Annotated in this window: 47 protein-coding genes; 28 read left to right on the forward strand and 19 right to left on the reverse strand. The window is 65.3% G+C overall.

Translation table 11 applies throughout. From position 1 onward, the window contains the following. The first annotated feature begins 92 nt into the window (after positions 1–92). The gene (locus tag ACLQ7E_RS07980) at positions 93–488 is read left to right on the forward strand and encodes a VOC family protein (RefSeq protein ID WP_411732043.1); all 396 of its coding nucleotides are present in this window, start codon (positions 93–95) and stop codon (positions 486–488) included. Between the two features lie 40 nt (positions 489–528). Here ACLQ7E_RS07980 and ACLQ7E_RS07985 read toward each other — a convergent pair whose 3' ends face one another. Further along, positions 529–1,749: a glycosyltransferase gene (locus ACLQ7E_RS07985; RefSeq protein ID WP_411732044.1), complete on the reverse strand. Its 1,221-nt coding sequence runs from the start codon at positions 1,747–1,749 to the stop codon at positions 529–531. 104 nt (positions 1,750–1,853) lie between these two features. Between ACLQ7E_RS07985 and ACLQ7E_RS07990 the strand changes: the two genes are divergently transcribed. Beyond that, complete coding sequence (locus ACLQ7E_RS07990) at positions 1,854–2,564, forward strand: TetR/AcrR family transcriptional regulator (protein ID WP_411732045.1); 711 nt, start codon at positions 1,854–1,856, stop codon at positions 2,562–2,564. A gap of 123 nt (positions 2,565–2,687) precedes the next feature. On the opposite strand, the gene ACLQ7E_RS07995 is transcribed toward ACLQ7E_RS07990, so the two are convergent. Both ACLQ7E_RS07995 and ACLQ7E_RS08000 read right to left on the reverse strand, forming a co-directional pair. Then, the gene (locus ACLQ7E_RS07995; protein WP_411732046.1) at positions 2,688–3,176 is read right to left on the reverse strand and encodes a DUF1772 domain-containing protein; all 489 of its coding nucleotides are present in this window, start codon (positions 3,174–3,176) and stop codon (positions 2,688–2,690) included. Further along, entirely contained in the window at positions 3,173–4,015 is an 843-nt protein-coding gene (locus ACLQ7E_RS08000) for an NmrA family transcriptional regulator (RefSeq protein ID WP_411732047.1), read from the reverse strand. The genes ACLQ7E_RS07995 and ACLQ7E_RS08000 overlap by 4 nt, the downstream gene beginning before the upstream one ends. An 80-nt stretch (positions 4,016–4,095) precedes the next feature. Here ACLQ7E_RS08000 and ACLQ7E_RS08005 point away from each other — a divergent pair, with 80 nt between their 5' ends. After that, positions 4,096–5,106, forward strand: a complete 1,011-nt coding sequence (locus tag ACLQ7E_RS08005) for an AraC family transcriptional regulator (RefSeq protein WP_411732048.1) — start codon at positions 4,096–4,098, stop codon at positions 5,104–5,106. A gap of 28 nt (positions 5,107–5,134) precedes the next feature. On the opposite strand, the gene ACLQ7E_RS08010 is transcribed toward ACLQ7E_RS08005, so the two are convergent. Further along, complete coding sequence (locus ACLQ7E_RS08010; RefSeq protein WP_411732049.1) at positions 5,135–5,779, reverse strand: response regulator; 645 nt, start codon at positions 5,777–5,779, stop codon at positions 5,135–5,137. Further along, complete coding sequence (locus tag ACLQ7E_RS08015; RefSeq protein ID WP_411732050.1) at positions 5,776–6,984, reverse strand: sensor histidine kinase; 1,209 nt, start codon at positions 6,982–6,984, stop codon at positions 5,776–5,778. Before ACLQ7E_RS08015 ends, ACLQ7E_RS08010 begins: the two co-directional genes overlap by 4 nt. A gap of 109 nt (positions 6,985–7,093) precedes the next feature. Here ACLQ7E_RS08015 and ACLQ7E_RS08020 point away from each other — a divergent pair, with 109 nt between their 5' ends. Beyond that, positions 7,094–8,056 (forward strand): hypothetical protein, encoded by a 963-nt coding sequence (locus tag ACLQ7E_RS08020; protein WP_411732051.1) that lies wholly within the window; start codon positions 7,094–7,096, stop codon positions 8,054–8,056. A 364-nt stretch (positions 8,057–8,420) separates the two neighbouring features. Here the strand turns inward: ACLQ7E_RS08020 and ACLQ7E_RS08025 are convergent, their stop codons facing one another. Together ACLQ7E_RS08025 and ACLQ7E_RS08030 are read right to left on the reverse strand one after the other, a co-directional pair. After that, positions 8,421–8,822, reverse strand: coding sequence for a VOC family protein (locus ACLQ7E_RS08025; RefSeq protein ID WP_411732052.1), 402 nt, complete (start codon positions 8,820–8,822; stop codon positions 8,421–8,423). A 188-nt stretch (positions 8,823–9,010) separates the two neighbouring features. Then, positions 9,011–9,424, reverse strand: coding sequence for a helix-turn-helix domain-containing protein (locus tag ACLQ7E_RS08030; RefSeq protein ID WP_411732053.1), 414 nt, complete (start codon positions 9,422–9,424; stop codon positions 9,011–9,013). Between the two features lie 159 nt (positions 9,425–9,583). Here ACLQ7E_RS08030 and ACLQ7E_RS08035 point away from each other — a divergent pair, with 159 nt between their 5' ends. After that, entirely contained in the window at positions 9,584–10,153 is a 570-nt protein-coding gene (locus ACLQ7E_RS08035; protein WP_411732054.1) for a winged helix-turn-helix domain-containing protein, read from the forward strand. Beyond that, the gene (locus tag ACLQ7E_RS08040) at positions 10,150–11,418 is read left to right on the forward strand and encodes an MFS transporter (protein WP_411732055.1); all 1,269 of its coding nucleotides are present in this window, start codon (positions 10,150–10,152) and stop codon (positions 11,416–11,418) included. Before ACLQ7E_RS08035 ends, ACLQ7E_RS08040 begins: the two co-directional genes overlap by 4 nt. Positions 11,419–11,504: 86 nt before the next feature. Here the strand turns inward: ACLQ7E_RS08040 and ACLQ7E_RS08045 are convergent, their stop codons facing one another. The 3 genes from ACLQ7E_RS08045 to ACLQ7E_RS08055 form a co-directional block, all read right to left on the reverse strand. Then, complete coding sequence (locus ACLQ7E_RS08045) at positions 11,505–12,074, reverse strand: DapH/DapD/GlmU-related protein (RefSeq protein WP_411732056.1); 570 nt, start codon at positions 12,072–12,074, stop codon at positions 11,505–11,507. 210 nt (positions 12,075–12,284) lie between these two features. Continuing rightward, positions 12,285–12,707, reverse strand: a complete 423-nt coding sequence (locus tag ACLQ7E_RS08050; RefSeq protein WP_411732057.1) for a cupin domain-containing protein — start codon at positions 12,705–12,707, stop codon at positions 12,285–12,287. 3 nt (positions 12,708–12,710) lie between these two features. Further along, a complete protein-coding gene (locus ACLQ7E_RS08055; RefSeq protein WP_411732058.1) occupies positions 12,711–13,607 on the reverse strand; it encodes a helix-turn-helix transcriptional regulator in 897 nt (298 codons plus the stop codon). A 156-nt stretch (positions 13,608–13,763) separates the two neighbouring features. On the opposite strand from ACLQ7E_RS08055, the gene ACLQ7E_RS08060 reads away from it, so the two are divergent. Next, on the forward strand, positions 13,764–14,615 hold the full coding sequence (locus ACLQ7E_RS08060) for a response regulator transcription factor (RefSeq protein ID WP_411732059.1): 852 nt from the start codon (positions 13,764–13,766) through the stop codon (positions 14,613–14,615). Here the strand turns inward: ACLQ7E_RS08060 and ACLQ7E_RS08065 are convergent. Together ACLQ7E_RS08065 and ACLQ7E_RS08070 are read right to left on the reverse strand one after the other, a co-directional pair. After that, the gene (locus ACLQ7E_RS08065; RefSeq protein ID WP_411732060.1) at positions 14,552–15,040 is read right to left on the reverse strand and encodes a hypothetical protein; all 489 of its coding nucleotides are present in this window, start codon (positions 15,038–15,040) and stop codon (positions 14,552–14,554) included. The genes ACLQ7E_RS08060 and ACLQ7E_RS08065 overlap by 64 nt on opposite strands. 211 nt (positions 15,041–15,251) lie before the next feature. Continuing rightward, a complete protein-coding gene (locus ACLQ7E_RS08070; RefSeq protein ID WP_411732061.1) occupies positions 15,252–15,548 on the reverse strand; it encodes a hypothetical protein in 297 nt (98 codons plus the stop codon). 143 nt (positions 15,549–15,691) lie between these two features. On the opposite strand from ACLQ7E_RS08070, the gene ACLQ7E_RS08075 reads away from it, so the two are divergent. Further along, positions 15,692–16,762: a helix-turn-helix transcriptional regulator gene (locus ACLQ7E_RS08075; RefSeq protein ID WP_411732062.1), complete on the forward strand. Its 1,071-nt coding sequence runs from the start codon at positions 15,692–15,694 to the stop codon at positions 16,760–16,762. Positions 16,763–17,009: 247 nt separating this feature from the next. Here the strand turns inward: ACLQ7E_RS08075 and ACLQ7E_RS08080 are convergent, their stop codons facing one another. Further along, positions 17,010–17,765, reverse strand: a complete 756-nt coding sequence (locus ACLQ7E_RS08080; protein ID WP_411732063.1) for an SOS response-associated peptidase — start codon at positions 17,763–17,765, stop codon at positions 17,010–17,012. A 35-nt stretch (positions 17,766–17,800) separates the two neighbouring features. Here ACLQ7E_RS08080 and ACLQ7E_RS08085 point away from each other — a divergent pair, with 35 nt between their 5' ends. From ACLQ7E_RS08085 to ACLQ7E_RS08095, 3 genes are all read left to right on the forward strand, one after another. Continuing rightward, positions 17,801–18,073, forward strand: coding sequence for a glutaredoxin domain-containing protein (locus ACLQ7E_RS08085; RefSeq protein ID WP_411732064.1), 273 nt, complete (start codon positions 17,801–17,803; stop codon positions 18,071–18,073). Positions 18,074–18,186: 113 nt separating this feature from the next. Next, entirely contained in the window at positions 18,187–19,272 is a 1,086-nt protein-coding gene (locus ACLQ7E_RS08090; RefSeq protein WP_411732065.1) for an S-(hydroxymethyl)mycothiol dehydrogenase, read from the forward strand. Beyond that, positions 19,272–19,901 (forward strand): MBL fold metallo-hydrolase, encoded by a 630-nt coding sequence (locus tag ACLQ7E_RS08095; RefSeq protein ID WP_411732066.1) that lies wholly within the window; start codon positions 19,272–19,274, stop codon positions 19,899–19,901. The genes ACLQ7E_RS08090 and ACLQ7E_RS08095 overlap by 1 nt, the downstream gene beginning before the upstream one ends. Before the next feature lie 99 nt (positions 19,902–20,000). Here the strand turns inward: ACLQ7E_RS08095 and ACLQ7E_RS08100 are convergent, their stop codons facing one another. Next, entirely contained in the window at positions 20,001–21,122 is a 1,122-nt protein-coding gene (locus ACLQ7E_RS08100) for a zinc-binding dehydrogenase (protein ID WP_411732067.1), read from the reverse strand. Positions 21,123–21,365: 243 nt separating this feature from the next. Further along, positions 21,366–24,281 carry an FAD-binding and (Fe-S)-binding domain-containing protein gene (locus ACLQ7E_RS08105; protein ID WP_411732068.1) on the reverse strand — a complete coding sequence of 972 codons (2,916 nt, stop codon included), beginning with the start codon at positions 24,279–24,281 and terminating at the stop codon, positions 21,366–21,368. A gap of 159 nt (positions 24,282–24,440) precedes the next feature. On the opposite strand from ACLQ7E_RS08105, the gene ACLQ7E_RS08110 reads away from it, so the two are divergent. Further along, complete coding sequence (locus ACLQ7E_RS08110; RefSeq protein WP_411732069.1) at positions 24,441–25,124, forward strand: GntR family transcriptional regulator; 684 nt, start codon at positions 24,441–24,443, stop codon at positions 25,122–25,124. Here ACLQ7E_RS08110 and ACLQ7E_RS08115 read toward each other — a convergent pair. Together ACLQ7E_RS08115 and ACLQ7E_RS08120 are read right to left on the reverse strand one after the other, a co-directional pair. Continuing rightward, positions 25,121–25,345 (reverse strand): hypothetical protein, encoded by a 225-nt coding sequence (locus ACLQ7E_RS08115; protein WP_411732070.1) that lies wholly within the window; start codon positions 25,343–25,345, stop codon positions 25,121–25,123. The two genes, ACLQ7E_RS08110 and ACLQ7E_RS08115, sit on opposite strands and share 4 nt — an antisense overlap. A gap of 15 nt (positions 25,346–25,360) precedes the next feature. Next, a complete protein-coding gene (locus ACLQ7E_RS08120; protein WP_411732071.1) occupies positions 25,361–26,704 on the reverse strand; it encodes a TRAP transporter large permease subunit in 1,344 nt (447 codons plus the stop codon). Positions 26,705–26,888: 184 nt separating this feature from the next. Between ACLQ7E_RS08120 and ACLQ7E_RS08125 the strand changes: the two genes are divergently transcribed. Further along, positions 26,889–27,170, forward strand: a complete 282-nt coding sequence (locus ACLQ7E_RS08125; RefSeq protein ID WP_411732072.1) for a hypothetical protein — start codon at positions 26,889–26,891, stop codon at positions 27,168–27,170. Between the two features lie 9 nt (positions 27,171–27,179). Here the strand turns inward: ACLQ7E_RS08125 and ACLQ7E_RS08130 are convergent, their stop codons facing one another. Continuing rightward, positions 27,180–27,917: a biotin/lipoate A/B protein ligase family protein gene (locus ACLQ7E_RS08130; RefSeq protein ID WP_411732073.1), complete on the reverse strand. Its 738-nt coding sequence runs from the start codon at positions 27,915–27,917 to the stop codon at positions 27,180–27,182. A gap of 37 nt (positions 27,918–27,954) precedes the next feature. Here ACLQ7E_RS08130 and ACLQ7E_RS08135 point away from each other — a divergent pair, with 37 nt between their 5' ends. The 5 genes from ACLQ7E_RS08135 (at position 27,955) to ACLQ7E_RS08155 (ending at position 33,018) form a co-directional block, all read left to right on the forward strand. After that, positions 27,955–28,566: a uridine kinase gene (locus tag ACLQ7E_RS08135; RefSeq protein WP_411732074.1), complete on the forward strand. Its 612-nt coding sequence runs from the start codon at positions 27,955–27,957 to the stop codon at positions 28,564–28,566. A gap of 106 nt (positions 28,567–28,672) precedes the next feature. Continuing rightward, complete coding sequence (locus tag ACLQ7E_RS08140) at positions 28,673–29,248, forward strand: hypothetical protein (protein ID WP_411732075.1); 576 nt, start codon at positions 28,673–28,675, stop codon at positions 29,246–29,248. A gap of 167 nt (positions 29,249–29,415) precedes the next feature. Next, positions 29,416–30,198, forward strand: a complete 783-nt coding sequence (locus tag ACLQ7E_RS08145; RefSeq protein WP_411732076.1) for an IclR family transcriptional regulator — start codon at positions 29,416–29,418, stop codon at positions 30,196–30,198. Positions 30,199–30,382: 184 nt separating this feature from the next. After that, positions 30,383–31,654, forward strand: a complete 1,272-nt coding sequence (locus ACLQ7E_RS08150; protein WP_411732077.1) for a hydroxyacid-oxoacid transhydrogenase — start codon at positions 30,383–30,385, stop codon at positions 31,652–31,654. A 71-nt stretch (positions 31,655–31,725) separates the two neighbouring features. Further along, positions 31,726–33,018, forward strand: coding sequence for an MFS transporter (locus ACLQ7E_RS08155; RefSeq protein WP_411732078.1), 1,293 nt, complete (start codon positions 31,726–31,728; stop codon positions 33,016–33,018). A gap of 550 nt (positions 33,019–33,568) precedes the next feature. Here the strand turns inward: ACLQ7E_RS08155 and ACLQ7E_RS08160 are convergent. Continuing rightward, positions 33,569–34,399, reverse strand: a complete 831-nt coding sequence (locus ACLQ7E_RS08160; RefSeq protein WP_411732079.1) for a thioesterase family protein — start codon at positions 34,397–34,399, stop codon at positions 33,569–33,571. Between the two features lie 191 nt (positions 34,400–34,590). Between ACLQ7E_RS08160 and poxB the strand changes: the two genes are divergently transcribed. The 10 genes from poxB to ACLQ7E_RS08210 all read left to right on the forward strand — a co-directional run bounded on the left by poxB (position 34,591) and on the right by ACLQ7E_RS08210 (position 46,223). Further along, positions 34,591–36,315: a ubiquinone-dependent pyruvate dehydrogenase gene (poxB, locus tag ACLQ7E_RS08165; protein WP_411732080.1), complete on the forward strand. Its 1,725-nt coding sequence runs from the start codon at positions 34,591–34,593 to the stop codon at positions 36,313–36,315. Between the two features lie 338 nt (positions 36,316–36,653). Further along, a complete protein-coding gene (locus ACLQ7E_RS08170) occupies positions 36,654–37,532 on the forward strand; it encodes a TetR family transcriptional regulator (RefSeq protein WP_411732081.1) in 879 nt (292 codons plus the stop codon). Further along, positions 37,529–38,416, forward strand: coding sequence for a 3-keto-5-aminohexanoate cleavage protein (locus ACLQ7E_RS08175; RefSeq protein ID WP_411732082.1), 888 nt, complete (start codon positions 37,529–37,531; stop codon positions 38,414–38,416). Before ACLQ7E_RS08170 ends, ACLQ7E_RS08175 begins: the two co-directional genes overlap by 4 nt. 2 nt (positions 38,417–38,418) lie before the next feature. Then, on the forward strand, positions 38,419–39,390 hold the full coding sequence (locus ACLQ7E_RS08180) for a 3-hydroxyacyl-CoA dehydrogenase NAD-binding domain-containing protein (RefSeq protein WP_411732083.1): 972 nt from the start codon (positions 38,419–38,421) through the stop codon (positions 39,388–39,390). Then, on the forward strand, positions 39,387–39,827 hold the full coding sequence (locus tag ACLQ7E_RS08185; RefSeq protein ID WP_411732084.1) for a thioesterase family protein: 441 nt from the start codon (positions 39,387–39,389) through the stop codon (positions 39,825–39,827). The genes ACLQ7E_RS08180 and ACLQ7E_RS08185 overlap by 4 nt, the downstream gene beginning before the upstream one ends. Positions 39,828–39,942: 115 nt before the next feature. Continuing rightward, positions 39,943–41,463, forward strand: coding sequence for an ABC transporter substrate-binding protein (locus ACLQ7E_RS08190; RefSeq protein ID WP_411732085.1), 1,521 nt, complete (start codon positions 39,943–39,945; stop codon positions 41,461–41,463). An 8-nt stretch (positions 41,464–41,471) separates the two neighbouring features. Then, positions 41,472–42,419, forward strand: coding sequence for an ABC transporter permease (locus ACLQ7E_RS08195; protein WP_411732086.1), 948 nt, complete (start codon positions 41,472–41,474; stop codon positions 42,417–42,419). Next, positions 42,416–43,297: an ABC transporter permease gene (locus tag ACLQ7E_RS08200; protein WP_411732087.1), complete on the forward strand. Its 882-nt coding sequence runs from the start codon at positions 42,416–42,418 to the stop codon at positions 43,295–43,297. The genes ACLQ7E_RS08195 and ACLQ7E_RS08200 overlap by 4 nt, the downstream gene beginning before the upstream one ends. Continuing rightward, positions 43,294–45,036 (forward strand): dipeptide ABC transporter ATP-binding protein, encoded by a 1,743-nt coding sequence (locus tag ACLQ7E_RS08205; RefSeq protein WP_411732088.1) that lies wholly within the window; start codon positions 43,294–43,296, stop codon positions 45,034–45,036. The genes ACLQ7E_RS08200 and ACLQ7E_RS08205 overlap by 4 nt, the downstream gene beginning before the upstream one ends. Positions 45,037–45,044: 8 nt before the next feature. Continuing rightward, the gene (locus ACLQ7E_RS08210) at positions 45,045–46,223 is read left to right on the forward strand and encodes a serine hydrolase domain-containing protein (protein WP_411732089.1); all 1,179 of its coding nucleotides are present in this window, start codon (positions 45,045–45,047) and stop codon (positions 46,221–46,223) included. Positions 46,224–46,302 lie beyond the last annotated feature (79 nt).

A 46,302-nucleotide genomic window follows, 5' to 3' on the forward strand; every position in this document is an offset into this window, starting at 1 on the left:
AGGCAAAGCAAGCCAGGCGGGCACGAACCAACCTGTGTTTTTGCCGTGTGCGGGGATATCGTTGAAATGCCCGCACACGAAAGGCGAAACCCATGAATCCCGAGGTTCCTGAACTTAGCGGAGTCCACCACGTGAAGCTTCCGGTGACGGACCTGGAACGCAGCCGCGCCTGGTACGAGAGCCGTCTGGGCTACGAACAGGTCATGGAATTGCGTGACGGCGAGAAAATCACCGGGCTGTTGCTGCGTCATCCACGGGGAGGTCCGGAGCTGGGCCTGTGGCTTGACCCTGCCCGGGCGACCGCGGCCGCGGGTTTCGATTATTTCGTCTTCGGCGCGCCGAACCGCAAGGCCCTGGAGGAACTTGCCACCAGGCTGACAACACTGGGGGAACGCCATCCCGGCGTCCACCCCGGAGCCATTGGGTGGGTGCTCCCGCACGTGAAGGATCCCGATGGGCACGAACTTCGTTTCCAGTGCGCGACGTGAGAACACCTGGCCCCTGACGGTTTGGGGCAGGCCGGGAGCACTACCCCGGCCCGCCGGCGGCCCGCAGTGCTGCCGCGACGGGCGCGGTGCCATCTTCCGTTGCGAGGACCGCCGCCAGCTTCCGCGCACTGACACCATAAGCCGGCGTCGTGGTGGCCTGCGCGATGGCGGCGGCCAGCCGTTCGGTGGTGAGCTGTTTGTACGGGACCGGCTGCGGGCCCGCGCCGAGAGACTTGATCCTGGCGGCCCAGAACGGTTGGTCCGTGTATATCGGCACACTGACCGTCGGCACACCGGCGCGCAGCCCCGCCGCGGCGGTCCCCGCTCCGGCGTGGTGCACCACCGCAGCCATCCGCGGGAACAGCCATTGATGGGGAACCGCACCGATGCCGATGACATCGGGCCCGGAGGCACCTTCGACGCCTTGCAACACCGCACGGACGCCTGCACGGCGTGCGGCCTCGAGCATGAAATCGGCGCCCAGGGCTGCGCTGCTGCCGAAACCGAGGAAGACCGGGGGCGGCCCGTCCGCGAGGAAATCGACCAGCCCGGCGGGTGGTTGCCAGCCCGGCTCGGCTTCCGGCCACCAGTAGCCGGTCAGGGAGAGTCCGGATCGCCAGTCAGCCGGGCGCGGAAATATGGTCGGGCTGATGCCGTGGAGAACGGGTCGGTTGGCTTTTCTGCGCTGCCGTTCGGCGACGGCCCTGGACTTCTTGCCCAACCCAAGGGCGCGGCGAATGCGGGAGCCCGGGGCGTCGTAGGGCGCCTTCCCGGCGGACACCAGTGATCCGAGCACCTTGTTGCCGGCCGGCCCCAGGCTACGGGCTGTCCCCAGGACCACGGGCGGGTAGGCAGTGCTGGGTTCTGTCGGCTGGAGATGGGCACCAATGGCGGGGATGCCCAGGGCCTCGGCCACGTCATAGGCATAGGGTGCAATCGCATTGGCCAGGATCACGTCGGCGCCGCCCTCGGCCGCGACCAGCGTTCCGGTCGCGGCCAGGTCCATGTAGTCACCGAGTTCGTGCAAGTACCTGCGCAGATCCGCGCCCGTGGCCCTCTTCCCGGGAGCGGCCGGGCTGACCAGATGGCTCATGTCCCCGGGCAGTTCGCGGTGCTCGCATCCGGCTGAGGTTATCAACGGGGCATAGGCGGCATTGGCCGCGATGGCCACGTCAAACCCCAAGGCCTGAAGTCTGCTGCCGAGCCCGGCCATCGGGGCGACATCGCCCCGGGTTCCGGGCGTGATCATGAGTACTCGCATGTGGATTCTCCTTCCGTTTGATTGCGATCACTGTTCGCAATTAAGGATATAGTGCAATGGTTACAGGACCTAACGCAAGCGACCGAAGGAAAGCCGGAGCAGCCATGACCTCGAATGACCCCATTGATGTCTGGCGTCGGCCGGAGCGTTCCGGCGTCGGGCCAAAACCGAAGCACTCGCGCGCAGAGATTGTCGCGGCGGCGATCGACATCGCCGACCGGGATGGCATGGCTGCGGTGTCGATTCGGCGAGTGGCCTCCGACATCGGGGCCGGCGCGGCGTCCCTGTACCGCTACCTGAGATCGCACGACGAGCTCGTTGAACTCATGGTCGACACTGTTGGCGGCGAATATGACCTCCGCCCTGCCGAAGAACCTCCACGGATCCAGCTGCTGGACCTGGCGCGGCAGGGCCGGGCCATCATGCACCGTCACCCGTGGCTGGCCCCGCTGCTGCTGACACGGCACTCGGTGGGACCCAACTCGCTCGGATACCTGGAGCGCGCCCTGTCCGCGCTGGAGTCGGCGGACATGCCCGGCTCCTCCAAGCTGCAGACAGTGGCCATGATGACTGCCATCACCTCCGCCTTCGTCCAAAACGAGCTGGCCCGGCCCGCCGACTCCCGCGAGGGCGACTCCGGAGCGACGGAACGCCTGCAGTATCTCTCCGGCGCGGTCCAGTCAGGGAAGTACCCGCTGCTGGCCGGCGCACTCGCCGGGCGGCACGAGCCCGAGAGCCCCGACGACACCTTCACCGCCATCATCGTCAACTACCTGGTCGGCGCGGGGCTTCCGGCGATCGCCGGTTTCGACTGAGGACACGCGACCTCGAACTCTGCCCGCGGCCACACACGGACGGCGGGCCAACAGCCACACTTCATCGCAATTGCCACGGGGAACGGCCCAACCCCCATCATCGGAAAGTGACACGGGGGATTGTCACCCCGACCTTGCGAGGGAATCCAGGAAAACGACGGTTGCCGCTATTGAGGCCGCTGCCCGCACATGGTTGGCAGGGCTCCATCCCCGGTCGAATACTGTCCATCGTGCTGCGACGTCAGCTCCGCCGGGCGCGATTCGGGCAAGTTCGTTGTTGAGGGGGACGTTGCGCACGATGGTGATGCCGAAGGCGGCAAGTGCCAGCCCGGCACCGGCAAAGCGATTTGCTGCTCCCGGGGCCGCCGCGTCCGAGGTGAGTTCCGCGATGACCAAGGCGACCGAGGCCGCGGCACCCCCAAGGAAGACGGCCATGAATGGCAGTCGGACCGCACTGGTGTTGATGCGTTGCATTGCGGGGACCCCTTGGCCGGCAGGAAGGGCGCGAAGGGCGGGCATGACGATTGCGGAGAAGGCAAAGTAGACCCCTCCCGCCACCCCGGCGCAAACGGCCGACGTGGCAGTAACGGCGGTGATGAATGTGCTGCTCATGCGCGGGACTCGATGCGTGGGTTCCAGATGCCGCTCGCGGCGGTGCGGCGGGCATAGTCGGCGAAGTCTGTGGCGGGCCGGCCAAGAGCCGATTCCACATCGGCGGTGACGGAGGCATTGCGTCCGTCGAGGATCGATTCGAAGAGCTCGGCCAGCGGCCGGGCATCATCGTGCGGGACGCCGTCACGGGCGACGTCTGCCACGAACTCCCCGGCCGTGCTGGGCACGTATTCGATGTGCCGTTCCGCGGCCGCGGAGATCTCGGCCGCCACCTCGTGCATCGACAACAGGCGCGGCCCCGTCACCTCATGGACGGTGCCGGCATGCCCGTCCTCGATGAGCGCGGCGCTTGCGATCTCGGCCAGGTCATCGATGTCGATGAAGGGTTCGCGGACATCGCCCGCGGGAAGGACCAGCCGCCCGCGAAGGGTGGGACCCAGCAGGAAGTGTTCACTGAAGTTCTGGGCGAACCACGAAGAACGGATGATCGTCCACTCTGCCGCCGTTTCCTGGACGGCCTTCTCGCTGGCGCGGGCGCCCTCTTCCCCGCGGCCCGAGAGCAACACCAGGCGATTCACCTCCAGGCTTCGTGCCCGTTCGGCGAACTCCCCGATCAGCTCGGCCACGCCGGGAAAGGCCAGGTCCGGTGAATAGCAGACGTAGGCGGCCGAGGCTCCCCGCAGCGCGGCATCCCAGGTTGAGCGGTCATCCCACAGGAACGGTTTCTTCCCCCGCCTCGAAGCGACACGGGTCTGGATGCCGCGATCGTGAAGGCGGCGAACGATGCGGCCACCGGTGCGACCGGTACCACCAAGGACAAGCACATTTGTATTGGTCATGACACCAGTCAACGGCACCAGGTTCACACTTTGAATAGTTCCACGGTGAACATTCATACGCGATCGTCTAGAGTTGGCGTATGGATCCACTCACGCACCTCCTCGACGGCCCCCGGGCGCGGCGCGCCTTTGCCCTCCGCGTGGTCATGTCACCGAATTGGTCCATCAAGGTGCAGGACCGGGCACCCCTGACGGTCATGGCCATGATGTCGGGCAATGCGTGGCTGGAAGCCGACAACGAACGATTCGAATTGCGGCAAGGAGACGTGGCAATCGTCCGCGGCCCGGAGCCCTACACCGTGTCGGACGATCCGTCCCGTGCCCCGGATGTGGTCATTCATCCCGGCCAGCGGTGCACCTCCCCGTCCGGAAATGATCTCCAAACGAGCATGACCCACGGAATACGCACCTGGGGCAACGCCTCCACCGGGCAGACCACGATGCTGATCGGCACCTACGAAACCGACGCCGAGATCGGCGCGGCCGTCACGACCGCGCTGCCCCGCATCGCCGTCGTCCCGGCCGGTGAAGTCAACCCGTCGCTCCTGGGATTTCTCGAAGGCGAAATCATCAGCGACGCACCGGGGCAAGGCAGTAGCATCGATCGGTTGCTCGATGTGCTTCTCGTCCACTCGATCCGCGCCTGGGCGGCACTCCATCCCGAGACGGCCCGTGGCTGGCTCGCCGGTGGCACGGATCCGCTCATCGCCCGGACGCTGACGTTTTTCCACGAGTCCCCCGCCGAGGCCTGGAGCCTTGATTCCCTGGCGCAGCGCCTGAACGTGTCGCGGGCGACCCTTGCCGGCCGGTTTCGCGCCGGCGTCGGCGAACCACCCATGACGTACCTGACGAACTGGCGGATGCTGCTCGCCAGCGAACTACTCGCCGACCCACGACTGACCACCACGCAGATCGCAGCCAAGGTCGGGTACGGCAGCCCCTTCGCCTTGAGCACGGCTTTCAAGAGAAGATTCGGGGTGAGCCCCACCGGGTACCGGGACCGTACCTACCTCAGGGCCGAGACAGCAATCCAAACTCGGCTAAAGGGAAACCCGGCCCGGCCACTGGAGGTCGGCGAGGCCGTCGGCTAGGCGTTCCCCCGGGGAGACGTGCCGGCGCTCACTGCGGGGACGAGGCGACAAATCCGGACTCGTAGGCGCGGATCACGGCCTGGGTGCGGTCGCGGGCCCCGAGCTTGCCCAGGACGGAGCCGACGTGGGTCTTGACGGTCTCCACGGCAACGAAGAGCTCGCCGGCGATCTCGGCGTTTGACATCCCCCGGGCCATCAGCCGCAGCACATCCCGCTCGCGCCCGCTCAGCCGCTTGATGGATGCAGCCTCCGCGCCGTCGCCGAATGAGCGCGCCAGCGACCGGATCGCGGCCGGAAACAGCAACGAATCCCCCGCGGCGACGGTGCGCACCGCTTGCACGATTTCCTCCGGCCGGGCGCGCTTGAGCAGGAAGCCGCTGGCACCGGCGCGCAGCGCCGCGTAGACGTACTCGTCGTTTTCAAACGTCGTCACCACCAGCACCCTGGGCGGTTCCGCTGCCGCCATCAGTTGCCGGGTCGCCGAGATCCCGTCGATCCCGGGCATCCGCACGTCCATCAGCACCATGGACGGGTGCAATCGCGCCACCAACCCCGGCACCTCGGCCCCGTCGGCGACCTCGCCCACCACCTCGATGTCCCCGGCGCCGGCGAGCACCGCACGCAGTCCGCTGCGCACCAGGGGTTCGTCGTCGACCAGCAGGACCGTGATCATCGCGGGGTCCCAGCCGGCACGACGGCCAGCAACAACCAGCCGTGCTCGGTCGCCCCGGCCTCGACCCGCCCGCCCAGCAGCTCCACGCGCTCGCGGATCCCGTCCAGGCCATGGCCGCCACGCCGTCCCCGGGGTGCGCCCGGCCCGCGGCCGGCTACGTTGCGCACCTGGGCGACCAGCTCATCGCCGTCAAGGGCCAGCCTGACCTCGGTCGACACCGCTCCATTGTGCCGCTGCACATTGGTCAGCCCCTCCTGGATGATCCGGTAGACCTCGCGCCCGATCACCGGCGGAACGGCGGTGAGGTCCCCCTCGATGCCCAGCGTGACGGGAAGACCCGCCTTGCGGTGCGAGGCAACGAGCGCCTGGACATCCCCCAGGCCCGGCTGCGCGGCACGCGCGGCGTCGTCCTCGCGCAGGAGTCCCAGGAAGCCATCGAGGTCGGCGGCCGCCGCCCTGCCCGTTTCCTCGATCGCCAGCAGTGCCTGCTCGACGAAGCCGGGGTCGGTGTGCAGCACCGTGCGGGCGGCGCCAGCCTGGAGGGTGGTCACCGTCAGCGCGTGCCCGATGGAATCGTGCAGCTCGCGGGCCAGCCGGTTGCGTTCGGTGAGCTCGGCGCTCCGCCGTTCCAGCTCCGCGATTCGTGCCACCGGGCCCGGCCCGAGCAGCCGCGGTGACAGCCATGCCGCCGCCGCGCCGGCACCCCGGATGGCGGCCAGCAGCAACACCACCATGCCGAGCGCCAGGAACGGCGCCCAGGAATCGGGAATCGAGACCTCGCGATCACCCGCCGGGACCACGGCGTCCCCGCGGATCCACGACGACAGCAGCAGAATGGCCGTCGTCGGGACAAGAACGGAGGCCAGCGAAATGACCACGCCGAAAATCGTGTGCAGCAGGTACCAGGCCGCCGTCCGCCCCCGCTCCTCCCAGGTGAGCGCCGGCGTGACCACCAGGGAGGATGCCGCACCGCTGAGCAACACCGGCACCAGGGCACCCTCAAGCGTCCTGACAACCGGCAGGAGGGAGGTTGCAGCAATGGCCAGGAGGATGACCGCCATGAACGCGGCGACGAACGCACCGTCGATTCCCGGTTTCAGTGCCGGCGCAGCCAAGGGAACCGCCACGCCCGCGAAGATGGCGTACGGCGTAAACAGCGCCCCTCCGACCACCAGGAACAACCACCGCCGCCACAGGATCCTCATGCCACCCAGTCTGACACGACGCCCGCGCCCTCCGCCTCCCTCGGAAGGGGGATCCGAATCGCTCCCCCGGGGGATCCGGCACGGCCGGGCACTCGGTAACTTGAAAATCATGCACACCGATACAGCGTTCCCCCACGCGCCGCTGCTGGCATTCCGGCGCATCACCGGCTACGGCGTCGCCATCGTGCTGATGCCCTACCTGCTGATCAAGATCGCCTGGACCCTGGGCATCTTCCTTCCGGCCGAACACATGGGTGAGGCGGACTGGCGGATGATCAACGCCGCGACAGTGCTGCTCGCAGCGACCGCCATCTTCCTGGCCATGGCGCTCTGCAGGCCCTGGGGCGAACGGCTGCCCGCGCCACTGGTGGCACTGCCCGCCTGGGTGGGAACCGGCTTGGTGGTTCCGGTCGCCTTGCTGGCGCCGGTGCTCGGACCGGCGGCCATGGCCCGGGACCTAGCGGCCGGCGCCGCCGGCATCTGGGCCTGGGAGCAATTGCTCGTCATGGTGTCCCTGGTGGGGACGGGTCTCGGCCTGCCGGCCTGCCTGGCCGGATACGCCAAAGCGCGGTGGCCGGAAGCGCTCGGGGGTCCGCTTGGCCACCCGGGGTTGCCTGGAAACACAAGCCAGCTGCAAATCAGCCTCGCCGGATTCGCCGCTGCGGGCTGCGTCCTGCTCGGCGCCACCAAGGTGTACTGGTCGGTGGGAGGAACACTGGGCATCGACCCAATCCTGCTCGCAGAACGCGATGTGTGGTGGCACCTGATCTCATTCAGCACGGGCGCGTGGGCGCTCGCCGGGGCATGGGGCGTGCTGGTGCTTGCCACCCGCCGGGGGTCACGCAGGTTCCTGCCGCCCATGGCGACGGCGTGGATCTCCTCCTCGGTCCTCTTTGCCCAAAGCCTCTTCAGCAGCTTGTCCGCCACCGGCTTCGACGCGAGGCCCGCTCCCGAATATCCGGTGGCGCGCGTGCTGACCGGAGAGGCAGGCATCGTGGCGGGTGTGCTGATGGGGTTGGCCATCCTGTTGGTGCTGCACGACCGCCGCCGCGCATTTGCCCGGACTCGGTGATGTTCCACGGCGCTCGGGGTACCGGGGTTCCGCCACCACCGGTGCGCGCCATACACTGGCCTTGCATCCACTATCGGAAGAAAGTGAGTGACCATGACAATCCCACAACCTCCCGAGCCCCCGGCCCGGCCGCCCGACCCGGGCCGCGTTCCACCGGTCCCGCCCGGTCCGCCCCACGAGCCGCCGCCCGATCCGGGCCCCGTGCCCCGTCCCCCGGACCCGGAGCCGCCCTATCCGCCGGCCGAACCCGAGCCCATCGGACCGTTTCCGCCGATCCGGTAGGCGCACAGTACAAGTCAACGGGCCGGGCATCGCCAACATGGCGGCGCCCGGCCCGTTGCCTGGGTTCGGTTTCGGGGTGGGCCTAGCGTTGGTTAAGGCGGATCATGTTCCCCGAGGGATCCCTGAAGGCGCAGTCCTTCGGGCCCCACGGCTGGTCGATGGGCTCCTGCAGGACCTCGGCCCCGGTGGCGCGGACCTGCTCGAAGAGCGCGTCAAGATCGCTGGTGCTGAAGACGGTCATCGGGAGCACGCCCTTGGTGAGCAGCTCCTGCATCGCATCGCCATCGGCCTCCGAGCGTCCCGCGTGCGGGTCCGAGAGCACGATGCCCAGCCCCGGCTGGGTGTCCGAGCCCAGGGTGACCCAGCGGTGTTCCCCCGAGGCCACGTCGTTCTCGACCTTCAGGCCCAGACCGTCGCGGTAGAACGGGATGGCTTCGTCGACGTCGTTGACGGTGATGTGTGAGTACTGCAATGAAATGTCCATGGCTCCACGATAGGCACCCGATGCCCCGGCGCGCTTCTTGAATCCTGCTCGATGTCCCTCTCCGGCCAGGGTGCCCCAAGCTTGCCGACGCGCCTCGGTTGGCCATCGAACATCGCGCGGCGTCCCTGCCCATCGGCGAGCGCCCGGCCACCCGGGTCTCCGGAGGCTCGGGGCAAGATCCCGGGCACCTAGAACCGGGGCGCCTTGGTGCTTTTGGGGCGGGTCACTGACTTGGCGATGCACGCAGGCATGGCTTCCACCGCGGCGTGTTCCCGGTTCCGGTATCCGCTGGGGCTTTCGCCGGTGATCTGGGTGAAGCTGGTGCTGAAGGAGCCCAGGGAGGTACACCCCACCTCCATACAGGCGTCCGTGACGCTCATCCCGGACCGCAACAATGCCATCGACCGCTCGATGCGCCGGGTCATCAGGTAAGCGTACGGACTCTGCCCATAGGCGGCCTTGAACTGCCGGGAGAAATGCGCCGGGGACATCATGGCCTTCGCCGCCATGGTGGGCACGTCAAGGGGCTTGGCGTACTCCCTGTCGATCATGTCCTTGGCCCGGCGCAGTGCGGTCAGCGCCTCGAGCTCGTACGGCTTCATGAGGTCGAGGCTACCAGCGCCTCCCCGGTACGGCATGACGGCCCCGCCCACTCTGGGCCCCAGGCATGCATCCTGGTCGGAATGGGGCTTGATCCGCGAGGAGGATTTGAATCGAAAGAACTCTTGCGAAAGAGTTCTTTCGATAGTAGCCTCTGGCCCATGGACATCACCGACCCCAAGGCCATGCGGGCGCTGGCCCACCCCCTGCGAATCCGCCTCCTTGAAGTGGTCGGCACACAGGGCCCGATCACCGCCGCCCGGGCCAGCGAGTATGTCGGCGAAAGCCCTGCCAACTGTTCCTTCCACCTGCGCACCCTGGCCCAGCACGGCTACATCGAACGCGCACCCGGGGCCACCGGACGTGACAGGCCCTGGCAAATCACCGATATCACCCAGCACCTGGACAGGAACCAGGCCGGGCCCGATGCCCAAATGGCAGCCGTGGCGCTCGGCGACCAGATCCAGTCATGGGAATTCGAACGAATGCGAGCGGGCAGGCACCTGCCGGTCCCCGACGCCTGGAAGGGCCACCTGTTCGAGGTCGGATCGACCCTGTTCCTCACCCCGGAGGAAGCCGACGCCTTCTCCGAAAGCTACCGGCAGCTCATTGCCCCCTATCTGGGGCGCATCACCGACCCGGCACAGCGCCCCGGGGATGCTGCCCCCGTACGCGTCTTCATGGCCGCAACCCTGGCCCACGACCTGATGGCCAAGGATGCGGAGTCTTGAAAGCCCTCCTCTCCATCCCGATGTTCCGCAGGTTCACCGGCGCCTGGACCATCGGGAACCTTGCCGACAGTGCCCTGTTCTTGACGCTGTCCATCTGGGTCAAGGACATCTCGGGCTCTTCCAGCGCGGCAGGCCTGGTCTTCCTGGCGCTGGGACTGCCCATCGTGTTCTCCCCGCTGATTGGCGCGCTCGCCGACCGACTCCCCCGCCGCAGGCTGTTGATCCTGGGAAATGCGGTTTCGGCCGGCAGTGCGCTGCTGCTCCTGCTGGTCGCAGGCCCGGACGGCCTCTGGCTGATCTACGCGGTGGCCTTCATCTACGGGTTGCTTGGGATCCTCAACGGAGCCGCACAATCCGGGTTGGTGCGCGACATGCTCGAGGACGAACACCTGGACAGCGCCAACGGTTTGCTCTCCACCATTGACCAGGGACTGCGTATCTTCACTCCGCTGCTGGGCGCCGCGCTATACACGTTGTGGGGCGGCGGCGCACTTGCGGTGGGAGTCGCCGGGTGCCTGCTGCTCACCGCCGGGCTTCTGCTCACGGTGTCCGTCCAGGAATCCGAGCCGGAACCTGCATCCGAACGCGGCGGGTTCTGGCACGAAAACTCCGCCGGCTTCCGGCATCTGAACGGCATTCCCGTGCTGTGGCGCATGGTGGTCGTGACAGCGATAGCGCTGGGCGTCATCGGCATGTTCGACTCGGCACTCTTCGAGCTGATCGACAAGGGCCTGGGCAAGGAACCCGGATTCTTCGGGGTACTCATGAGCCTGCAGGGGGCCGGGAGCATCCTCGGCGGTCTCACCGCAGCGATGTTGATGCGCAAGCTGGGCCCCGGCCGGTCCGTCGGCTTCGGGCTGGCCATGATCGGGCTGGCAGCCCTGGCCGCCGCCGCCGACCTGGTGCCGTTTGTCGCCGACCATGGGCTGTTGCTGGCGGCCGTCGTCCCGGCGCTCTTCCTGGCCGGGGTGGGGGTCCCGTGGATCTTTGTTGCGCTCGTGACAACCCGGCAGCGACTGACCCCGGCCCGGTTGCAGGGCCGGGCCGCAGCGGCAACCAATCTGGTGCTCAACGTCCCGCAATTGGCCTCGATCGCAGTGGGCGCGCTCTTGGTGGCGGTGGTGGACTATCGCTGGCTGATGCTCATTGCCGGGCTGGTTATCGCCGGCTGTGCCTACTCCATGCTGCGGACCAGACCTGAGCCTGAGCCTGAGCCTGGACGAGAGGTGCAGGCTTCCGTCGAAGAGACAGGGCAGGGCCGATAGCGGCCGCACCGACGAATGGCCCGACCTCGGGGACTGACCGGGTGAAGTGGCACGGCTTCAGGATCGTTGGTTGAAACCGGGGATGGCTACTCGGTAACCGAGCGCACCACCCGGGCGGGGGAACCCACAACAACGGCGCCCGCCGGTACGTCCTTCGTGACAACGGAGGCGGCCGCCACCACCGCGTCGTCCCCGATGTTCACCCCCGGAAGGATCGTGGCATTTGACCCGATCCACACGTTGCGGCCAATGGCCACCGGGGCCGGGTGCATGTCAGCGCGGCGGCTCGGCGCGAGGTCGTGGTTCAGCGTGGCGATGACCACGTTGTGCCCGATGAGGGTGTCGTCCCCGATGACCACCCCACCCTGGTCCTGGAACTTGCACCCTGCATTGATGAAGATCCGCTTCCCCAGGGTGATGTTTTTTCCGAAGTCGGCATTGAAGGGCGGGAAGAGCGTCACGGTTTCGTCGACCGGCTTGCCTGTCAGCTGGGCCAGCAGCTCGCGCACCCGCGCCGGCTCCTGGTATCCGCCGTTGAGTTCACCGGTGATGCGCAGGGTTTCCTGGCTGACCCGGTGCATGACTTCATGCAAGGGCGAGTCCCCCGTGATGGTGCGCCCGGCATTCAGCTCTTCCAGGAGGTCGTTGAGTTCCATGATGTCCCTTCATCCAGGTGCGCACAAAGGGCACGCACCGATTCAAACCTTGGCGTTCAACGAAACGCCAGGGCGTGTTGATCGCAGGCCGTGAAGCAGGCCAGAGACTCCATGCCTCGGGCGCGTCCCCTTGGCGCCCAAACCATGGTTTCAGCTGCCGGATCGCTGCGGCTTGGGCAGGACCTTGGCGGCCATTGCCCTTGAGTGTGTTCAGCGGTTCTTGTTGCCCGGGCGGTCGTAGTCGTTCGCGGCCACGTGTTCAAGCCACGTGGTGGTCATCGACGGGTCATCCGCGTTCTCGAGCATCGCGAGGTGCTCCATGAAGTCCTGCGGGGTGGCCCCGTGCCAATGTTCCTGGCCCGCGGGGCAATACACGGTTTCACCCGGGGTTGCCTCAACGACCGTGCCGTCGCGCGTGCCGAACAGCGCGACGCCGCTGGTGACGTGCAAGGTCTGGCCCTTGGCGTGGGAGTGCCAGGCCGTACGGGCACCGGGAGCGAAACGGACCCGGGCGACGATCATTCTCTGGCCATCTTCCCTGGGATAGGCGATGGGGTCGACCCATACGTCGCCGGCAAATTGCTCCGTCGGGTTCTTGGTGGTTGGGGCCTTGGGCAGGATCACGTGTGCCATGGGTCAGTTCCTTTCCTCTGCGCGAAGCGCAGGGTTGTTGACGATGTGGGTTTTGTTCCATGAACCGAGCAGTTGGAGCTTCTGGTGGGATTCCGAGCCCGGCTGCGCCGTGTAGACCATGAGGACCAGGCCCGGTTCCGCGGTGATTGCCAGCTCCTCGTAGGCCAGCTGCAGCTCACCCACCTCCGGGTGGTTGAACCTCTTGGTTCCCGAGCCGTGGGTTCTCACGTCGTGGGCGGCCCACAGCGTACGGAATGTCGTACTCTGCGTGGACAGCTCGCCCACGAGGTCCTGGATGCCGCGGTGCTGCGGGTCCTTCCCCGCCTCGTTCCGGATGATGGCCACGCACATCTGCGCGAACAGCTCCCAGTCCGGATAGAAGTCCTTGGACGCGGGATCCAGGAACTGGAACCGGGCAAGATTGGGGGCCCGTCCGCCGCCGTCGCCGATCACCGGCGAAAAGAACGCCCGGCCTAGTTCGTTGACGGCCAGCAGGTCCTGGACCTCGTTGCGCACGAAGGCCACGGACTCCTTCATCGAATCCAGGACCCATCGCAGGGATTCACGCGGCGGCCGGGCAGGGGACGCGGGTCGGCGTTGGCGCCCCGAGGTCGGAATGCCGTCGGCGGCGCGGGCGAGGTCAAACAGGTGTGCACGCTCGGTCTCGTTGAGCATCAGGGCCCGGGCCAGTGCGTCCAAGACCGACGCCGAGGCACCGGCAATCGCTCCGCGTTCGAGCTTTGCGTAGTACTCCACGCTGACCCCTGCAAGGCTGGCCACCTCTCCGCGGCGCAGTCCGGCGACCCTTCGGTTGCCGAACGCCGGCAGACCGGCACGCTCCGGGGTGACTTTTGCCCGCCGCGACATCAGGAACTCGCGAACTTCTGACCGGTTATCCATACCCTTAAGCGTACGGGTGGGCACCCAGACGAGGGATACCCTCCCAGTGCACCCATCATAGGAGCGTGCTTGCCCCTCCCGGCCGGGCGCGCGGCGGCGTAGCCTGTCCCCAACGCGTACTTCCGTTGCAGCGTGCTTGGGGAGAGGGAAGCCTGCATGGACAGCACTGATCGACTGCGGGAACGGTGGCTCGATACCGCCGCCGGGATCCTGCAGGAAGCGGACCCGGGGGTCGCCCGGGCACAATTGAATGACGCCTTGTTGAAGTCATTCCACGCCTTCGCGGCGGCCCGAGCCCCGCTGGCCGGAAACGGCGGGATCCAAGGGGTCTCCATCTTCGGGCAGTACGCCGGGCTCGACACCCCGGCCTGGCCCCTGGCGGTGGAGCGCGCCGGAACCGACCACCCGGTGTTCGCCTACCACAACGCCACAGCCGACCCCACGCCGGTGACCCTGCTCCAGGTCGGAGAGCGCGGCTGGCCTGTCTCGGAGTTCGCTTCCTTCATGATTGAACGGCTCGGCCTATGCACACATCAGCTCTCACTGCCGCTGGCCACCGCCGGGCCGGAGTCCGCAACCTACGGTTTTGTCAGCGACGGAGCATACCTCGAGCGCGACCAGGAGTCTGCACGGTACCTCCAGCCGATCGTTCGCGGACTGGATACGCACATCCGCCTGCTCGAATCGTTGCTTCCCGCTCCTGCGGCCGCACCGGGGCGCCCGCTGACAGTCCGCGAGCAACTGGTGCTGACCCTGGTCGCCCAAGGCTGCACGGTCAACGGCATCGCTGCCCGGCTCTGTGTCTCGCCGCGCACCGTGCACAAGCACCAAGAGAACCTGTATCGGAAATTGGGCGCGGTGGACCGCCTTTCGGCGGTCCTCCGTGCCCAGCAGTGCGGGCTACTCCCCCAGCAACCCGCCGGTGCCGATGATCGTCCCGGCGGCTATGCCGGGAACTCACATACCCCGTTGGTCACCGCGTCTGTCAGTGCTTCGGTGAGCATCTGATCCAGGAACCCGATGTGGTTCCCGATGTAGCCGATGGCGCGGCTCTCCTTGCCGGAACCCAGCAGGCCAGGTCCCGAGTTCCCTGTGTCGTTGTCCCACGCCGCAAACGCGTTTTCGGAGATGTTGAAGTTGTTGTAGATCAGCGGCACGTGCGAGATACCCTCCGCCTCCATCCACGGCTCCAGGTAGGGAACGAGATCGATCTTGCCCACGCAGTCCGGGGCGATATCCGCGATGATGAACTGGTTCGCCAAGACATCCAAAGGGATCCACCGTTCCTGCTGCAGCTGCTGTGCGTAGGCCGCATCACTCCACTGCTTCTTGAAGCATTCATGTGCGAGCGCCGCCGGGGCAGCCACCACCGACAGCAAGGCCACGGCACCGGTGGCTGCCCCGGCCCGGACTCCCCAGGTTCTGATACCCATTTAGATTCCTCCAAGGTTGGTGGCGCGTTCCCTTCGCGCCGACATGCACCAGTCTTCCCCCAGGGCGCGTCCTGCGCCATACGCACTTGTACGTAGCCGGGGCCGGGCCTATTCTCGTTTTGCGCGGGATCCAACGAGAGCAACGCGCCACGTGTCAGGTGCAGGTATGGCGATTTCCGCTGTTCCCCGGCTACTTCCAAAGATCAGGGCCTTACTGCAGGCGGGCGCCGCTCACCTGCTCCACGATGCGTGTCTTCGGCCCCGAGGCCAGTGCGGGGGAAGCCGCGGGGGTGGACCACACGTTGGACCGTAGCCGATCCAGGAATTCCGCGGCTTCCTCGCGGGAGGCAAAATCCAAGTCCAGCACGACATAGTGCTCGTCATCGACGGGGCGGTAGATGCGCTCGGCCAGGACGCCGGAGTCGGCCCGTCCCAGCGGGTCTGCGCCGTATGCGCCCTTCCACATCTCGAAGTCCTTGACGCCATGTTCTATCTGGAGCGTGTACATCACGCTTTCCTTTCCTCGGGGCCGCTTCCGTGGCCGATGCCTTGAGCGTAGGCGCGACGCCAGGCATGTCACCATCCCAGTTTTCTGGGATACCCCGCCTCTCCGCACCCCCTGCGTGCAAGGCGTGCGCGCATACTTGTCACATGGGAAGCAGGTGGGCCCAAGGCCGCTGCGTTCAGCGCATTGCCGCCTTGGATGACGCGCGGCTCGAGAGCCACGAATACCGGCGCGCGGTGCTTCGGGAAATCGCCGGGTTCATCGGGCACGAAGCCTGGGTGTGGCCGCTGGCCGATCCGCTCACCGCCGTCGGCATCTCCCCGATGGCCCGCATTCCGTGTCCCGAGGAACTGCCCCTGCTGATAACCCTCAAGTACGCCACGGCGCTGAACCGGTGGACGTCACTGTCGACCAATCCAGTCCACGCCATCTCGCTGGCCGCGGTGACCGACGGAGAGCTGTCCCGCAGCGAATCCTGGGCACGGGTCCTCTGCCGGTACGGAATCACCGACGTCCTCTCGATGGTTTTTGCCGACAGGTGGGGTATCTGGGGCTGGCTCGATTTGTGGCGGGGCGACGGTGCCGGCACATTCACCGGCGAGGAAGCGGAACAGCTTTCGGCACTGGCCCCGGTGATCGCCACCGGCCTTCGCCATTGTTCGGCGCGCCAGTTCCAGGTCGGCACCGATGCCGGGGCGCCCACCCATGACCAGGCGGTGCTGGTGCTGGCCGACGACCTGCGCATCATCAGCCAGACGGGTTCGGCCGCCCTCTGGCTGGATCTGTTGCAGCCCGGTCCCAGTCCTCACCAGGGCATCCCGGCGGAGGTGCTCAACGTGGCCGCACAGCTGTTGGCCACCGAACAACGCGTCGATGGGCACCCGGCCAGCTCACTGGTCCACGTCGGCGAAGGCGTGTGGGCGCGTTTGTCGGCCTCGCGCATGAACTCACCGGCCGGTGGCGCGGCGGCACCCATCGCGGTGACCATCCAGGATGCGTTGCCCGCCGAACGCATGGCGGTCTTTCAGCGGTGTTTCGCGCTGAGCCCGCGCGAATGCCAATTGCTTGAACTTGCAGCCAGCGGCCTGGACACCGCGGCCCTGGCGCATACCTTGGGCATCGGCAGGTACACCGTGCAGGACCAGTTCAAGTCCCTCTTTGGCAAGTGCGGGGTGCAAAGCCGAGGCGCCCTGGTGGCCACGGCGTGCGGTAGATGACGTGCAGCCGGGCGGCCGGATCAGCCGATGCAGGCAATCCTCTACAGCGCCCAGCGGTGCGGGACGCTCCCCCTTCCGGGGCACACCCTGCGCCATGCGCATTGATACGTAGGCGGTCGGCACCGTGGCCACCGGTCCGCGACCGAGAACGTCCGACCCGTTTCATGTGCGGACGATATGTGATGGCCAACCGCGGCCTGCCGAAACTTCGGCGGCGCCTTCCACTCAGTGCCGAAGCCACCGAAGCCTAGAACAACCCCGAGTGCGCCTCGATGAGTTCGGGCCCGTTGTTGCGCACGTTGCCCACCGCCGGGTCGACCTCGCGCAGTTCCCAGCCCGAAGCCACGTCATCGGCCCCGGCTCGAACCATTTCCACCAACTCGGCGGCGTTCTTGTTTTCCGGGTCCAGCCATTCGGCCAGCGAATCCTTGGCCAGCGGGATCGGCAGCCGGTCATGCAGCCCGTGAAGTTCCTGCAGGACCGGCGATTCGGAATCCGCCTCCGGAGACGGGCAGGTGAGGATCGAGGTGGTGAGCAGCCACTGCCCCGGATCCCCGTCCTCCTTGGAGGGGTCCTTCCACCATTCGTAGAGGCCGGCAAAGAAGATCAGCGACTCATCGGCCGGATGCACATAGAACGGGCGCTTCTTGGCCTTGGGGGTGTCCCCGGCCAGCCATTCGTAATATCCCTCCGCCGGCACGGCGCAACGCCGGGCCTTCACCGCGGCGCGGAACGTCGGCTTCTCGATGACCGTCTCGCTGCGGGCGTTGAAGGCACGCACGCCCACGGCGGGGTCCTTCGCCCACACCGGAACCAGCCCCCACTTGGCCACATGCACCTGCCGGCGCACCGTCCCCTCGACGAGGCGCTCGAGCACGATCGGCACGTCGGTGGTCGGGGCAATGTTCCAGGATTGCCGCAGTTCCAGGTTCGCGTCGGCCTCGGCCTCCGCCTCCGCCACCAGGTCGCCGATTGCCTTGGCCATCACATATCGTCCGCACATGAAATAAGACTCTCACGCCCGTGGTTACATGAGGTATGAGTGAAAATGAAAAAATTGCCCCCTACATTCCCGCGGCCGGCGCGGTCACGATGTTCACTACCTCGTGGTGCGGCTACTGCCGCAACCTCAAGCGCCTCATGGATGCCAAGGGGATCGGCTACACCGAGGTAAATATCGAGGAAGTCGAGGGAACCGCCGAGCTGGTGGAGGCCTTCAACGGCGGGAACCAGACCGTCCCGACCTTGATCTTCCCGGACGGAACCGCCGCAACAAACCCGCGGATTGAGGAAGTCCTCGAGCGCGTCTAGTCAGGCTGTGCTTGGATGGAGGGGTGCCACTTGCCGAAAGGCAGGCGGCACCCCTTTCACGTTTACGTATTTGTCGCGCGCGTGCGCGACCGCCCCGCAAGAATTGGAGTGACATGTCACAAAAGGTCCAGGCAGTAATCGTCCGAGCCAAGGATGCCCCCGTCGAGACGGTGACCATCATTGTTCCCGACCCCGCTGCGGGCGAGGCAGTGGTTGACATCCTCACCTGCGGCGTCTGCCACACCGACCTGCACTACAAGCTCGGCGGCATCGGCAACGACTACCCGTACCTGCTGGGCCACGAGGCCACCGGCGTGGTCTCCAAGATCGGCGAAGGCGTGAACAACGTCGCCGTCGGCGACCGCGTGATCCTGAACTGGCGCGCGGTCTGCGGCCAGTGCCGCGCCTGTGCCAAGGGCACCCCGCAGTACTGCTTCAACACCGCCAACGCCTCGCAGAAGATGACCCTGGAGGACGGCACCGAGCTCTCGCCGGCCCTGGGCATCGGCGCGTTTGCCGAGAAGACCCTGGTCGCCGCCGGGCAGTGCACCAAGGTCGATGAGGACGTCGATCCCGCAGCCGTGGGCTTGCTGGGCTGCGGCGTGATGGCCGGCATCGGTGCCGCCATGAACACCGGCGAGGTCAAGCGCGGCGAGTCCGTGGCAGTGATCGGTTGCGGCGGGGTCGGCATCGCCGCCATCGCCGGCGCGAAGCTTGCAGGGGCCACCACCATCGTCGCGGTGGACATCGATGATGACAAGCTGGCCATGGCCACCAAGATGGGTGCCACGCACACCGTGAACTCCAAGACCTCCGACGCTGTCGAGGGCATCAAGGCCGTCACCGGCGGCTTCGGCGCCGACGTGGTCATCGAGGCCGTGGGCCGCCCGGAAACCTACAAGCAGGCGTTCTACGCCCGCGACCTCGCCGGCCGCGTGGTGCTGGTGGGCGTCCCGACCCCGGAGATGAAGCTGGAGCTGCCGCTGCTGGATGTCTTCGGCCACGGCGGATCGCTGAAATCCTCCTGGTACGGCGACTGCCTGCCAAGCCGCGACTTCCCGATGCTGGTCGAGCAGTACAAGCTCGGCCGCCTGGACCTGGATGCGTTCGTCTCAGAGCGCATCGGACTGGGCGACATCGAGGCAGCCTTCACCAAGATGGGCGAGGGCAAGGTCCTGCGCTCGGTGGTTGAGCTCTAATGAGCGCACAGATCCAAAACCTCGTCACCTCGGGCACCTTCAGCCTCGACGGTGGAACCTGGGACGTGGACAACAACGTGTGGATCATCGGGGACGAGAATGAGGTCTTCGTGATCGATCCGGCCCACGAGCCTGCCAGGATCAAGGAAGCCGTGGGCAACCGCACGGTCAAGGCAGTGCTGCTGACCCACGGGCACGATGACCACATCCGCTACGCCCGCGAATTCGCGGACCTGGTCCAGGCACCTGTGCACTTGAACCCGGCCGATGCGATGCTCTGGGAAGCCATTTTCCCGGGCACCGCAGCTGATGCAGAGATCACCGACGGTGACACGTTCGAGGTTGCCGGCACCACCCTGGTGGCACTGCACACCCCCGGGCACTCCCCCGGATCGACCTGCTTCTACGCCGAGTCCCTGGGAACCGTGTTTTCCGGCGACACGCTGTTCAACGGCGGACCGGGCGCGACCGGGCGCAGCTACTCGAGCTTCGAGACCATCGTCGACTCGATCCGCGAACGCCTCCTCACCCTCCCGGCCACCACTGTGGTGAACACAGGCCACGGAGATGCCACCACCATCGGGGCCGAGGCCCCGAACTTGGATGAATGGATCAAGCGCGGGCACTAGCCACACGCGCAAGACCCCGGGGTGGGCGGCAAGTGAACGGGAAACCGTTCCCTTGCCGCCCACACCCTTTTTACGGGGTCTTTGGTTCCTGCGCTTGCATCAGGGTTTCAGCAGTCGGCGAATGACCCGGCCCTCGGCCAGCGCGTCCAGGGCCTGGTTGATCTCCTCCAGCGGGCGGGTGTCGCTGTGCAGCAGGTGGACCGGGAGCCTGCCCTCGCGCCAGGCCCTGACGAAGAAGGCGATGTCCTCGGCGGGTCTGGCGTCCCCCATGTAGGAGCCCAGCAGGCGCTTGCCCGCCCCGGCGAAGGTCAGCGCCGGAACCGTGAGTTCCGCATCCGGGTGCGGCAGCCCCACGCAGACCACCGCTCCTCCGCGGGTCAGCACATGAAGCGCCTCGCCGATCACCCGGGCCGAGCCCGAGGCCTCGATCGCCACATCGACCCCGTCACCTGTGGCCTCGGCGACCAGTGCCCGGGCCTGCTCGGGCGTCCCGACGGCGGTGGCCCCGGTGGCCAGGGCGAGTTCGTGCTTTGCCGTGTTGGGATCGATGGCGATGATGCTGCCGGCGCCCACAAGCACCGCCCCCATGACCGCCGCCAGCCCCACGGCACCGAGTCCGTAGACGATCATCGATTGTCCCTTTTCCAGCCGGGCGGTGTGCCTGATGGCCCCGATGCCCGTGAGCACCGCACAGCCGAACATGGCAGCCACCTCGTCGGGCACGTCCTCATCGATCGGCACCACCGATTCGGCGGCGACCACAGCGTGGTCGGCGAAGGCGGATACTCCCAGGTGGTGGTTGATCCGTTCCCCGCCGGCCCCGCGCAGCAGCGCGGGCCCGTGGAGCAGGTCCCCGGCGGCGTTGCTCACCGCGGCCCTGTGGCACAGGGCCGGGCGCCCGGCCGCACAGGCGCGGCATTCGCCGCAGCCGGGCACGAAGACCAGCACGACCTTGGTGCCGATTTCCAGGTGTCCCACTCCCGCGCCCAGGGAGGCGATCCGTCCGACCGCCTCGTGGCCCAGGGCCATGGGCAGCGGACGGGGACGGGAGCCGTTGATGACCGAGAGGTCCGAATGGCACAGGGAGGAATAGATGATCTCCACGCCGACCTCCCCGGCGCGCGGGAGCGGCGTGGCCAGTTCCTCGATGGCCAGCGGCAGGCTCTCGGCATAGCTGCCGCTTCCTTGTCTGGGCAGCTCGCGCAGGATCGCGGCGCGCATCAGGCGTTCCACCCGCCGTCGAGTACATGGGAGGCCCCGGTGACCAGGGAGGCCTGCTCGGCGGCCAGCGGCGGATAGTGGGTGGGTGCCGGCATCTCGGCCATGTCAGGTACCTCCGGAGGGTCGGGCAATGCTCGGTGCATTAGGCCGAGTATTGCCCGGTCCGTCCCGCCATGCAATGCACACCCATGCACACGGTGTGTGCATGCGCTGCCCGGGGGCTCCCCAGCCAGTGGCCGGCGACTAGCTCCGCGTGGGATCCAGGCGTGCGGCGGCGAGCACCTGAGCCAGGTGCAGTCCCGAGGCATCGGTGCCCTCGGAGATCTGGGTGCGGCAGGAGAATCCGTCGGCCAGCACCAAATCGCCCGTCGCCCGCCCACGGATCGCGGGGAAGAGCTCGCGCTCGCCGAGGGTGCGGGAGAGCTCGGCGTGTCCGGGCTCGAACCCCCAGTTTCCGGCCAGCCCGCAGCACCCGGTTTCGATCTCGCGCTCATCAATGCCCACGGAGGCGAGCACCTTGGCCGATGGCGAATGGTCGCCCTGGGAGCGTTCGTGGCAGTGTACCTGGGAGACGGCGCCAACATTGAGCTTGCCGAAGGGCCATGCCACACTTGGTTTCCCGTCGACCGGGACGTGTCTGGCCACCAGTTCGCCGAAGGGAACCACCGCTGCGGCCAGGGCGGCCGCTCGCGGGTCGTTCGGAACGAGCTCGGTGATTTCGTGGCCGAGCATCACGGTGCAGGAGGGCTCCAGCCCGATGACCGGGTAGCCGGCCTCGAGCAGCGGCTCCATGACTTTCAGCGTGTGCCGGATGACCCTGCGGGCCGCATCCAGCTGCCCGGTGGAATGCCAGGTTAGCCCGCAGCAGACGAATCCGTCGGGGATGATGACCGTGTATCCGAGGGCCTCGAGCACCTCGACCGCAGCCTTGCCGGGGCTGGTGTCCAGGTGGTTGTTGAAGGAGTCCGGCCAGAGCACCACGGTCCCGGCCTCGCCCGCAGGGGTGTTGCCGCGTTTCCTGGACCAGGTCTGCAAGGACTCGGGGGCGAAGGAGATCATCTTGCGCGTCGGTTCGATTCCGCCAAGCTTCTTGACCAGGCGTTCGACCGGCTTGAGCCGCAGCAGCGCGTTGGTGGCACCGGCAGCCCCGTGGACCAGATGCAGGATCCGGGTGAGCAACGGCAGCCAGCCCATGGTGTAGTGGGCCATGGGGCGCAGCCGCTTCTCGTAGAAGCGGTGCAGGAATTCGGACTTGTAGGTGGCCATGTCCACGTTCACCGGGCATTCGGAGGCACAGGCCTTGCAGGACAGGCACAGGTCCAATGCCTCCTTGACCTCCTCGGATTTGTAGGCCGAGGGCAGGGACTCGCCGCGGAACATCTCCGACAGCACCCGTGCCCGACCCCGCGTGGAGTGCACCTCGTCGCCGGTGGCTTGGAAGGAGGGGCACATCGCTCCCTCGTCCGAGCGGCACAACCCGACCCCGACGCAGCGGTTGACGCCGTTGACCAGCGAGCCGCGATCGCGGGAGAGCACGTGAACAGGCAACAGTTCGTGCTTGCGCTGCCCGGGCCCGGGGCGCAGTCTGTCATCGATCGTTTCCGGATCGATGAGCACCCCGGGATTGAACAGGTCGGTCGGGTCGAAGATTTTCTTGAAGCCCTTGAACGCGTTCATGGCCTCGGGGCTGTACATCCGGTCCAGCAGTTCGGAGCGGGCACGGCCATCCCCGTGTTCGCCGGAAAGCGATCCACCGTAGCGGGCGACGGTCTCGGCCGCTGCCTCCATGAAGGAGCGGAAGATCCCCATGCCTTCCTCGGTTCCCAGGGTGAAGGAGATGCGCACGTGCACGCATCCCTCCCCGAAGTGCCCAAAGGGGATGCCGCGCAGACCGTGCTCGGCCATCAAGGCATAGAGATCACGCAGGTAGTCGGCAAGGTGCTCGGGAGGAACTGCCGAGTCCTCCCAGGAAGGCCAGGCCTCTCCCCCGTCCGGGAGCCGGGTCACGATACCGGCAGATGCCTCGCGGATACGCCACAGCGCCCGGGCCGAAGCGTGCTCGGTGACTACCACGGCGTCTATGGCACTGACGGCATCCGCGGCCAGGTATTCGGCGGCAAGTGCCTCGGCCAGGGCACGCGCGCCCTCGGGGGTGTCCCCGGCCGTTTCGCAGAAGAGCCAACCACCGGCCCGCTCGATCGATCCGTAGGGTCCGCTCATGCCCGGAAGCTCGGAACCGGCCAGCTCCTGGCCGGGGCGCGAACGCAGGGCATCAAGGAGATCCCCGCCCATGCCCTCCGCCGTGGTGATGCCCGGCCGTCGCATGGTCGCGGCCGCGGCGGCCGCATCAAAGACGGTTTCGAAGGCGAGCACCGTCAGGGCAGTGGCCTTGGGCTTTTGAACCAGCTTCACGGTGAGCTCGGTGATCACCCCGCAGGTGCCCTCGGTGCCGGCAAAGGCGCGGGCGGTGTTGAACCCGTTTTCCGGCAACAGGTAGTGCAACCCGTAGCCGGAGACCTGGCGGGGGAAGCGTCCCAATTCGGTGCGCAGCGTGGACAGGTTCGCATCCCGCAACTTCTTCAGTTCGACATTGAGCTCGTGGTCATCGGTGCCAGTTGAACCGAGGGTGACGGTGGAACCGTCGGCCAGCATGACCTTGACCGATTCGACATTGTCCGCAGCCGTTCCCCAGGCCAGCGAGTGGGACCCGCAGGCATTGTTCGCCACCATGCCCGCCACGGTGCAGCGGCTGTGGGTGGAGGGATCCGGACCATAGGTCAGCCCGAATTCGGCTGCCGCATCTCGCAGGGCATCGCAGATCACCCCGGGCTGGATGCGAGCGGTTCGGGCAACCGGATCGATCTCCAGGATCTTGTTGAAGTGGCGCGAGGTGTCGAGGACCAGGCCCTCGCCGATCGCGTTGCCCGCAACCGAGGTCCCGCCGCCGCGCATCGTGACGCTCAGTCCCTGCTCCTGCGCATAGCCCAGGGCTTCGGCGATATCGTCGTCACTGCGCACTTCCAGCACGGCCGCCGGGACACGCCTGAAAATAGAGGCGTCGGAGATGTAGGCGGCACGGGTGGTCATGTCAGTTCGCAGCCGGGAGCGCATCTCGGCGCTCGCCGATGTCGGCGGGGATGTAAGCGGAAGGGTTTCCATAAGAAGGACCTCTCGTTGGGCAATTGAAACCAGAGTAACATGTTACAGGCATATGAAAGATGCCGTGGGCGAAATGACGCGTCCAGTCGCCGAGATGGGTGAGAGAATCAGGACATGACTAGTCCTGCCTCATCCCCCTTGCCGCAGCGTGGGGCGACCTTGACCGACCAGGTCATGGATTTCGTGCGCGCCGCGGTGATTTCCGGCGAACTCGAAACGGGAAAGCTGTACAGCGTGTATCAAATCGCTGACCTTTTGGGCATATCCCGCTCTCCCGTCCGCGACGGACTGCTGCGCCTCGAAGAGGCGGGCCTGATCGAATTCGCGCGCAACCGCGGTTTTCGCATCATTCCCACCAGCCCGTATGACGTTGCGGAAATCTTTTCACTAAGGCTTGCCCTTGAGGTTCCAGCAGCCTCACGCGCAGCGACTTCCTGTACACCGGAACTCACCGAGGCCTTGGTGGCCCTCGAGAAAAAGATGCGCACGGCCGCTGAGGCCGACGCCGAAGACGAATTCTTCGCCTTCGACCAGGAATTGCACGACTTGATCCTGGGCGCGGCGCGATCGAACCGCGGACGCGACATTGTCAACCGGCTTCGCGTGGCAACTCGCCTTCTTGGCGTCTCAACTGCAGGCAAGCAGCGCACCCTAGCCGACATCATCGAGGAGCACTCACCCATCATCGAGGCCGTCAAAGCGGGCCAAAGCGCAAAAGCCGCCGCGGCCATGCGGGATCACCTCACACGGACCGGGCGGCTTTTGGTTACGCAGGCCATCGCCGCGCAGGGTCTGGACCTGAATCCCGACCAGCTATGGACGGACCTGACGCAGGGCTACTAGTCTTCCTCGGCCACCGGTGACTTGGAGTACTGCAGCACGAACGCGCAGAGCCCCGCGGCCGTCGCGGCGGCAAAGGTGATCCCGGATAGGACATCCTTGCTGCCGCCAACCAGTGCGCCATTGAGCGTCAGCACCCCTACGATCTGGCCGGTCACCAAAATGAGGCCGCCGAGCATAAATGCAGCTAGAAACAGCAAGAACATAAGCTTGATGAATTTCATAGTGTCTCCTTCGTCTTAGAACGGGATGGGCAACCAGCCCATGCCCAACAGCCAGGCAATCACCACGACGGGGATCACGAAATAGGTAATCAGCGGCATGAACATCCTGGTGGGGTTGGCCTCGGCCAGGCCGGCGGCCAAGTAGATCGGCGCACCCACGGGCGGCGAGGCCCCCTCGGTTGAGGTACAGATCAACACAGTAATAATGGCAACCACGGGGTGCACGCCCACGGAGGCCAGCGCCATCACGGCAGGTGCCCCGATGGCTGCGGCGCTCGCGGTCGAGGACAGCGGAGTGGCAACGATGACGGCCATGATGCAGACGATCGCCACGATGGCCGCCTTGGGCAGGGACAGCCCTCCCAGGAATTCGCTGAGCTGGGGACCCACACCGAGCGCTTCCATGATGTTGGACGCGCTCAAGGCAGCAAACAGCGAGACGCCGACGGTGGCAAACTGCGGGATCTCCTTGTTCAACAGCTTCCCGAACGCGGCCTTGCTGGCAAAGAGCCGCTTTCGCCCCTCGATCAGGGCAATCACTGAGATGAGGATCGGCACCCATACGATGATGGAGATTGCGGACATGTTGGATTTGCCAATGACGTCCTCGGTGGCAAGGAATTCGTACAGCGGGCCGAAAGTCACGGCGACCGGAACCGCAATGCCAACGAAGATCAGCAACGAGCGCCAGCCCTCGTGCAGCGCGGTGCGGAGCGGGGTCAGATTCGTCGTATCAGGGAGCGGGATGTTGTCCCTGCGGGTCCAGAAAAAGACCAACACCATGCGGTAGAGCACGCAATAGGCACCGGCAACCCCCAGGGCAACGTACACCTGCCCGGTGGCAACACCCACGGCTGCAGGCATGGCCAACAGGATGAACATCGTGCTGTTGGGAGGCAGTGCCACACCCAAACCTGAGTTGCCTGCCACCAGGGTGGCACTGCGCGTGGAGGACCACCCGTTTTCCTTCATCCATGGGATCGTCACCGATCCCACGGTGGCGGTGTTTCCGGCGGTGGAGCCCGCCACCAAGCCGATGGCAGCCGAACCCAGCGTCGAAACGTAGGCCGATCCGCCGCGTACGCGCCCGAACATTGAGTTCAGGATGTGGATAAGCCGTTCGATCAATCCCGTGGAGGCAACGATGACGCCCATGAAGACGAATGCCAGACCGGCAAACGTGACCTCGGACCGAAAGCCCTCGGCGACCGCATCGTAGAGCAACTTCGGCGCACTTGCGCCGCCAACCAGGGCGCAGGCGATCAACGCAATAATCAGGGCTTCGGAGATACGTCGTTTCAACACGACGTTGATGAGTACTGTGACTGCGATGAAAACGCCGAGTGCCAGCACACCCATGGGCAGCACCTTTCGAATAGGGGGAAATTTGTGTTCTCACACACAGTAGCATGTTACAGGCCACACTCCTGACCTCGCCGATGTCTACCTCTCCCGGGCTCCCCAGTCCTCGTAAAAGCACTCTCCCACATGGCCTTCGACGCGGAGGAAGGGCAGACTGAAGCACCTGAATGATGCGTCGGAGATGGGCCATGCACCACGGGGTCCACGAGGAAAAGCCCTACGGAGGATTGTGGCACTGGCTGCGGTGGCCGCCTTGCTGGCGGGCGTCGCGACACTGGTCTCGGGCAGTGGGCAGGTCGCCGATTTCGGCTGGTTCGCCTACGCGCCCATGAGCGGGGGCGCGTTCGACCCGGGCATGCTTTTTCTCGGCCCGCTGCAGATCACCAGCTGGCTGCTAGTCGTCCTGGCCGCCTGCGCCGCCGCATTCTGGGCGGGCCTGGCCGTGGGCAGGCGCTGGCATTGAGGGCTGCGGCTACGCCCCGACAAGCTCCGCATGCAGCGCATACTCGGCCAGCAGGTCCGCGATGAACCTCTCGGTCGTGTACCCGGGAAGCAGGTCATCGGCAGCACCAACGGTGGCCGGGTCCATCGGGATTTCCATGGCCTGGTAGACGTCGTCCAGCAACGCCCGGATGGGCGAGGAATCCTCGATCACGAACACGCTGGAAAACAGCCAGGCCCCGGACACCACGCGCTGCGCGGTACCCACCAGCTTCACGGCGTTCCGCGTTCGGGACGCCGTCCCCGGCATCCCGTGGACGCTGTATTCCCCGGCGCAGTACTCCCCGGCGATTTCCCCCACCCGCGCGTCGATGCCGCCGCGGCGCAGGGCCTCGGCGTAGAGGGCACCCAGGACCTTGAAGCGGTGCTGGTGCCCCATCATGGCCTCGGCGGCGGGTTCGACATGGTCCACGATCACCGTGCCGCGGTGGTAGGCGGCCGCGCGTCCCCCGGCCTTGCGCACCACCGGGGCAAAGCCGTGTTCCAGCGACCGCGCCACTGCCAGCGCATAGCCGTCCAGGCGCACGTCGCGTTGCCCGAACGCCAGGGTCGGGTCCGGCCGGTAGATCCGCAGCGCCGCCGGCGCATCCCCGTCGCGCACCGCGGTGAGTAGCCCGATCCCTGCCTTCAGGTCCGCCTCCGGATCCCCGGAGGGCTCCTCGATGCGAACGTTCAGCCGGTGATCGACATCGGGATTCCAAAGACTCATGGGCACGATTCTAGGTCCGGATGCGCGGCGGTGAATAATGGATGTCGTGCCGAAACAACATTCACCCCTGATCTTGCTGGGAGGGGCCTCCGGATCCGGAAAGTCCTACCTGGCCCAGCGCTTCGGCCGACCCCACGTGGAGCTGGACAACTTCTACCGCGAGATCTCCGAGCACACCCCCGATGCCCCGTTGCCGCAGACCGGCTACGGCGAAATCGACTGGGACCATCCGGGCACCTGGAATTGCGCCCTGGCCGTGGATGCCCTCATCGAACTGCTCGAAAACGGGGCGACCCAGGTGCCGAACTATTCGATCAGCACCTCCAGCTACGACTCGATGCGCGGGATCGAACTCAACGGCGGGCCTTTGGTCGCCGAGGGGATCTTCGTTTCCGAGATCCTGGCGCCGCTGCAGCGCCTCGGCGTGCCGGTGCAGGCGTACTACATCGAGGTTTCGGCTGTTGGCACCGCGGCCCGGCGCTTCGTGCGTGATGTGCGGGAGCGGCGCAAGCCGCTGCTGTTCCTGCTCAAGCGCGGCTACGCACTCTTCCGTGCCGATCGGCACATCCGAGCACGGCACCTGGACGCCGGATTCTGCCCGATGAAGAAGAAGGCGCTCAAGGCAGTGTTGGCCACCACCACGTCCTGAGCCGATTCCGCGGCGCACCCCCCTTGACCATCGTTGCGGTTCGGGTTGCAATGGACCAGGAGGTCCGGAATTTCGCGACGCCGGGCCGTGGACCCGGAGGTGGCGTGTGCTGGCCCCAACACTTGGCTTGTTCGCCATGCTCGTGGGCATCGGAACAACATGGCTCATGGTCTCCGGGCCCACCCTGAAGCAGGATCCGGATGCCCGGTTCTGGTACGGCTTCTCCGGTCTGAGCGTGCTGGCCCCGCTGGCCCTGGGCGCCGCAGTGCTGAACCCGTTGGCCGGGGTTGCGGTGCTGGCGGCGGTTTCCGGCAGCTGCCTTGCCACCGGCAGGTATCTCACGCGCGAAGCCGAACGGCGAGCCGCCGCGGAAGCAGCATCCAGGCTTGCCGCCGCGCGCTCGGCCTGCGAGGCGCGACACGACCTGGTGCTCAGGGCGTGGAGCCGGTACGAACTGGACCCGGCCGCCGCCATCGAGAACCCGGGGATGAACGACGTGCACGTCCCGGAGACGGCCGCATTGGCCAGGGCCCTGGCGCGGGCCGAGCACCTGCGCCACCGGCGGCCCGCCCCGGAATCCGATGGCCCGGGAGTCGACTACCCGCAGGCCGTCATCGAACTCGAATCGGCATTCCGGCGGGCCGAGCGGGCGCTCGCAAACTCCCCGGGCAACCTGGCCTGAACGGCTAAAGACCTGCCGGGGCCGGCACACCCGCCACGATTGTTTCCGTGGGCAGGCTCAAACCCTCCGGGATGTCGCTGAGCGGCGGATCAGGCCTACTTCCTCTGCGATGCCGCAGGTAAAACACTGAAAGTTCGTTCAAAATGCCCAGTTGCTAGACTCAGCGTATGACTGAAGCTCCCCCCACAGGAACACAAGCCGTAGGGCGCGCCCTTAGCGTGTTGCGTCTGTTGAGCGAAACTGGAACAGAACAGTCAATCAGTGAAGTTGCCGAAAAGCTCGGCCTCTCCTCAGGAACGGCCAACCGCATCATGAGGGCACTGGCCGCCGAGCGCCTCGTGGCACGAAACCCACAGACCGATTCATACTTTCTCGGCAGCGGCGCCGTTCTGCTGGGCCAAGCCGCCCAGCGCGGATTCGGCTTGGACAAGATGCTGCCAATCCTCAAGCGGCTAAACCAGGAAACAGAAGAATCCGTCAATCTATCCATCAGGGAATCCCACGAATCCGTGGTGATGCTGCGGGTTCAATCCACTCTTCCACTTCGCTTCGAGCAGCACACTGGCGCGCGGTTCCCGCTATACACGACGGCGTCCGGCAAGGCAATCCTGGCGTTTTCCCCGAACGCATCAGACTATCTAGGCACATTGCCGACGCGCCTGGAAAAAGTAACGCCCCATTCGCTGGGAACTCGCACGGACCTCGAACAAGTCATTCAGGAAACCCGTGAACGCGGTTTCAGTATTGATGAACAGGAAAACGTCGAGGGTGTTCGCAGCGTCGGCGCTCCGGTTCTTGACGCCTTCGGAAATGCCCAAGCAGCCATCGTCATCCAAGTACCTGCCGTGAGAATGCCAACCTCTCGCGTCAGCGAACTCGGTCAACGAATAATGGTTGCGGCACGGGAAGCTTCGAACTTCGTTCCCCTGGACCGCCCTCTGGCCCCCTAGCTTGCCCCCGCTGCAGCACCTTCCACGGGATTTGCCTGTCCGGAAGCGGGCAGGACATCGAACCGAGCACCAAGGAATATCAAAAAAATGTTCGTGATCCACTTCACAGCCAATAACTTCTGTGCGTATGGTGGACCCCATGATGTGGGGACCCTCCCCACATAGTGAACCAAAGGGGTTTCGAATGTTCGAACAGACCACGAATGAAACAATCTTCACTTGGGCCGCCCCACCGCTCAAGTTTGGTGTTGGAGCTCTCAAGGAAATTGGGTTTGAAGTCGCGGGATTGGGCGCACAATCCTGCCTTGTGATCACCGACGCAGGCGTACGCGATACCGGCATTCCCGACCAAATCGAACAAACACTCGTTGCTGCCGGAATCAAGACGGAGGTCTTTGATGGCGTATCGGTCGAGCCGACCGATGAAAGCATCAACCACGCGGTTGCCTTCGCTCGTGAACATGACTGGGATTGCTACATAGCCGTCGGCGGCGGGTCCGCCATCGATACGGCCAAGGCCGTCAACCTTCTCACCACGCATCCGGGCGAACTACTTGACTACGTCACGGCCCCCATTGGCGCAGGGAAAGCGCCATGGTTGCCCCTGAAACCACTCATCGCGGTGCCAACCACATCCGGGACGGGCTCCGAATCAACTTCCATCTGCGTCATCGATTTCCTCGGACTGCACTTGAAGGCTGGCATCAGCCACGCCAAGCTCCGCCCCACCATGGCCATCGTTGATCCGTTGACGACTGTCTCGCTGCCACGACAGGTTACTGCGGCCAGTGGCATGGACGTTTTGTCCCACGCCCTGGAGAGCTACACCAGCGTCTCCTTCGATTCCAAGCCTGCACCCGAGGACCCAACAAAACGCCCCGCATTCTGCGGAGCCAACCCCATCAGTGACATCTGGTGCGAACAAGCACTTCGGCTGGTCGGCAAATACTTGCGCCGGGCGGTCATGAACGGGCGCGATTTGGAGGCCCGCTACCAAATGTCCCTTGCGTCCACCTCGGCAGGCACGGGCTTTGGAAATGCCGGAACCCACTTGCCGCACGCCAACGCCTACCCAATTGCGGGAGCCGTGAAAAACTACCAGGCGGAAGGCTACCCGGCGATGCCCATGGTCCCCCACGGCCAAGCTGTGTCGGCGACGGCAGCGGCGGTCTTCCGCTGGACCTACGCCGGTGACCCTGTGCGCCACCTCCGTGCCGCGGAGCTTCTCAGCGGCCAGACGTTCACGACCACCGACGGCGCCGACGCGCTGGCTCACGTGCTCACCGAGCTCATGACGGACATTGAAATGCCTGCAGGCCTCCGAAGCTTCGGCTACGGCGAAGAGGACTTGGACATCCTGGTTGAAGGAACCATGAAACAGACACGGCAGCTAGCGGTCGTCCCGCGCCCCGTGTCCCGCGAGGCACTGAAAGCGATCTTCCGGGAGTCGTTGTGAGCGCCGCGGCCGGGAGCCCGGCGCAAACGGAGTTCTCCAAAAAGGACATCCGAACGGTCATGCTGTCTTGCGTGGTTGGCACAACCGTCGAGTGGTATGACTTCTTCCTCTATGGCATGGCCGCTGGGTTGGTCTTCGACAAGCTCTACTTCCCGACCGCCGATCCACTCATCGGGACACTGCTCGCGTTTGCGACTTTTGCCGTCGGCTTTGTTGCCCGACCCATCGGCGGATTGGTCTTTGGGCACATCGGCGACAAGATTGGCCGAAAGACCACATTGGTGACCACGATGTTCATCATGGGCATTGCGACGTTCCTCATCGGGGTCATTCCGTCCTACGAAGCCATCGGCGTTGCCGCACCAATCCTCCTGATAATCATGCGCATCGCCCAAGGTGTTGCCGTTGGCGGCGAGTGGGGAGGCGCAGTGCTCATGGCCGTCGAGTACGCCCCACAAGGGAAACGAGGATTCTACGGCAGCTTCCCACAGATCGGCCTAGCCATCGGGCTGGTCCTGGGCACAGGCGTATTTGCCTTGCTAGGCGGGCTATTGACCGACGACGCGTTCCTCGCATGGGGTTGGCGCATCGCGTTCATGCTCAGCGCGGTATTGGTTGGGGTCGGGCTATTCATCCGACTCAAGGTCATGGAAACCCCCGCGTTCCGCAAGCTGGCATCCGTGGAGGCGAAAGCAACCATCCCGGCACTTGAACTGATGAAGAACCCCAAGAATCGCCGACACATCTTCTTGGGCATGGGCAGCCGCTGGGCGGAAGGGGTCGCGTTCAATCTCTGGGCGGTATTCGTCATTGCCTACGGCACCGGGACCCTTAAGTTGGAGAAGAACACCATACTTCTGGCAGTAATGGCTGCTGCCATAACGATGGTGGTTGCCATTCCGATCATGGGAAAGGTCTCCGATCACATTGACCGACGCAAGATGTACACGGCTGGAGTTCTCATACTTGGAGCCATCACTTACCCCGCGCTGCTGCTCATGGGTACCGGAAACACGCTGGTCGTCGTCGGAACCATCGTAATCGTGCTGGGGATTATCTACCCCATAATCTACGCGCCGGAAGCAGCGCTCTTCTCGGAGCTCTTCCCGACCAGAGTCCGATACAGCGGAATTTCCGTGGTCTACCAGGTCTCCGGGATCTTCGCATCGGGCATGACTCCGCTTCTGCTGGCATTCTTGCTCCGCGAAGCGAATGGTGGCCTTGGCCTGATCGTCGCCTACATCCTGGCCATCACCGTGGTCAGCGCCGTTTGCACCATGGCTATCAGACGCAAGGACATGTTCATCGACGTAGCGGAAGACATTGAAGTCTTGCCTCATCAGCGCGAAGGCTCCGTTGCCTGATCCCACATCCAACCCTGTAGCGGCGTAGGCATACATTTTTGATACAGCACGTTGGGGCTCGCTACTCAGTACGCTGAGGGCGAGCCCCCAAATGCTTGACCCGTGGCGTTCCAAGAACGTATGCAACACTCTCGGGCCTACATTTCGGGCCGCGGGTGCGTTGCGGTCCAAGAATCTACCGCGGCGAACTCTCCGGCCCAAATGAGGGACCTTGCGCGAGACCACGTGCCAGCCGGGAACGGAGGCCGGCGGTCGTGAAAACCTGCCCACGGGTTGCGGTCACATTCCCGCGCCCGGTGCTTCCGTCAGGCGACGGCCAATGCCTTCACCGGTTGAGGACGCGGCGGGCGTCCCCAGGCGATCAGGCGGAGTCAAATGGTGGTGGCGTTTCTGCTCAAGGTCCGTGTCGCCGGCAAGCTCGATTCAGCACAGGTGCCGCCACCGAACATCATCAGCAGAAACCGGGAACACGCCCCGCCTCCGGCCGCTGGAAGGCTACTTTCACGTTAGTCGACCGGTCGAACGCCCCCGGGCCACCTGGCCTCGAGCGCTAGAGGCCTGCCGGGGCCGGACGCACGGTGAGGATCTGTTCGCTGCGCCCGAACGGCCCGTGCACATCGTGCAGCACGGCACTGGTCAGCCCGATGCCGTCGGTTCCATAGGTCTGCTGGGCCTCGATCCCCAGCCACTGCCCCGCAGGCTTGCGGTGCATGTGGATCTGCAGGTCCACGTTCGGGAACATCCAGGAGCCGGGACCCGGTTCCACGCGCGGCGCCACACCGTTGGCGGTGTCCACCATCCCCAGCAGCCTGACCAGGTCCGAGGTGTGGGTGCCTGCCACCATCTCGAAGTCGTTGCGCATCCACACCACGCCCTTGCCCGGGCGGTGTCCGTCGGCGCCACGGAATTCCAGGCCACGGATATACCCGCCGGGCCACGGCGACATGCCGACGAAGGCGGCAAGCTCCTCGGGGTGGATGACCGGGGCGTCCTCGGTGGCCGCCACCGCGGAGCTGTCCAGAGTCTTGAGGCGCCAGCCGCGGGCCACGATGCAGGTGCGCCCCTGCGAAACCATCTGGGCCTCGATGAGCTCGATGGTGCGGCCCGGGCGGATCATCCGGGTCAGAACCTCGAACTCCCCGCCGTGGATGATCCCATGGATATCCAGGCTCACCCGTGCCATGCGCATGTCGCTGCGCGGCTCGAAAAGCTCCAGGGCGTGAACCAACACCCCGGTGGCCGGAGCCATGTGCTGCTCGTGCGGGTTCCAGGCGCCCTGGGCGTGCACGGTGGAGCGGTAGGTGCCCACGCCGGTGGGAAGGTAGTAGAAATCGCCCACCGCGAGTTCCGGAAGATTCTGTTCGGCCGCCGTTTGCGTCATGGTCCTTGCCCCTCGTTCCCGTGGCAACAATGCCACCGTATGTCCGGTTTCCAGCTTAACCAGCAATGCGACGCGGACCACAATCGGACCGGCGGCAATACGCCTGGTGACCAGCACCGACCCCTTGGCGGGCCCCGAGTCGCCCGCGTAGGGTGAGGAACAATCGCCCCGACCCGCAGGAAGAGATACCGATGCCAACTGTCGCCGAAACCATGATCGCAACCCTCAAGGCCAACGGAGTCAAAAGGATCTACGGGGTGGCCGGAGATTCACTCAACGGGCTCACCGACGCCATGCGCAAGGACGGGTCCATCGCCTGGCTGCCGGTTCGGCACGAGGAGACCGCCGCATTCGCCGCCGGCGCCGAAGCGGAAATGACGGGGAACCTCACGGTCTGCGCCGGAAGTTGCGGACCGGGAAACCTGCACCTGATCAACGGCCTCTACGACGCAAACCGCAACCGCGTCCCCGTGCTGGCCATCGCGGCGCACATCCCCACGTCCGAAATCGGCAGCAACTACTTCCAGGAAACCCACCCGGCCGAGCTCTTCCGTGAGGCCAGCGTGTTCTGCGAGACGGTCTCCGCCCCGGAGCAGATGCCGCGGCTGCTGGAGATCGCCATGCGCACCGCGGTCGAGCGGCGCGGGGTCGCGGTGCTGGTCATCCCCGGGGACGTCGCCCTGGCCGAGGCCAAGGGCACCGGTGTCTCGGTGATCACCGCCAGCCGTTCGGCGGTCCTGCCCCACGCCGAGGACCTTGCCCGCGCGGCAGGCCTGCTCAACGCCGCCAAGCGGGTCACCATCCTGGCCGGAGCCGGCGTTGCCGGGGCCCACGCGCAGGTGGTGAACATTGCCGGGGTGTTGGGCGCCCCGGTGGTGCACGCGCTGCGCGGCAAGGAACACATCGAATATGACAATCCCTACGACGTCGGGATGACAGGCCTGCTCGGCTTCGCCTCCGGGTACCGGGCCATGGACGCCGCGGACACCATCCTGCTCCTGGGCACCGACTTCCCCTACCAGCAGTTCTACCCGCAGGACGCGAAAATCATCCAGGTCGATGTGCGCGGGGAACAGCTGGGCAGGCGCACCAAGATCGACGCCGGCCTGGTCGGCACCGTGGCCGACACCCTGGACGTCCTGGTCCCGCTGCTGGAGCGCAAGACCGGCACCACGCACCTGCAGGACGCGCAGAAGCACTACCGCAAGACCCGCGAGAAGCTCGACGACCTGGCCACCCCCTCGCGCAAGGGCGCGAAGATCCATCCGCAATACCTGGCCCGCACCCTGGACGAATTGGCGGACGAAGACGCCGTATTCCTGGCGGATGTCGGATCCCCGGTGGTCTGGGCAGCCCGCTACCTCACCATGAACGGGCGGCGCAGGCTGCTGGGATCCTTCAACCACGGCACCATGGCCAACTCGATCCCCCAGGCCATCGGCGTCCAAGCCTCACATCCGGACCGGCAGGTCGTGACACTCTCGGGCGACGGCGGGCTGGCCATGCTGATGGGCGACCTGCTCACCCTGGTGCAGTCGAAACTTCCGGTCAAGATCGTTGTCTTCAACAACTCCTCGCTGAACTTCGTCGAGCTGGAAATGAAGGCCGCCGGGTTCGTCACCTTCGCCACGGACCTGTCCAACCCGAACTTCGCCGACGTCGCCACGGCCATGGGAATCCGCGGGTTCCGCGTGGCGAATTCGCAGGACCTGCCGCAGGCCCTGCGTGAAGCCCTGGCCCATGACGGACCCGCCCTCGTCGATGTCGTGACCGATCGCCAGGAACTCTCGATGCCGCCGGCCATTTCCGCGGAGCAGGCCAAGGGCTTTGCGCTCTATGCAATCCGTACCGTCTTTTCCGGCAAGGGCGACGAATTGCTGGACCTGGCCGCCACGAACTGGCGCCAGCTCTTTTAGCATCCAACTCCGCAGGCGCCCCGATGTCGGAGGCGCCTGCTTCATGCGTCAGCCAGCGGGTGCCTCCCCCGTCCACGCACCATCCTCGATCGCTCCCACACAATCCATGCCCGGTAGATAAACAACCCTCCGTCGCACCACCTGCGACGGTGTTTGCTGAATCGGCGGCTACCCGGTCGATGGTGCACTCCGTCGACTCAACGACCAGGAGCATGGTTCAAGCCGGCCCGCGTTAAGCAAACCCTCCACGTATCGAATGGGCAGAAAAATCGCAATAAATTTCTGACTTATAGTCAGATGCCTTGCTTAAATCGCAAAACTACGCCTAGTGTTGCAACATGCCTGAACCAGAAAGCCTCCCCTCAGGAATAGCCGAGCGCACTCGTGACGCCATTCGCAACACTGGCCTGCCGCAGCGTGAGATCGCGCGCCGAACAGGATTCGAAGAGTCCAAGCTCTCCAAATCTCTCCGGGGAACCAGAAAGTTCACCAGCGAGGAAATCGTGTCACTGGCAACGGTGACCGGGGTGACTGCCAATTGGCTAATCACCGGGTCGGACTCGAGCCCGACACCCTCCGCTGCGCCGCCGCAAGACATCCTTCCCCAGCGCCATCGGGAGGATGAAAAGCATGCCCAGCGACGTCGAAGCATCATCGAACGAGCCTGGTGGTTGTTCTCCGAACAAGGCTATTCGGCGGTCCGAATGGCTGACATTGCCAAGGATATCGGCGTCAGCACACCCACGGTGCATTACTACTTCCCCACCAAGCAGGCGCTGTTCGCCGAAACTCTTCATTACTCGGTGAAGCTCGCCTACGACCGACAGGTGACCGAGCTGCAACCAATCACGGATCCGGTGGCGCAGCTTAAGCGGCTCATCGAGCTCCAGCTTCCGATTGGGGCGGAAGGCCGTGCCGAATGGTCCATCTGGCTGCAGACCTGGACCAAGCTGGCGGTCAACGAGGAGGGGCTTGGCACCCACTCCCCGGGCTACAGGCGTTGGACATCGACCGTGCGCGACATCATCGCGACGGGCCAGACAACCGGGCATTTCGTGTCCGTCGATCCCGGCACCCTGACCGCCGAGTTGACCGCCATGTTTGACGGCATGGGAATCCAGGTCTTGACCGGAAACCTGACTCCGAGTCAAATGTTCGCAAACATTTGTGGTTTTATCGACCGCACCATCATCCAACAGCAAGGAGCGACATCATGAGTCGTAAAGTCATCGTCACCTGTGCCCTCACCGGGGCCGGAGATACGACCTCGAGGAGCGAACACGTTCCGGTTTCCCCGGACCAGATCGCTGCCGACGCCATCGCCGCCGCCCGAGCCGGGGCCTCCGTGGTGCACATCCACGTCCGGGACATCGCAACGGGCCAGGGTTCACGCGACGTGGCTCTGTACCGCGAGGTCGTGCGCCAGGTGAAGGCCTCGGACGTGGACCCGGTGATCAACCTGACCGCGGGCATGGGCGGGGATCTTTTCATTGATCCCTCCAACCCCACCGTGCACATGCCGGGCACCGATCTGGTTTCCGGCTTGGAGCGCCTGGCCCACGTCGAGGAACTTCGCCCCGAAATCTGCACCATCGACTGCGGTTCGCTGAACTTCGGCGAAGGCTCCCAGCTCTATGTCAGCACCCCCGACATGTTGCGTGAAGGCGCCGCACGGATCCGCGACCTCGGGGTGAAGCCGGAAATGGAAATCTTTGACACCGGCAACCTGTGGTTTGCCAACGTCATGGTCGAGGAGGGCCTCATCGCTCCCCCGCCGCTCTATCAGATCTGCATGGGCATCCCCTACGGAGCACCGACCGATCCCGGCCTACTGCAGGCCATGGTGAACATGCTGCCCGATGGCGCCCAGTGGACCTCGTTTGCCATTGGCCGCAACCAAATGCCGTGGGTCGCGCAATCGGTGCTGCTTGGCGGCCATGTACGCGTGGGCCTGGAAGACAACCTGTACCTGTCCAGGGGGGTCAAGGCCACCAACGCACAGTTGACCGAACGCGCCATCACGATCGTTGAATCGATGGGCCACTCGGTTGCCACCCCGGACGAAGCCCGTGAAATCCTCAAGCTCGATAAGGCGGCCTAAGCATGGTTGATTACCCCAAGTTCGAAGACATCTCGAGTGTTGCCTGCGTTGGCGTGGGCACCATCGGCGGCGGCTGGGCCGCCTACTTCCTGTCCCGCGGCCTGAGCGTCCGTGCGTGGGATCCTTCCCCGGATGCCGAAGCGAAGCTGCGCAGACTCATCGACGCTGCCTGGCCGGCGTTGACCGCGCTCGGTCTGGCCGAGAACGCATCCAAGGACAACTTCACCGTCCACACTGACCTGAAAGAGGCAGTTCGCGGAGTCGGGTTCGTCCAGGAGAGCGCCCCGGAGAACCTCGAACTGAAGCAGGACCTGCTTGCACAGATCGCCGAGGCCGTCTCCCCAAACGTGGTCATTGGCTCCTCCACGTCCGGCTACGGGATGACCGAGATGGCGGAGAAGGCGGAGGACCCATCCCGCCTCGTGGTTGGCCACCCGTTCAATCCCCCCTATCTGATCCCCCTGGTCGAGGTCGTGGGAGGTTCGGCAACGGACCCGCAGGCCACGTCCTGGGCCTCGGGTTGGTACGAATACATCGGGAAGTCAGTGATCACCATGGATCGAGAGGTTCCCGGGTTCATAGCCAACCGATTGCAGGAAGCCCTGTGGCGTGAGGCCCTTCACATGATCGACAACGGCGAAGCCACCGTGGAGCAGATCGACCTGGCCATCACCGACGGGCCCGGACTGCGATGGCCGCTGCAGGGCCCCATGCTCACCTTCCACCTGGCCGGAGGCGAGGGCGGCATGGCACACATGCTTGACCATTTCGGTCCTTCACTCAAATCGCCCTGGACGCGTCTGGACGCGCCCGAACTGACCACCACATTGCGCCAAGATGTCATCGACGGCTGCGACGACGAGGCCGCCGGGCGTTCCATCGGCGAATTGATAGCCCAGCGCGATGCGGCGATCATTGCTGTCCGCCAGGTGGTCGAGGGCATCCGGAATCCGCAAGGGGTGCAGAACAAATGAGCCTGGTTCCGTATCGCTGCACGGTGCTGCAGGACTGGATCGACTACAACGGCCACATGTCCGAGGCCTTCTATGTGTTGGCCTTCGGTGATGCGACCACCTCGGTGATGAACGCCCTGGGCATGGACGACGGCTACCGCCGGTCCAGCGGCTGTTCGCTGTACACGGTTGAGGCGCACGTGCGCTACCTGCGAGAAGCCTCCCTCGCCGAGGAACTGGAAATCACCACCATCATTGTCGCCGCGGGACCCAAGAAGCTGCACCTGGCCCATGAAATGCGCCGCGGGACGGAGCTCATCGCCACGGAGGAAATACTCGGCCTCCACGTGGACCAGGCCACTGGCGCCACGACTCCCTTCCCTGCCGGCATCCTAGGTCAAGTCACCGCCCACGAGCACAGGACCCCCGATTGGAGCGGCCGATCCATCACCGTATGAATCCTTCGCGCCCTTCACGAGAATCGAGTACGTCTTGAATTCCCCCCAATCACCATCTACACGAACGCCGGGCACGGGGCCCGGCCCAAGCCGCCGCGCAATCCTGGGAAGCGGCGTGGCCCTGGGCCTGGGTCTGCTGTTTACCGCTTGCGGTTCGTCCGACACCGCGTTGCAGGAAGCCCCCTCCGGCGATCCGGTCCGCGGAGGATCGCTGCGGGTGGGCCTGGCAGGCGGCGGAGCGGCGGACTCCCTTGACCCCCACGCCCCGGTAAGCACCACGGATATCGCCCGAGTGGTCAACCTGTATGAATCGCTGCTCTACCGGGATGAGAACTTCGAGCTCAAGCCATTGCTGGCCCTCAGCGCCGTCCCGGACGCCACGGCCCGGGTATGGACGGTCAGCCTGCGGCCCGGGGTGGAATTCCACGATGGACGCCCCGTCACTGCCAGGGACGTCGCCTCCACCTTTGCCCGGGTCACCAACCCCGATGACCCCAAGAGTGGTGCCGCCGCCCTGACGATCCTCGACGAGGTCAAGGTCATCGACGAACTGACCGTTGAATTCAGGCTCAATACGCCCACCGCCACTTTTGACGACTCACTGGGCCAATATGCGCTGGGTATTGTTCCCGAAGACTTCGACCTGGAGCACCCGGTCGGAACCGGACCATTCAAGGCTTCCAGCTTCGATCCCGGGCTCCGCTCGGTGTTCGTGCGCAACGATGCGTACTGGCGGGAGCACGAACCTTTCCTGGATGAACTGACCATCCTGAACTTCTCGGACGACGACGCGATGCTCAACGCACTGCTGTCCACGCAGGTCGATGCGATCGGCCAGATCCCGCTGGCCCTGTTGGAAGTCATCTCCGCAGACCCCCGCATCAGTATCCTGAACTCCGAAACCGGAGCCTGGCTTCCCTTCACGATGCGCACCGACAAGGCCCCGTTCGACGATGTCCGGGTCCGCCAGGCATTCCGCCTGGTGGTGGACCGGCAACAGATGATCGAACAGGTCTTGAGCGGCAACGGCTCTTTGGGCAACGACCTCTACGCTCCCTTCGATCCGGGCTACGCCAAGCACCTCCCCCAAAGGACCCAGGACATTTCCACGGCCAAGACACTCCTCGCCGAGGCCGGTTACCCCAACGGGCTGGACATCGAATTGGTCACTGCACCCATCCAGGCCGGCGCCGTGGAATCGGCCCAGGTCTTCGCCCAACAAGCCAAGGCGGCAGGAATCCGGGTGCAGATCCGTCGCGTGGACACCACGACATTCTTTGGTGACGATTACCTTTCGTGGACGTTCGCCCAGGACTTCTGGTACACGCGCAACTTCCAGCCCCAAGTCAACAGCAGCTCACTGCCGACCAGCCCGTTCAATGAAACCCATTGGGACGACCCGGAATTCCTGGCGCTGATCGAATCCGCCAGCACCGAGGTCGATGAAACCAAACGCAATGCACTGATCACCAAGGCGCAGGAGATCGAATACGAGCGCGGCGGATACATCATCTGGGGCCACCCCAACCAGGCAGACGCCTACCAGAGATACGTGGCGGGGCTGATTCCAAACAAGACCGGCCTGGCACTGTCCGGCTTCGAGTTCCGCCGCGCATGGATCGGAGTTACCAAGTGATCGCCCGAATGATCGCCAAACGGCTGCTTGTCAGCCTGGTCATCCTCCTCATCGTCTCCTTGCTGGTGTTCGTGGCCACCCTGCTGCTGCCCGGCGATCCCGCCCAGGCAATCCTGGGCCAGCAGGCCACCCCCGAACGGCTGGCCGCGCTGCGGGAACAAATGAACCTCAACGACCCGGTATGGGTACGCTACTTCACCTGGCTCGGCGGCCTGTTCACCGGAAACCTTGGCTACTCGGCTGCAACCGGTGGTCCCGTCACGGCCCTGCTGTCCGACCGCATCGAATCCTCGCTCGTGCTGATGGGCCTGGCCGCGCTGATTTCCATTCCGGTGGGCATCGTCGTGGGCACCTTCTCCGCCCTGAAGCGTGGACGGGCCTTCGACAACGCAAGCACCGGCGTTTCACTGGTGTTGGCTTCCCTCCCCGAATTCGTGATCGGCATCGGACTGGTCGCGTTGTTCTCAACCACCGTGTTCAAGATCCTTCCCTCTGTGACCATGGCCCCGCCTGGCGAGGCTGTCTGGAACCACCCCGTGCAGCTGGTCCTGCCCACGATTACGCTTGCGCTGGTGGTGACCCCGTACATTGTCCGGATGATGCGTGCCACCATGCTTGAGGTGCTGGATTCCGGGTTCGTGGAAATGGCACGACTCAAGGGTGTGCCCGAGCGCCATGTGGTGCTGCGGCACGCGGTGCCGCACGCGTTGGCCCCCGTCGCGCAGGTCATCGCGATCCAGCTGGCCTGGATGGCCGGCGGCGTGGTTGTGATCGAATTCCTTTTTAGATACCCCGGCATCGGACAGGCACTGGTGGATGCCGTGACCAACCGCGACGTGCAGGTTGTCCAGGCGCTGTCCATCCTGATCGCCGCAGCCTACATCGTGGTGAACCTCCTGGCCGACCTGGTGGGCATCCTCACGAATCCGAAACTACGTACGGAGAAGGCCAAATGAGCACCGTCGATGATGCGGTTGAACGCAACGTTTCCGTCTCCCGCCCGCCTCGGCTCCTGGCACGAATGATGCGCCAGCGCCAGGCCAAGGTCGGCATGGTGCTGACAGTGGTCGTGCTGCTGATCGCCCTGGCCGGGCCGCTGTTGTTGCCGTGGCCGACCGGGCATACCAGCACCGAATTCACGGGGCGTCCGTTCACCGACGTGGGACTGTTCGGCACAGACAACCTGGGTCGGGATGTGCTTTCGCGATTCCTCGACGGCGGGCTGCGACTGATCGTCTACTCGGCGCTTGCCACTGCGCTGGGCATGGTCATCGGTGTTGCCGTGGGCATGACCGCTGCTTACTCCCGCGGCCGGGTCGATGCTCTGATCATGCGCGGCAACGATGTGCTTCTGGCCCTGCCCCAGCTGGTCTTCGCCCTGTTGGCCATCACAGTGCTTGGCCCGCAGGGCTGGGTGCTCGTTGTGGTCATTGGAATCACCCACGCACCGCGCATTGCCCGCGTCACGCGTTCGGCCACCGCATCGGTGATCACCGAGGACTACATCCGGGCCAGTGAAATGTACGCAGTGCCCAAATACAAGATCCTGCTCACCGAGGTTCTGCCCAACATCACCGGCCCGCTAATGGTCGAACTCGGGTTGCGCATGACCTACTCGATTGGCTTTGTCGCGGCGCTGTCCTTCCTCGGACTGGGGATGCAACCACCCACCGCGGACTGGGGCCTGATGATCAACGAAAGCCGGATCGCCCTGGTCGTCCAACCCTGGGGCGTGCTGCTGCCGGTTGCCGCCATCGCAGTGCTGACCGTGGGCACCAACCTCCTGACCGACTCGCTCGCGCGGGCATCGGCCAACATGAATGCGGGGAAATGACAATGACCACAACCATCGTGGACAACGACATCGCGACAAGTGCGCTGTGCGCCACCGACCTTAGGGTACAAACCGATGCCGGGGTGGAAATCCTGCACGGGGTCAGCTTCACCCTGCAGCCGGGCCGCATCCTGGCCCTGGTCGGCGAATCCGGCTCCGGCAAGACGACTGCAGGGCTCGCATGCATGGGGCATTTCCGGCAGGGGTTGTCCAAGGGCACCGGAACGGTGTGCCTGGGCAGCGGGGACAGCGGAAACATCCTGGATCTGCCCGATCAACAATTGCGGCGCCTGCGCGGCAAGGCCATCTCCTATGTGCCCCAGGACCCGTCCTTGTCGCTAAACCCCTCCATGCGCATCGGCGAGCAAATCGCCGAATCCCTGCGCGTACACCAAATCGGTGCCAACGATTCCGAACGCCGGTTGCGTGTGACCGAAGTGCTGGCCGAGGTCGGCCTGGCCAATGACCCCGCCTATCAGCGTCGATACCCCCACCAGCTTTCGGGAGGACAGCAGCAGCGCGTGGGCATTGCCATGGCCTTCGCCTGCCGCCCGTCGGTGATCGTGCTCGACGAGCCGACCACCGGCCTGGACGTCACAACCCAGGCAGTGGTGCTGCAAACCATCGACGAACTGGCCGAACGGCACCAGGTTGCGGGCCTCTACATCACGCACGACTTGGCGGTGGTCGCCGAAATTGCCGACGAGGTCGCAGTCATGCTCGAAGGCGACATCGTGGAGCAGGGAGCCACCGACCAGGTGCTCTTCGCCCCGCGACACGGCTACACCCGCAAGCTGCTCGCCGCAGTTCCCGATCTGGCCGGCAAACGCCGGGTGGGCCAGGTGGAGGCAATCACCGGCGAACAGCCCTTGGTCGTCTCCGGCCCCCACGGTGTCCCGGACACCACCGGTTCCACGCCGCTCATTGATGACGCCAAGCTGCTGCCAGGCGTCATGCCCCGGGCAACGCCAGCCGCGGAGGTGGCCCGTCCGCTGCTGCAACTGCGCGACCTGGCCCTGTCGTATGGGAAACACAAGGTCCTGGACGGGATCGGCTTCCAGCTGCTGGAGGGAGAGTCGATGATGCTACTGGGCGAGTCGGGGTCGGGCAAGACCACTCTTTCGCGCTGTGTGGCCGGACTCAATGACGCCTACAGCGGATCGATCGAGCTTTTCGGCGAGGAGCTGGCCACCGGCACACGGATGCGTTCCTCGGAGGAAAGGCGGCGGATCCAATACATCTTTCAGTCGCCATTCTCCTCACTGAACCCGCGTCGAACGATTGCCGAGTCGGTGGGCGTCCCATTGCAAATGTCGGGAATCAATGACAAGCGCAAGCGCCGCGCCTTGGTCCTGGAAGCCCTGAACCAGGTAAAGCTCGGCGAACGCTACATGGAACGCCGTCCCGGAGATCTCAGTGGCGGTGAACGCCAGCGCGCAGCAATCGCCCGTGCCCTGGTCAATGCCCCATCGCTGCTGGTCTGCGATGAGATCACCAGCGCCCTTGACGTCTCGGTTCAAGCCTCGATCCTCGATCTATTGCGCACGCTGCAAACCGACCACAACATGTCGATGCTTTTTGTCACGCACAACATTGCCCTGGCCCGGCATATTTCCCAGCGTCTTGCCGTATTGCAAAAGGGCAAGATCGTGGACATGGGCACCACCGAAGAAGTGCTCAACAACCCGCAGCACCACTACACGCAGGAACTGCTGGCCAACGTCCCGGCTTTCAAGTAAGGAAGAATATGAACACGTCGCTTGAAAAACCCCTGACCAGCCACAATGATGGGCTGCCACAACCCGGGTTCGAGATGCTGTCCGGAGTCTTCGCCCGGCACTTGGCAGCCGCGGAAGGTGGCATGGCCTTTTGCGTGTACCGCGACGGGAAGCCCTTGGCCCGGTTCTATGGAGGAACCACCGTCAAGAATGGCACCACCCCGGCTCCGGGAACCGGACCGCAGCAGGCGTGGTCGGAAAAAACCATGGCCGTCCTGTTTTCCGGAACAAAGGGACTGATGGCCACCATTGCCGCGATCCTGATTGACCGCCGCCTGTTGGACCCGGAGGCCACCATCGCCTCATACTGGCCGGAATTCGCAATGGCCGGGAAAAAAGATGTCACCGTTGCCCAGGTGCTCAACCACACCGTTGGCTTGGTCTATGTTGACCCCGACCCCGCACAGGACCTGCGATACGACAACCGGGCCATGGCAGCGGTCTTGGCCGCCCAGTCCCCTTTGTGGGAGCCGGGCACCAAGGTCGCCTACCACGCGCTGACCTACGGATATCTGGTTGCCGAGCTGTTCCTCCGGGTTACCGGAATGACTCCGGGAGAGCTGGTCCGTGAATTGCTCGCCGGGCCCCTGGAACTGGACGTGCACTTGGGCCTGCCCGAATCCTTGGACAGGCGACTGGCCACCATTTTTCGGTCGCAGAACTATGCCATCTCCACGTTCCTCCAGGATCCTGAGCGGCGGAAGCTCGTGGATCGGATGTACGCCGGCTCCCTCACGGGAAACGGAGACCCGTTTAATTCCCTGGGCATGAGACGAGCGGAGATGGCTTCCGGTGGAGGAATCGGCACCGCCGACGCGATGGCTTCGCTCTATTCCCAACTGGCTACGCCGCTTTCACCGTTGGTGTCCGCCGAGGCCCTGAAGTCCTCCACGACGACCTGGTCAGAAGGCGTGGACGCGGTCAATGACCGGCCACTGCGCTTCGGGCTTGGCTATGAGTTGGCCGATCCCCTGGGAACCTATGGTCCGGTCACCCCTGCCTTCGGGCATTCCGGAGCCGGAGGCGGGTTGCATGGGGCCTGGCCAGAAAAGAACATCGGATTCTCGTTCTTGACCAACGAAATGCGTGCGGAAGACCAAGACCGCCGGGCCAAGGACCTGCTGGGAGCGCTCGCTCGCATTGTTTGACCCATCCGGTAGTGGCGGGACGGGGGGGGGGGGCCCGCCCGGGGGCGCCCCCCCCCCCCAGGGGCGGCACCGAGGAGGA

Origin of the sequence: Paeniglutamicibacter sp., from assembly GCF_046714615.1 — a bacterium.
Lineage (GTDB): Bacteria > Actinomycetota > Actinomycetes > Actinomycetales > Micrococcaceae > Paeniglutamicibacter.

Bases quoted from the DNA above. Each gene is read 5' to 3' on its own strand.
- ACLQ7E_RS08185 (WP_411732084.1), top strand. From the start codon at position 39,387: ATGAGCCTGGTTCCGTATCGCTGCACGGTGCTGCAGGACTGGATCGAC.
- ACLQ7E_RS08120 (WP_411732071.1), bottom strand. From the start codon at position 26,704: ATGGGTGTGCTGGCACTCGGCGTTTTCATCGCAGTCACAGTACTCATC.
- ACLQ7E_RS08095 (WP_411732066.1), top strand. From the start codon at position 19,272: ATGAGCGCACAGATCCAAAACCTCGTCACCTCGGGCACCTTCAGCCTC.
- ACLQ7E_RS08075 (WP_411732062.1), top strand. From the start codon at position 15,692: ATGGGAAGCAGGTGGGCCCAAGGCCGCTGCGTTCAGCGCATTGCCGCC.
- ACLQ7E_RS08205 (WP_411732088.1), top strand. From the start codon at position 43,294: ATGACAATGACCACAACCATCGTGGACAACGACATCGCGACAAGTGCG.
- ACLQ7E_RS08145 (WP_411732076.1), top strand. From the start codon at position 29,416: ATGACTGAAGCTCCCCCCACAGGAACACAAGCCGTAGGGCGCGCCCTT.
- ACLQ7E_RS08200 (WP_411732087.1), top strand. From the start codon at position 42,416: ATGAGCACCGTCGATGATGCGGTTGAACGCAACGTTTCCGTCTCCCGC.
- ACLQ7E_RS08060 (WP_411732059.1), top strand. From the start codon at position 13,764: ATGGACAGCACTGATCGACTGCGGGAACGGTGGCTCGATACCGCCGCC.
- ACLQ7E_RS08065 (WP_411732060.1), bottom strand. From the start codon at position 15,040: ATGGGTATCAGAACCTGGGGAGTCCGGGCCGGGGCAGCCACCGGTGCC.
- ACLQ7E_RS08125 (WP_411732072.1), top strand. From the start codon at position 26,889: ATGGGCCATGCACCACGGGGTCCACGAGGAAAAGCCCTACGGAGGATT.
- ACLQ7E_RS08045 (WP_411732056.1), bottom strand. From the start codon at position 12,074: ATGGAACTCAACGACCTCCTGGAAGAGCTGAATGCCGGGCGCACCATC.
- ACLQ7E_RS08135 (WP_411732074.1), top strand. From the start codon at position 27,955: ATGGATGTCGTGCCGAAACAACATTCACCCCTGATCTTGCTGGGAGGG.
- ACLQ7E_RS07995 (WP_411732046.1), bottom strand. From the start codon at position 3,176: ATGAGCAGCACATTCATCACCGCCGTTACTGCCACGTCGGCCGTTTGC.
- ACLQ7E_RS08160 (WP_411732079.1), bottom strand. From the start codon at position 34,399: ATGACGCAAACGGCGGCCGAACAGAATCTTCCGGAACTCGCGGTGGGC.
- ACLQ7E_RS08025 (WP_411732052.1), bottom strand. From the start codon at position 8,822: ATGGACATTTCATTGCAGTACTCACACATCACCGTCAACGACGTCGAC.
- ACLQ7E_RS08070 (WP_411732061.1), bottom strand. From the start codon at position 15,548: ATGTACACGCTCCAGATAGAACATGGCGTCAAGGACTTCGAGATGTGG.
- ACLQ7E_RS08090 (WP_411732065.1), top strand. From the start codon at position 18,187: ATGTCACAAAAGGTCCAGGCAGTAATCGTCCGAGCCAAGGATGCCCCC.
- ACLQ7E_RS08210 (WP_411732089.1), top strand. From the start codon at position 45,045: ATGAACACGTCGCTTGAAAAACCCCTGACCAGCCACAATGATGGGCTG.
- ACLQ7E_RS08035 (WP_411732054.1), top strand. From the start codon at position 9,584: ATGGACATCACCGACCCCAAGGCCATGCGGGCGCTGGCCCACCCCCTG.
- ACLQ7E_RS08000 (WP_411732047.1), bottom strand. From the start codon at position 4,015: ATGACCAATACAAATGTGCTTGTCCTTGGTGGTACCGGTCGCACCGGT.
- ACLQ7E_RS08030 (WP_411732053.1), bottom strand. From the start codon at position 9,424: ATGAAGCCGTACGAGCTCGAGGCGCTGACCGCACTGCGCCGGGCCAAG.
- ACLQ7E_RS08085 (WP_411732064.1), top strand. From the start codon at position 17,801: ATGAGTGAAAATGAAAAAATTGCCCCCTACATTCCCGCGGCCGGCGCG.
- ACLQ7E_RS08170 (WP_411732081.1), top strand. From the start codon at position 36,654: ATGCCTGAACCAGAAAGCCTCCCCTCAGGAATAGCCGAGCGCACTCGT.
- ACLQ7E_RS08015 (WP_411732050.1), bottom strand. From the start codon at position 6,984: ATGAGGATCCTGTGGCGGCGGTGGTTGTTCCTGGTGGTCGGAGGGGCG.
- ACLQ7E_RS07990 (WP_411732045.1), top strand. From the start codon at position 1,854: ATGACCTCGAATGACCCCATTGATGTCTGGCGTCGGCCGGAGCGTTCC.
- ACLQ7E_RS08115 (WP_411732070.1), bottom strand. From the start codon at position 25,345: ATGAAATTCATCAAGCTTATGTTCTTGCTGTTTCTAGCTGCATTTATG.
- ACLQ7E_RS08055 (WP_411732058.1), bottom strand. From the start codon at position 13,607: ATGGATAACCGGTCAGAAGTTCGCGAGTTCCTGATGTCGCGGCGGGCA.
- ACLQ7E_RS08100 (WP_411732067.1), bottom strand. From the start codon at position 21,122: ATGCGCGCCGCGATCCTGCGCGAGCTGCCCAGACAAGGAAGCGGCAGC.
- ACLQ7E_RS08150 (WP_411732077.1), top strand. From the start codon at position 30,383: ATGTTCGAACAGACCACGAATGAAACAATCTTCACTTGGGCCGCCCCA.
- ACLQ7E_RS08020 (WP_411732051.1), top strand. From the start codon at position 7,094: ATGCACACCGATACAGCGTTCCCCCACGCGCCGCTGCTGGCATTCCGG.
- ACLQ7E_RS08180 (WP_411732083.1), top strand. From the start codon at position 38,419: ATGGTTGATTACCCCAAGTTCGAAGACATCTCGAGTGTTGCCTGCGTT.
- ACLQ7E_RS08105 (WP_411732068.1), bottom strand. From the start codon at position 24,281: ATGGAAACCCTTCCGCTTACATCCCCGCCGACATCGGCGAGCGCCGAG.
- ACLQ7E_RS08005 (WP_411732048.1), top strand. From the start codon at position 4,096: ATGGATCCACTCACGCACCTCCTCGACGGCCCCCGGGCGCGGCGCGCC.
- ACLQ7E_RS08050 (WP_411732057.1), bottom strand. From the start codon at position 12,707: ATGGCACACGTGATCCTGCCCAAGGCCCCAACCACCAAGAACCCGACG.
- ACLQ7E_RS08130 (WP_411732073.1), bottom strand. From the start codon at position 27,917: ATGAGTCTTTGGAATCCCGATGTCGATCACCGGCTGAACGTTCGCATC.
- ACLQ7E_RS08080 (WP_411732063.1), bottom strand. From the start codon at position 17,765: ATGTGCGGACGATATGTGATGGCCAAGGCAATCGGCGACCTGGTGGCG.
- ACLQ7E_RS08175 (WP_411732082.1), top strand. From the start codon at position 37,529: ATGAGTCGTAAAGTCATCGTCACCTGTGCCCTCACCGGGGCCGGAGAT.
- ACLQ7E_RS07980 (WP_411732043.1), top strand. From the start codon at position 93: ATGAATCCCGAGGTTCCTGAACTTAGCGGAGTCCACCACGTGAAGCTT.
- ACLQ7E_RS08010 (WP_411732049.1), bottom strand. From the start codon at position 5,779: ATGATCACGGTCCTGCTGGTCGACGACGAACCCCTGGTGCGCAGCGGA.
- ACLQ7E_RS07985 (WP_411732044.1), bottom strand. From the start codon at position 1,749: ATGCGAGTACTCATGATCACGCCCGGAACCCGGGGCGATGTCGCCCCG.
- poxB (WP_411732080.1), top strand. From the start codon at position 34,591: ATGCCAACTGTCGCCGAAACCATGATCGCAACCCTCAAGGCCAACGGA.
- ACLQ7E_RS08195 (WP_411732086.1), top strand. From the start codon at position 41,472: ATGATCGCCAAACGGCTGCTTGTCAGCCTGGTCATCCTCCTCATCGTC.